Here is a 56,087-nt window from a genome sequence, read left to right on the forward strand (position 1 = left end):
CGCGCCGAGGTGCCGGAGCGCCTGCCGCTGGTCGAGGTGCCGCGGGCGCGGGTGTCGCCGCTGCCGGGCCGGGAGATCCAGGCACTGGCCGCCGGGCTGGCGGACGAGCCGTCGGCCCGGCCCTGGCCGCGCTCGCCGCTCGCCCAGGACGAACGGGCGCTCGAGGCCTACCTGGTCCGGCACAACGCCATGATGGCCGCCGACGGCCTGGGCGGCTTCATGCCTTACGTCGACGTGGTCGCCCACGGTGAACCGGGTGCCGGCGGCGACGAAGCGGACGAAGCCAGCCGCCAGTGAAACGCGTCCTGCTGACCGCGCTGCTCTGCCTGCTCGCCCCGGTTGCCCTGGCGGCGACGGATGCGGCAGCCTGGCTGGCACGCGTGGGTCCGGCGCTGCGTGGCCTCGATTACCAGGGCACCCTGGTGGTGGTCGCCAATGGCCGGGTGGACACGCTACGGGTCCACCACCGCGTCGACGGTGGCCGCGAGCGCGAGCGTCTGGTGGCGCTCAGTGGTCCGCCGCGGGAAGTCATCCGCGACGGCAGCCGGGTGATGTGCATCGGCACCGGCGAATCGCCGGTGGCCTACGACATGGGCCAGGCCGGGCGCTGGAGCGAGGCGCTGGCGGTTTCCGAGGCCGTGGGCCTGGCGGGCTACCAGGCGCGGCTGGGTGGACGCGGTCGCGTCGCCGGCCACGCCGTGCAGCGGGTCGAAGTGCTCGCCACCGATCCCTGGCGCTATGGCTACCGGCTCTGGCTGGAAAAGCGCAGCGGCCTGCCGCTGCGCGTGGACCTGCTCGACGGCGAGGGTCGTTCGATCGAACAGGTGGCCTTCACCGACATCGCGCTGGACCAGCGTCCCAGCGACGCCGACCTGGCGCCATCGGCACCGGCCGCGCTCGAGCGCGTCTCGCCGCTGCCGGCGCCGACGGGCCAGGCGCTGGGTTGGCAGGTCCCGGCACCCCCCGCCGGTTTCCGGCTGCGGGCAACCCGACCCCTGCCCGACGACGGCGTGCACCTGCTCTACAGCGACGGCCTGGCCAGCGTTTCGGTCTATGTCGAGCGCGTGGGCAGCGGCCTGCGCGGCGATGCCCGGCGCCAGCGCGGCGCCGTGCATGCCCGCTCGTTCTGGCTCGATGGCTGGCAGGTGCTCGCCATCGGGAAGGTGCCGGCGTCGACGGTGGACCGGTTCGCCCGGACCGTGCGCGCGGTGCCTGCCGATGGCTGAACGCGACGCCGAAGTCCTGGGCGTGCGCGGAAAGCGGCTGTCGCTGCGCTTGCTCGGCAGCGCCTGCGATGGCTGTGCCGGTGGCTGCGGCGGGCGCTGCAGCCTGTTCGCCGGCGCCGGCGACCATGGCTTCGAGCTCGACGTCGAGGATGCCGGCGATTTCCCCCCGGGTCGGCGCCTTCGGCTGCGCATCGACGACCAGGCGCTGCGCCGGGCCGCCTGGCGCGGCTACGGCCGCGTCCTGCTGGGCTTGCTGGCGGGCGCGCTGCTGGGCCATGCGGTGGGGCTTGCCGTCGGCGGGTACGCGAACGTGCTCACCCTGGCGGGTCTGCTGACGGGAACTTTGCTGGCCGCGCGCGTTTCAAAGCCGCACCTTCCCGAGCCGGAAATCCTGGCCGCCGGAACCGAAATCCATTTGCCTGCACAAGGAAAAACACGCCCATGAAAACGCTGCATTGCCGTGCCCTCCTGCTCGCGCTGGCGCTTGGCGCCTCGCCCCTGGTGGCATACGCCCAGGCGCGTGAAGCGCCTGCGCCCGGCGGAACGCTGCCGACGCCGGTGGTCAACCTGCCGGACTTCACCCGCCTGGTCGAAGCGGTCGGGCCGGCAGTGGTGAACATCGAGGCCAGCAGCGAAGGCAGCGGCGACCCGGAGCAGGCTGCGCGCCGCGGCGCCGAACCGATGCCGGAAGACATGCCGGAATTCTTCCGCCGTTTCTTCGGCCAGCCCGGCATGCCGGGGCAGCCGGGCATGCCCGACCGGATGCCGCGCGGCGGCACGTCGCAGGGCTCGGGTTTCATCATTTCCAGTGATGGCTACGTGCTGACCAACCACCACGTGGTCAGCGGCGCCGACCGCATCGTGGTTCGCCTGAGCGACCGCAACGAGCTCGAGGCCGAGCTGGTGGGGTCCGACCCGCTTTCCGACGTCGCCCTGCTCAAGGTCGACGGCAAGAACCTGCCGGTGCTCAAGACCGGTGACTCGCGCAACCTCAAGGCCGGCCAGTGGGTGCTGGCGATCGGTTCGCCCTTTGGTTTCGAACACTCGGTGACCGCCGGCATCGTCAGCGGCGTTGGCCGGCGTTCGCTCGACCCGAGCCAGCAGTACGTGCCCTTCATCCAGACCGACGTGGCGATCAACCGCGGCAATTCCGGCGGTCCGCTGCTCAACACCCGCGGCGAGGTGGTCGGCATCAACTCGCAGATCTTCTCCAACTCCGGTGGCTACATGGGCGTGAGCTTCGCGATCCCGATCGAGGTGGCGATGAACGCGGTGCGCCAGCTGCGCGAGACCGGCACGGTCACCCGCGGCCAGCTCGGCGTGCGCATCCAGGACGTCGACCGTGGCCGCCTGGCCGAGCTGGGGCTGGACCGGCCGGTCGGTGCGTTCGTTGATTCGGTCGAGAACGGCAGCGCCGCCGACAAGGCCGGCATCCGCCCGGGCGACGTGATCACCCGCTTCAACGGCCGCGAAGTGCTGCGTTCGGCGTCGCTGCCGCCGATGGTCGGGGCACTGCCACCGGGCAGCCGGGCCACGGTCACCGTGATGCGCGAAGGCAAGACGCGTGAGCTGGTGGTCACCCTGTCGGCGCTGGACATGGCCGCGATGGGTTCGCCGGGACCCTCCGGTCGCCCGGCCGCGCCCGAGGCAGCGGCCAACCCGCTGGGCCTGGAAGTCGAGGCGCTGGACGCCGCCGCGCGCTCGGCCATGGGCCTGGGCGCCGGCGAGGGCGTGCTGGTGTCGCGGGTGACCGGCCTGGCGGCGCGCCAGGCCGGGCTGGCCCCGGGTGACGTGGTGCTGCGCGTGGGCCAGGACGAGGTCGGCTCGGTGGCCGAGTTCAAGGCAGCCACCGAAGACCTGGGTCCGGGCGACGAAGTCCGCCTGCTGGTGCGCAATACCCGCAGCACCGGCTTCGTCAGCTTCGTGCTGCGCTGACCCCCGGTCGCCCCGGCCGGCCCATCCGGGCCCGGCCGGGGCCGCTGTGCGATAATGGCCCGTTTACAGCCACGAACCGGCAACCAGACCGCCCCGCATGCAGCTCATCCGCAATTTTTCCATCATCGCCCACGTCGACCACGGCAAGTCCACGCTCGCCGACCGCATCATCCAGATCTGCGGCGGCCTGCAGGCGCGCGAGATGGAGGCCCAGGTACTGGACTCGAATCCGATCGAGCGCGAGCGCGGCATCACCATCAAGGCCCAGTCGGTGTCGCTGCCGTACACCGCGAAGGACGGCAAGACCTACCAGCTCAACTTCATCGACACCCCCGGCCACGTCGACTTCAGCTATGAAGTCAGTCGTTCGCTGGCCGCCTGCGAAGGCGCGCTGCTGGTGGTGGACGCGGCCCAGGGCGTCGAGGCGCAGTCGGTCGCCAACTGCTACACCGCGGTCGAGCAGGGCCTGGAAGTGGTGCCGGTGATCAACAAGATCGACCTGCCCACCGCCGACATCGACAAGGTGAAGGCCGAGATCGAGGCCGTCATCGGCATCGACGCAGAAGACGCGGTGGCGATCAGCGCCAAGACCGGGCTGAACGTGCAGGACGTGCTCGAGGCCATCGTGCACCGCATTCCGCCGCCGAAGCCGCGCGACACCGACAAGCTGCAGGCGCTGATCATCGATTCCTGGTTCGACAACTACCTGGGCGTGGTCTCGCTGGTGCGCGTCATGCAGGGCGAAATCAAGCCCGGCGACAAGCTGCTGGTGATGTCCACCGGCCGCACTCACCAGGTCGACCAGGTCGGCGTGTTCACGCCCAAGCGCAAACAGCTCACCAAACTCGGTGCCGGCGAAGTGGGCTGGATCAACGCCTCGATCAAGGACGTGCACGGCGCGCCGGTCGGCGACACGGTCACCCTGGCCAACGACCCGGCGGCCAAGCCGCTTCCTGGCTTCCAGGAGATGCAGCCGCGCGTGTTCGCCGGCCTGTTCCCGGTGGACGCCGACGATTACCCGTCCCTGCGCGAGGCGCTCGAGAAGCTGCGGCTCAACGACGCCGCGCTGCGCTTCGAGCCGGAGAGCTCCGAGGCCATGGGGTTCGGCTTCCGCTGCGGCTTCTTGGGCATGCTGCACATGGAAATCGTGCAGGAGCGCCTGGAGCGCGAATACGACCTCAACCTGATCAGCACCGCACCGACGGTGATCTACGAGGTGCTGGCCACCGATGGCAGCATCCTGCCGCTGGACAACCCGTCCAAGCTGCCGCCGGTGAACAAGATCGACGAAATCCGCGAGCCGATCATCCGCGCGAACATCCTCACGCCCGAGGAATACATCGGCAACATCATCAAGCTCTGCGAGGAAAAGCGCGGCCGGCAGATCGGCATCTCCTACCTGGGCTCCCAGGTGCAGATCAGCTACGAGCTGCCGATGGCCGAAGTGGTGCTGGATTTCTTCGACCGCCTCAAGTCGGTTTCGCGCGGCTACGCGTCGCTCGACTACCACTTCGAGCGATTCGAGGCCGGCCCCTTCGTGCGCCTGGACACCCTGATCAACGGCGACAAGGTCGACGCGCTGTCGCTGATCGTTCACCGCAGCCACGCCGACCGGCGTGGCCGGGACCTGTGCGAGAAGATGCGCGAACTGATCCCGCGGCAGATGTTCGACGTCGCCATCCAGGCGGCGATCGGCTCGCAGATCATCTCGCGCTCGACGGTCAAGGCGATGCGCAAGAACGTGCTGGCCAAGTGCTACGGCGGCGACGCCACGCGCAAGAAGAAGCTGCTCGAGAAGCAGAAGGAAGGCAAGAAGCGCATGAAGCAGGTCGGCCGCGTGGAAATCCCGCAGGAAGCCTTCCTGGCCGTGCTGACGGTGGACAACAAGTAAGCGGCCCCCGCCGCGAGGAACCCTGACGCGTGAAAATCGACCTGGCACTGATCCTGACCTCCCTGGCCGCGCTGACCGGCCTGATCTGGCTCATCGACCGACTCTTCTTCGCCCGCAGCCGCAAGCTCATGCAGGCCGAAGGCGAGGACGTGCAGGAACCGGTGGTGGTGGACTACGCCCGGCAGCTGTTCCCGATCATCCTGATCGTGCTGCTGCTGCGGAGCTTCCTGGCCGAACCCTTCCGCATCCCGTCCAGTTCGATGATGCCGACCCTGCTCGTGGGCGACTTCATCCTGGTCAACAAGTTCGCCTACGGCATCCGCCTGCCGGTGGTGAACACCAAGGTCATCGAGGTCGGCGCCCCCAGCCGCGGGGACGTCGTGGTCTTCCGCTACCCGGGCATGGGGCCGGACGACGACCGCGCCGGCGCCGACTACATCAAGCGCATCGTTGGCCTGCCCGGCGACCACATCGCGTTTCGCGACCAGGTGCTGTACGTCAACGGCGAACCCGTGCCCAAGCAGGCCGACGGCTACTACGTCGGCGCCGGCCGGGAAGGCCGGAAAATGACCGGCGCGACGCGTTTCCGGGTCGACCTGGACGGCCGCGAGCACCTGACCCTGGAAACCAGCCCCTTCTCCAGCCCGCGTGCGGAAGGCGAGTGGGAAGTGCCGGCCGGCCACTATTTCGCCATGGGCGACAACCGCGACCGCAGCGAGGACAGCCGCTACTGGGGCTTCGTTCCGGAGGAAAACCTGGTGGGCAAGGCCTTCGCGGTCTGGCTCAACTGCGAGGGCTGGTTCTGCTCGGGGGCGTTTGACTACACCCGGATTGGCGATACCATCCGCTGAATGGGGCAGCCCCCGGGGGAGTGGACATGGTTAGCAAGCCGCGTGGCATAACGTTGATGAGCTTCTTGATCGTCTTGGTGGTGGTTGGTTTCTTCGCCCTGGTCATCATGAAGCTGTTCCCGATGTACAGCGAGTACTACAGCCTCAAGGGCGTCATGGAGGAGTACGCGGCCCAGCCGAACTCCGCCGCGAACTCGCCGACGCAGATGTACAACGACCTCGAACGCCGTTTCGGCATCGCCTACATCGATTCGGTCGAGCGAGAGCACATGAAGGTCACGCGCAGTGGCGGCGTCAGCCAGCTCAACATCGCCTATGAAGTGCGGGTGCCGCTGTTCGCCAACCTCGACGTGGTCGGCAAGTTCGACAACACCGTCAACCTGAGCGGCCGTTCGAGCGAGTGACCGACCGGCTCGGCCACCGTTTCGAAAAGCCCGAACTGCTGCAACAAGCCCTCCGGCACCGCAGCGCCGGATCGCCGCACAACGAACGCCTGGAGTTCCTCGGTGATGCCCTGGTCAACCTGGTCATCGCCGAGGCGCTCTACCAGCGTTGGCCCAAGGCCGACGAAGGCACCCTGACCCGCGCCCGGGCCAGCCTGGTGCGCGAATCGTCGCTTGCCGAGCTGGCGCGCCGCCTGGAACTGGGCGCGCGCCTGGAGCTCGGGCCCGGCGAGATGAAGAGCGGTGGCCACCGCCGCGATTCGATCCTTGCCGATGCGGTTGAGGCCGTCATTGGCGCCATCCACCTCGACGCGGGCTTCGAGACCTGCCGCGAGGTCGTGCTGGGCTGGTTCGAGCCCGGCCTGGCCGAGCTGCCCACCGGCAAGGCGGAGAAGGACCCCAAGACCCGCCTGCAGGAATGGCTGCAGGCGCGCCAGTTCCCGCGTCCGAACTACCGGTTGCTGGAAACCACCGGCGACGACCATGCCCGCGTCTTCCATGTCGCCTGCGAAACCGCCGAACCCCCGCTGAAGGAACAGGCCGAGGCCAGCTCCCTGCGCGCCGCCGAACAACTCGCCGCCGAACGTGTGCTGGCGACGCTGGAGAAAAAGTGAGCCCGTCCGATTCCACGCAAGCCCCGTTTCGCGCCGGCACCGTCGCCGTCCTGGGCCGCCCCAACGTCGGCAAGTCGACCCTGGTCAACGCCCTGGTCGGCGCCAAGGTCAGCATCGTGTCGCCGCGGCCGCAGACCACGCGCCACCGGCTGCTGGGCATCGCCAGCTTCGACGCGGGCCAGCTGCTTCTGGTGGACACGCCCGGCATCCATCGCGAACAGAAGCGCGCGATGAACCGCATGATGAATCGCGCCGCCCGCGGCGCGGTCGAGGGCGTGGACGCGGCCGCGCTGGTCATCGAGGCCGGACGCTGGACCGAGGAGGACGGGCTGGCCTATTCGGCCCTGAACGCGGCCGGCGTGCCGGTCGCGCTGGTGGTGAACAAGGTCGACAAGATGGCGGACAAGACGGAACTGCTGCCCTTCATCGCCGAAGTCACCCGCGAGCGGGTCTTCGCCTCCGTGCACCTGGTTTCGGCGCTCAAGTCCAAGGGGCTCGACGTCCTGGTCAAGGACCTGCTGCAGCTGATGCCGGCGTCGGCGCCGATCTACGGCGAGGACGAGATCACCGATCGCAGCGAACGATTCCTGGCCGGCGAACTGGTCCGTGAGCAGCTGATGCTGCGCCTGGGCGAGGAGCTGCCGTACTCGACCACGGTCGAGATCGAACGCTTCGAGGAAGACGGCGAGATGCTGCGCATCGCCGCCATCGTCTGGGTCGAGCGCGAGGGCCAGAAGCCGATCGTCATCGGCAAGGGCGGTGAACGCATGAAGGCGATCAGCACCGGCGCCCGCATCGGCATGGAAAAGCTGTTCGGCCGCAAGGTGTTCCTGGAAACCTGGTGCCGGGTGCGCGAGGGCTGGTCGGACGACGAGGCCGCGCTGCGGCGCTTCGGCTATTCGGACTGAGCCATGCGCGTGCTCGCGCAGCCGGCCTTCGTGCTGCATGCGCGCCCCTGGCGCGAAACCAGCCTCATGGTCGAACTGCTGACCCGCGACCACGGCCGGGTCGGCGTGGTCGCACGCGGCGTCCAGGGGGCCAAGCGGCATCCGCTGCGGGCCGCCTTGCAACCGCTGCAGCAGCTGCGCGCTGACTTCCTGCCCCGGGGCGAGCTCGCCCGCCTGCTCCAGGCCGAGGCGGTGGATGCCGCCCCGCGGCTGGCCGGCGATGCTTTGATGGCAGCCTTTTACGTCAATGAACTGGTGCTGCGGCTGCTGCCCCGCAATGACCCGGCGCCCGAACTCTTCGAACGCTACGGGGAGCTGCGTGGCCGCCTGGGCGACGCCGGCGGGCCCGCCTGGCAGCTGCGGCGGTTCGAACGCGACCTGCTCGACCTGCTCGGCTACGGGCTGTCGCTGGAGGAAAGCGAGGAGGGTGCGCCGCTGGATCCGGCTGCGCGCTACGTGCTCGATGCCGAACGGGGCGCCGTCCGCGACCGCAGCCACGCACCGGGCTCGACCTCGGGTGCGGCGCTGCTTTCGCTGGCCCAGGACCGGCCGCCGCCGCCGGAGCAACTGCAGGAGCTGCGTGGCGCCCTGCGCGGCGTGCTGGCCATCCACCTGGGTCCGCAACCGCTCAAGTCCTGGGGCCTGCTGTCGGCGCTGGCGCGCCTGGGCCGGGACCAGGACATCAGCCGCTAGCCAGCAGGCGCTGCGAACAATCCTGGAAACGCTGCAGCGCCCCGGCATCGCCGGGGGCGGCGTGCAGGGCCCGGACGGCTCCCAGCAGCGGCAGCGCACCGACGAAACCGCAGCTGGCCTTGAGCCGGTGCAGGTGCGCGCGCGCGGCGGCCTCGTCGCCGGCACGGCAGGCCGCCAGCACCTCGTGGCGCTGGAGGGGCAGCTCGTCCAGGAACAGCCTGCGCAGCGTTTCCAGCGCGGTCGCCTGTCCGGCCACCGCGGCCAGGCCGGCGGCATCGTCCCAGGGTGGCAGCAGCCCGGCCGGCAACCAGGCGGTGACGGCCGCGCGCAGTTCGGCCAGGGCCAGCGGCTTGGCCAGGACCCGCGCGAAACCCGGCGCCGCGGCCTGGGGGTCGGCGCTCAGCGCCAGGGCCGGCGTCGCCAGGCCCCGGTCCCGCAGCCGCGCCAGCAGTTCGTCGCCGCGGCCATCGGGCAACTGCAGGTCGAACAGCCACAGCGCATGGCTGTCCCGTGCCGCCAGCGCCTCGGCCTGGGCAAGGGTCGACGCGTGGTCCACGTGGGCCGGCAGCGATTCCAGCCCGGCACGCAGCGCGGCGGCGCTGGTGGGGTCGTCCTCGAGCAGCAGCAGGTTGGGCAAAGGCACTATGCTGGCCAGCATGCGGCGACCGGTTCGACTCGGCAAGTTCCTCTGCGGCGCCTGGCTGCTGCTGGCGCTGGTGCCCGCGGCTGCCAACGAACTGCAGCTGCGGATCGGCGCCGTGCACAACGACGCGGCCAGGTTGGAGCAGGTACGGGTCAGCCTGGACTGGCCGGCGGGAGCGGCCTCCGGCGAGCTGACCTTGCAAGCCGCACGGCTGCAGGTGCCGGCCATGGGCCAGGACCTTCGGTCGCTGCGCTGGCGTTGCCCGCTGTCGCTTGCGGACGATGGCCAATGGCGATGCGAAGGCCCGGTGGACAGCGCCGGTGGTGCCGGCGCCCTGGCGGTGTCGCTGTCCCCGGCGCAGATCGACGCCATGTTGTCGGCCCGCGGCAGCCAGCTCGATTACGCCTGGCGCGCCGGCGCACCGGATCGCCACCAAGTCGACCTCAAGGCCGTGCCCGTGGCGTGGCTGAAGGCGTTCCTGGCGACGATATGGGAAGACGGCCAGTGGTCCGGCGGGCGCCTTGACGGTCGGGTGTCGGTCGGCACGGGCGGGGCCGTGTCGGTGCAGACCGACCTCAGGCTGCGCGAGGTAGGGCTGGAAACCCCCGATGGCTGGCTGGCCGCGGCCGGCATGCAGGGGCGCCTGGAGCTGGACTACGACGGGGCCGGCCCCCGTCCGCGTACTGCCGTGCGCTACACCGCCCGCGGCGGCGAGTTCCTGGTCGGCAGCCTCTATGTCCCGCTACCGCAATCAGCCGTGCAGGTCGACGTCGAGCTGCTGCCGGGGCAGGGCGGCGGCTGGGAGGTCCCGCGCTTCGGCTGGCGCGACGGCGACGTGCTCAAGGCCACCGGTTCGGCGCGGCTGGACGCCGGCAATACGCTTTCCGACCTCGAGCTGAGCCTTTCCCTGGACGAACTCGCGACGGCGCGTGACCGGTATCTGAGCGGATTCCTGGCGCCGGCGGGTTTCGCCGACCTGGTGCTGGCCGGCGGCGTGCAGGCCCGCTTGCGCATGGCCGACGGCCAATGGCAGTCGATGGCGCTGGGTTTGCAGCGGCTCAACGCCATCGATCCGCGCCAGCGTTTCACCCTGGCCGGGTTGCACGGCAACCTGCACTGGCAGGCCGGCGGCGACGCCGAACCCGGGCAGTTGGCCTGGGACAGCGCGGCGCTGTTCGGCATTGGCCTGGGCCATGCCCGGCTTGGCTTCACCAGCGATGGTGGCCAGTTGAAGCTGCGTGAGCCGGTGTCGATCGCGGTGCTGCAGGGCCAGCTGCGCCTGGACCACCTGCGCTGGCAGCCGCCGGCCGGCGACCAGGGCATCCGCTTCGCCTTGGGCGCCACGCTGCAGGACCTGGACCTGGGCAGCCTGTCCCAGCGCCTGGGCTGGCCGCCGTTCGAGGGAAGCATCAGCGGCCGCATTCCCTCCGCACGCTACCAGGCCAACGTGCTGACCCTCGACGGTGGGCTCACGATGCAGCTCTTCGACGGCACGGTGGCGCTGTCGAGCCTGGAAATGGAGCGCCCCTTCGGCGTCGCGCCGACGCTGTCGGCCGACGTGGTGATCGAAGACATCGATCTCGAGCCGATGACCGCGGCCTTTGGTTTTGGTTCGATCACCGGCCGGCTCGACGGCCACATCCAGGGCCTGCGCATGGTGGACTGGTCGCCGGTGGCCTTCGACGCCCGGCTGCAGTCCGACCCGGACTGGAAAGGGCGCCGCCGGATCAGCCAGCGCGCGGTCGAGGACATCTCGAAGGTCGGCGGCGGCGGCGGACTGATGGGCGGCCTGCAGGCCCAGGCATTGCGGTTGTTCGACGACTTCCGTTATTCCCGCATCGGCCTGGCCTGCCGGCTGCGCGACAACGTCTGCCTGATGGACGGTGTGGATTCAGCCGGCGATGGCTATACCATCGTGCAGGGCGCGGGATTGCCGCGCATCCAGGTGGTGGGATTTCGCCGCCGCGTCGACTGGCCCACGCTGGTGGACCGCCTCAAGGCGGCCACCGAGGGGCAAACCCCGGTCATCCAATGAAGGAGAAGACAATGGGCAAGAACTTCAAGCGGCTGCTGGCGGCCCCCCTGGTGGCGCTGGCGGTCTTCGCGCTGGGCGCCTGCGTCACGATCAACGTGTATTTCCCGGCGGCGGAGGCCCAGCAGGCGGCCGAGGAGTTCGTCGAGAAGGTGCTGGGCGAAGACGCTGCCGGCGCAGCGGCGGAAGGCGAGCCGCAGGCCTTCGCGCCGGCGCCGCGTCCGCGCTGGAGCCCGATGTCCCTGCTGATCTCCCAGGCCCATGCCCAGCAGGCGGACATCACCATCCGCACGCCGGCGATCCAGGCCATCCAGGACCGGATGGCTGCGCGCTTCCAGTCGGGCCTGCAGGAGCATTTCAACGCCGGCGCGCTGGGGTTCGGCAATGATGGCCTGGTGGTGCTGCGCGACCCGGGCAAGGTTGCGCTCAAGGACCGCGTGGCGGTGAACCAGATGGTGGCGGAGGAAAACCGTGACCGCAACGCGGTCTACCGCGAGATCGCCGTCGCCAACAACCACCCGGAGTGGGAAGGCCAGATCCGCGAGACCTTCTCGCGCCAGTGGGTGGCCAGCGCCCGCGCCGGCTGGTGGTACCAGGCCGCCGACGGCAGCTGGAAGCAGAAGTAGCCGCGCGCACCCGGGGTGCAAGCGTCTGGGGCGCGGATTTGCGACAATCCGCGCCCCATTTGTTTCTGGCATCACCCGTGGCCCGGAAAGGTTTCAAGCAGCGCCCTCCCTTCGAGATCCAGATCACCGACCTGAGCCATGACGGCCGCGGCGTCGGCCGCCGGGAGGGCAAGACCGTGTTCGTGTCCGGTGCGCTGCCGGGTGAAACCGTGCAGGTCGAACAGACCGGGCGAAACCGCCACTTCGACGAAGGCCGCTGCCTCGAGGTACTTGTCGCCTCGCCCGACCGGATCGAGCCACGCTGCCCGCATTTCGGCACCTGCGCCGGCTGCGTGCTGCAGCACCTGGCCGAACCGCGCCAGATCGCCGCCAAACACGGCGTGCTGATGGACAACCTGCAGCGCATCGGCCACGTCGAGCCGCGCACGGTGCTCGAACCGCTGGTCGACAAGGCCTGGGGCTACCGCCGGAAGGGCCGCTTCTCGGTGCGATACGTCGAGAAGAAGGGCAAGGCCGTGGTCGGTTTCCGGGAAACCAACCCGCGATTCGTGGCCGACCTGTCGGTTTGCCACACCGTCATCCCGGAAATCGGCGACCGCCTGCCCGAGCTGGCCGCGCTGGTGGACAGCCTGGACGGCAAGCGCACGCTGCCGCAGATCGAATTCATCGCCGGCGAGCAGGGCGTGGCGCTGGTGTTCCGGCACCTGGAGCCGCTGTCCGGGGAAGACCGAGAGCGCCTGGTCGCCTTCGCCCGCGCCACGGGCTTCGCGGTGTTCCTGCAGCCTGGCGGCATCGAATCGGTGCACGCGCTCTGGCCGGAGCAGGTGGACCTGTCGTTCGCCCTGCCGGACTTCGACCTGCACCTGGCGTTCCGGCCGCTGGACTTCATCCAGGTCAATGCCGGCCTCAACGACAAGATGATCCGCAAGGCCATCGAACTGCTCGATCCGCAGCCCCAGGATCGCGTGCTCGACCTGTTCTGCGGCCTCGGCAATTTCACCCTGCCGTTGGCGCGCCGTGCCGGCACCGTCGTCGGCGTCGAAGGCGACGCCGGCCTGGTGGCGCGGGCCCGCGACAATGCCGCGCGCAACCAGGTCGGCAACGTCGAGTTCCATGCCGCCGACCTGGCCAAGGACCTGGCCGGGGAGCCCTGGATGAAGGCGGGCTTCGACAAGCTGCTGCTGGACCCGCCGCGTGCCGGCGCCGCCGAGGTGCTGGCGCAGCTGCCGCTCAAGGGCATCCGCCGCATCGTCTACGTCTCCTGCCACCCGGGTTCGCTGGCGCGCGACGCCGGCTTCCTGGTGCGCGAGCGCGGCTACACGCTGGTGGCCGCGGGTGCGATGGACATGTTCCCGCAGACCGCGCACGTCGAATCGATCGCGCTGTTCGAGAAATAGGCCATGGGCATCGAGATCGAACGCAAGTTCCTGCTGGCCGGCGACGGCTGGCGCGCGTCCGTGATCCGGTCCGTGCGCATGGCCCAGGGTTACATCAACGACATGGCGGCCCTGCGCGACGGGCGGCAGAACGCCTCGGTGCGCGTGCGCATCGCCGGCGACGCGGCTTTCCTCAACCTCAAGTCGCGCGAAGCCGGGCACACCCGGCAGGAATTCGACTACCCCATCCCCGTCGCCGACGCCGAAGCGCTGCTGGCGCTGTGCGTGGGCGGCCGGATCGACAAGCTGCGGCACTACGTGGGCCACGGCGGCCATACCTGGGAAGTGGACGAGTTCGCCGGCGACAACGCCGGCCTGCTGGTCGCCGAGCTCGAGCTGGCTTGCGCCGACGAGGCCTTCGACCGACCGGCCTGGCTGGGCCGCGAGGTCACCGACGAAACACGGTGGTACAACCTGGCGCTGGCCGAGCGCCCGTACTCGCGCTGGAACGCGCAGGAGAAGAACTGATGCTGGTGATTGGACTGGGCGGCCTGGTGCTGTCGGACGAAGAGCGCGACTGGCTGCAGCATCCGGCGGTGTCGGGCGTCATCCTGTTCAAGCGCAACTTCGCCTCGCGCAGCCAGGCGGGCGAGCTGTGCCAGGCCATCCGCGAAGCGGCCCCGCGCCCGCAGCTGCTGTGCGTGGACCAGGAAGGCGGTCGCGTGCAGCGCTTCCGCGAAGGGTATTCCGAGCTGCCGGCGCTGGAGGGTTTCGGCCGCCTGCATGGCCAGGACCGCGACGCGGCCCTGGCGCTGGCCCATGAACACGCCTGGCTGATGGCCAGCGAAATCCTGGCCACCGGCCTGGACCTGAGCTTCGCGCCGGTGGTGGACCTGGGGCGCGGCAACCTGGCCATCGGCAACCGCGCCTTCCACGCCGACCCGGTCATCGTGTCCGACTTCTGCCGCGCCTACGTGGCCGGCCTGCACGAGGCTGGCATGGCCGCGACCATCAAACACTTCCCGGGCCATGGTTCCGTGCTCGAAGACACCCACTTCGACGACGCGGTCGACCCGCGTCCGCTGGCGGACCTGCAGGCGCTGGACCTGCTTCCCTTTGCCGCCGGCATCGACGCCGGCGCCGAAGCGGTGATGATGGCGCACGTGAAGTACCCGGGCGTCGCTCCCGAACCGGCGGGCTATTCGCCGCGCTGGATCGGCGAGATCCTTCGCCGGGACATGGGCTTTGGCGGCATCGTCTTCAGCGACGACATCGGCATGGCCGCCGCCGAATCCGCCGGTGGCGTGAAGTCCCGCATCGACGCCCACCTCGACGCCGGCTGCGATGCGGTGCTGGTGTGCGCGCCGGCGCTGGTCGCCGATTCCCTGCAGGCGGTGAGCTCGCGCAAGTCGGCGCCCACGGACCTCCTGGCGCCGCTGTTCGCGCGCAAATCGCCGGCCTGGGACGCACTGCTGGCGGACGCACGTTACGATGGGGCCCGCGACGCGCTTGCGCGCATCGAGCAAGGAGCCAGCTGACATGTCCCACGACCTCAAGGACGCGCTCGCACGGTCCGACCAACTGTTCGATCGCGACGCCCTGGAAGCCGGCATCGGCCGCATCGCCGCCGAAATCGACCAGGCCTATGCTGACGATGGCGACCACGGCGACCGCCCGCTGCTGCTGACCGTCATGCACGGCGGCCTGCCGTTCGCCGCGCAGCTGGCGATGGCGATGAAAACCGACCTGCAGTTCGATTACCTGCACGCCACCCGCTACCGCGGCGCCACCGAAGGCAGCGGACTGGAGTGGCGACACCGCCCGGCCACACCGCTCAAGGGCCGGCGCGTGCTCGTCGCCGACGACATCCTGGACGAAGGCCACACGCTGCGCGCCATCCTCGACTGGTGCCGGGAGCAGGGTGCCGCCGAAACCCGCGTGGCGGTGCTGGCGCTGAAAGTGCACGACCGCCGCGTGCTCGGCGTCACCGCCGACCACGTCGCGGTCGAAGTCCCTGACCGCTACGTCTATGGTTATGGCATGGACTACTACGAGCAGGGCCGCAACCTGCCGGGCATCTACGCGATCAAGGACTGAACCATGTCGGGAATCGAGCTCGCCGTCATCGGCGGCACCGGCCTTTATCGCCTCGCGGCGCTGTCGGACGTCCAGGCGGCGGAGGGCGAAACCCCCTACGGCCCGCCGTCCGGTCCGGTGCGCATCGGCCGGCTGGCCGGCCGCCGGGTCGCGTTCCTGGCCCGCCACGGCGAGGGGCATTCGCTGCCGCCGCACCGGGTCAACTACCGCGCCAACCTGTGGCGCCTGAAGGAGCTCGGCGTGCGTCGGGTGCTCGCCGTCAACACCGTCGGCGGCATCACCGAGCGTTATGGCCCGCAGGTGCTGGGCTTGCCCGACCAGCTGATCGACTACACCCATGGCCGTGACGCCAGCTTCTGGGACGGCGAGGGCGGCGAGGTGCTGCACGTGGATTTCGGCGACCCCTACACACCGTCGCTGCGCGCCGCGGTGCTCGCCGCCGCCGGACGTGCCGGCGTCGCCGTGGTGGACGGTGGGTGTTACGGCGCCACCCAGGGGCCGCGGCTGGAAACGCGCGCCGAAATCGCCCGCATGCGCCGGGATGGCTGCGACCTGGTCGGCATGACCGGCATGCCCGAGGCCGGGCTGGCGCGCGAACTGGGCCTGGACTACGCCTGCCTGGCGATCGTCGCCAACTGGGCGGCCGGCTGCGGTGATGCCGGGGAGATCACGCTCGAGGAAGTGCTGGCCAACGTCGAGGCCGCCAGTGCCGGCCTGCCGGCGGTGCTGGAGGCCCTGCTGGGGTGATTGTCAAGCGTTTTGCTGTTGTTCATACTCGGCCCGTGCACGGGACCGGGGCATCGGCACACGGGGCACGCTTGTTCTAACAGCATGTGAGGTCACTACATGAGTTTCGGTACCGTGAAGTGGTTCAACGACGCCAAGGGGTTCGGTTTCATCGCGCCTGAAGACGGCAGCGCGGACGTGTTCGTGCACTTTTCCGCCATCAGCGCCTCGGGCTTCCGTTCCCTGCAGGAAGGCCAGCGGGTCAGCTTCGAGGTCGTGCAGGGCCCGAAGGGCTCGCAAGCCGCCAACGTCGTTCCAGCCTGAACCACGCAAACCTGTTCGACCCGAAGCCCCGCCCGCGCGGGGCTTCGTTTTTTCAAGGGTTGCCATGACAGCACTGGACATCGCCATCGTGGGTTACGGCAGCGGCGGCCAGGCCGCCGCGCTGGCCCTGTCGCGCGACGGCCATCGGGTGGAGGTCTTCGAACAGGCCCCGGCCCTGCGTCCGGTCGGTGCCGGTTTCCTGCTCCAGCCGACCGGGCTGTCGGCCCTGTGGGAACTGGGCTTGCTGGCGCCGGCGCTTTCGCTCGGCCGGCGCGTCGACCGGCTGTTGGGCGAAAACCACGCCGGCCGCCCGGTGATGGACATGGCCTATGCGGACCTGGATCGCCGCCTCTTTGGACTGGGCCTGCAGCGCAATGCCTTGTTCGAACTCCTGCGCGAGGCCTGGCCCGGTGCCGCCGGCGTGCGCACCGCGACGCGCATCGCTGCGCTGGCGCCAGGTGGCCGTGAACTGCTGGACGAATCCGGCGGCCGCCACGGTCCCTACGACCTGGTGGTCGCTGCCGATGGTGCGGCCTCGAAGCTGCGGGCGGCGGTGGGCAAGCCGCGCCTGGACAGGTCCTATCCCTGGGGCGCGCTCTGGTGCCTGCTGCCGGAGGCCGGGTGGCCGTGGCCAAACCAGCTGCGCCAGTGCTACCGGCAGGCGCGCGAAATGGCCGGTATGCTGCCGGTGGGCGGTCGTCCCGGGGATCCGACCCCGCGACTGAGTTTTTTCTGGAGCCTGCCGGCGGCGGCCTTGCCCGATTGGTCGCGCGAAGGCCTGGCCGGCTGGAAGGCGCGGGTGGTCGCGCTCTGGCCGGCGCTGGCGCCGATGCTCGAACCGATCCAGGCGCCGGAACAACTGGCCCAGGCCCGCTACCGGGACGCCATTCCCGGCGCATGGTCGCATGGCCGCCTGGCGCTGCTGGGGGACGCCGCCCACGCAATGAGCCCGCAGCTGGGGCAGGGCGTGAACATGGCGCTGCTCGATGCGCTGGCGCTGCGCGATGCCCTGCGCCGCGGGCCTGGGGTCGAAGCCGCCCTGGCTGCGTACGGTGCTTCGCGCCGCCGGCACGTGGCGATCTATCAGTTCTGGAGCCGCTGGCTGACGCCGGTGTTCCAGTCAGACGCCGATGCGCTGGCCTGGCTGCGGGACCGCGCGTTCCTGCCCCTGGGCCGGCTGCCCGGCGGCCGCGGGCAGATGCTGCGGGTGCTGGCGGGCACGCAGCACGGCTGGTTCGGCCGGCACGCGCTTCCTGCCGGTTTCCTCGAGGCCCTGGACTGACTTCAGGCGCCGGACGGAGCGTGGTCGAACTGCAGCCGCGCCAGGTCCGCGTACAGGCCGCCGCGCGCCAGCAGTTCGGCGTGGGTGCCCTGGGCGACGATGCGTCCCCGGTCCATCACCACGATGCGGTCGGCCTTGAGCACGGTGGCCAGGCGATGGGCGATGACCAGGGTCGTGCGGCCGCGCATCAGGCGCTCGAGGGCCTGTTGCACGGCGCGTTCGCTTTGCGCGTCCAGCGCGCTGGTGGCTTCGTCGAGCAGCAGCACCGGCGCATCCTTGAGCAGGGCGCGGGCGATCGCGAGGCGCTGCTGTTGGCCGCCCGACAGGCGGGCGCCGCGTTCGCCCAGTTCGCTGTCGTAGCCCTGCGGCAGCGCCGACAGGAAGTCGTGGGCCTCGGCGCTGCGGGCGGCGGCTTCGATGTCGGCGTCGTTGGCGTCGAGGCGGCCGTAGCGGATGTTCTCCCTGGCGGTGGTGCCGAAGATGACCGGATCCTGCGGCACCAGGGCGATTTGCGCACGCAGCGACACCGGGTCGAGCTGGCGCAGGTCGTGGCCGTCGAGCGTGATGCTGCCGGCCTCGGGGTCGTGGAAGCGCAGCAGCAGCTGCAGCACCGTGCTCTTGCCGGCGCCCGAGGGACCCACCAGGGCGACGGTTTCGCCGGGCTGCAGGTCCAGGTCGAAATCCTCCAGCGCCGGTGCGTCGGGGCGGGTGGGGTAGTGGAAGCGCACGCCGCGCAGGCGGATATGGCCCTGGACCGGCGTAGCCAAGGGTTCGGCCCGCGCCGGCACCGGCAGCACCGAGCGCTCGCCCAGCAGTTCGGAAATGCGGGCCATGCCGCCGGCGGCGCGCTGGACCTCGGTCCAGACTTCCGCCAGCGCGCCGACCGAGCCGGCGCCGATCAGGGCGTAAAGCACGAACTGGCCGAGCGTGCCGGCGGTCATTTCGCCGGCGATCACGTCGCGGGCGCCGACCCACAACACCGCCGTGATCGAGCCGAAGACCAGCACGATAACGATGGCGGTCAGCATCGCCTGCAGGCGGATGCGTTTGCGCGCCACGCCCAGGGCCAGGGCCACGGCCTGGTGGAAGCGCCCGGTCTCGTAGGATTCGCGGGCATAACTTTGCACGGTGTGCATGGCGCCCAGGGTCTCGCCGGCGCGGGCGTTGGCGTCGGCGACACGATCCTGCGCGGCCTTGGCGACGCTGCGCACGCGGCGGCCGGAGAACGCCATCGGCAGCACGATCAGCGGGATACCCAGCAGCACGAACAGCGCCAGCCGCGGGCTGGTGACCGCCAGCATCACCGCGCTGCCGAGCACCGTGATGCCGCTGCGCAAGGCCACCGACATGCTCGAACCGACCACGCTGCGCAACAGCTCCGCGTCGGCGGACAGGCGCGAGAGCAACTCACCGGCACGGGTGCGTTCGAAGAAGGCCTGGTCCAGGGACAGCAGGTGGGCGTAGAGGCCTCGCCGCAGGTCGGCGACCACGCGCTCGCCGAGCAGGGTGACGAAGTAGAAGCGGGCTGCCGTGGCCAGCGCCAGCGCCACGGCCACCGCGAACAGCAGCGCGAACCAGCGGTCGATCTCGCTGCCGGCGCTGAAGCCCTGGTCGATCATGTGCCTGACCGCCACCGGCAGCGCCAGGGTGGCGCTGGAGGACAGCGCCAACGCGCCCAGCCACGCCGCCACCAGCCCGCGGTGCGGGCGCACGAAGGGCAGCAGGTCGCGCAGCGAGTTGACGGGCGGTTTTTCCGCCGGGCTTGGGTTCATGGGGCCGGGGTCTCGATCCGTTGCAGGCTGGCGGTGCCGCGACTGATGTCGCGCAGGCGTCCGGCCAGGGAGTCGATAGTGTAATCGGGCAGGCGCACCCGCAGTCGCAGGCCGCTGGTGGCGAAGCTCTCATCGAGCTTCTGGCCACCAAACTCGGCGAGCAGGCCATGCACGGCATTGGCGAGCTCGAAGCCGCAGGCCAGTTCCGCCTCGCACCAGGGCACCAGCTCACGCCGCGGCGCCGTGCGCAGGCATTCGGCCGCGGCGCCGCCATAGGCACGGATCAGGCCGCCCACGCCCAGGTTGGTGCCGCCGTACCAGCGCGTCACCACCACCACGACCTGGTCCAGGCCCTGGCCCTCGATGGCGGCCAGGATGGGCCGCCCGGCGCTGCCACCGGGCTCGCCGTCGTCGGAGGAACGATACTCGGCGCCGATGCGATAGGCCCAGCAGTTGTGCGTGGCCTGCGGGTCGGACACCGATTGCAGCCAGGCCAGCGCCGCGTCGGGGCTGTCCGTCGGCGCGGCCCGGGCCAGGAAACGACTGCGTTTTGCTTCCAGCTCGAATTCGGCCGGACCCGCCAGCGTCTGCGACACGCTCACGGCCGGAACGCGGCCAGGTCGGGCGGCAGCGGCAGGTCCGGATGGTCGCGTTCGAAGCGGCGAAGGCTGGCGCTGGCACCGGCGCGATCGCCCTGGCGCACGCGCTCGCGGATGCGCTCGAGCCAGGCTTCGGCGTCGAGCCGGGCGTCTTCCTCCACCGGCGGCAGCACGTCGTCGGCGCTGAAGGCCGAGGGCAGGGGGTCGGCGCTGTCGTCGGTTTGGGGCCTTGGCGTCGACTCGCCGATCGGCGCCGGCGCCACGCTTTGGACCTCGCGACTGCGCGTGGGTGCCAGGGCCTGGGCCGGCGCGGCCACGGCTTCGGCGGCATCGGATCGTGCCGCCTCCCGGCGGTCGCTGGCGACGGCGCGTGGGGCGGGCGGGGGTGGCGGGGGCGCCACGAAGGCCTCGGCGGGTTCGGGAGCCGATGCCGGGGCCGCCGGCGCCTGGCGGCGTGCGGCCGGGCTTTCCGGCTTGGCCTGCGGGACCGGTGCGCCGGCATCGGCTTCGGCTTCCGCTTCCGCTTCCGGCATGCGTTCGAGCCGCGCGCCGCCCAGTTCGGGCTGGCCCGGTCCGTCCGATGCCTCGGCGGGGGTTTGCGCCGGCACGCCATCGGGCAGGCTCTCGCGGCCAAGGTCCAGCTGCAGCCCGATACCGACCGCCAGGACCGCGGCGGCGGCGGTGCCCAGCGCCCAGCCCGGCAGGCCGCGCCGGCGATGCCGCGCCCGTGACGATCCCGAGCTCGCGTCGCGGGCCGCCGCCAGGATGGCGGCGTCCACGCGCGGCGAAGGCTCACCCCCCGGCAGGGCGCGCAGGACCTTGGCCAGGTCGGCTTCGTCGTCCTGGAGCGTGTCCTTGCGCGGGTCCTGCGGGGTTTTCATCGTGAGGCGTCAGTCCTGGCTGATCTGGATGGCGGGGGCGGGCGCCGGGGCCAGCGAACGGGCCTGCGCGACAAGCTGCAGGAATTCACCGCGATAGCCCCAGGGGTCTTCGCCCCGGGCGCCGCGCGCCAGGCTTTCCACCTGGTCCCAGCCGAAGCCCGACATGTTACGCCCCCCGCGCAGCAGGTCGGCGTAGGCCGCCACTGCCGCCGCGAAGCGCAGGCTTTCCCCGGGCTGCCGGCGAAGGTCGGTGCGGCGGATGGGCTGCTCGACCAGCACGCTGGTGGCTTGCCCCGGCTGCTTGTAGCGCAGCTTGAGGAAGGCGATCTCGCCGGTGCCGGTGGCGGCCGCCGGGGCGGATGAATAGCGCAGGGCGTCGCTGGACTCACAGCCCATGTCCACCAAGCAAAGTTCGTACAGCGCCGTGACGTCGTGGCCGGCACCGATCTCGCCGGCATCGACCTGGTCGTTGTTGAAGTCCTCACGCGCGAGCTGGCGGTTCTCATAGCCCACCAGGCGGTATTCGGCGACCTGGGCCGGGTTGAATTCGACCTGGATCTTCACGTCGCTGGCGATGGTGAGCAGGGTCGAGCCCATTTCCTCGACCAGCACCTTGCGGCCTTCCATCAGGTTGTCGATATAGGCGTGGTTGCCGTCGCCGACATCGGCCAGTTTTTCCGCCAGCGCATCGTTGTAGTTGCCCTGGCCGAAGCCCAGCGTGGTGAGCGCGATGCCCGACTTGCGACCCGCCTCGACCTTGGTTTCCAGTGCCCGCGGATCGAAGATGCCGACGTTGAAGTCGCCGTCGGTGGCCAGGATCACGCGGTTGACGCCGTTTTCCACGAACGCCTGCCGGGCCATCGCATAGGCCAGGTCGATGCCTTCGCCGCCGTTGGTGGATCCACCGGCCTCCAGTCGCGACAGCGCCGCCAGGATTTCGCCGTGGTGGTCGCCCGGCGTCGGCGGCAGTACCAGCCCGGCGCTGCCGGCGTAGACCACGATCGACACGCGGTCCTGGGCGCGCAGGCGCGGCACCATCTGCCGGAAGCTCTCCTTGAGCAGGGGCAGTTTGTCGTCCGAGCCCATCGAGCCCGAGGTGTCGATCAGGAACACCAGGTTGGCGGCCGGGATTTCACTGCGTGCGACCTCGTAACCCTTCAGGCCGACCTGCATCAGCACGCGCTTGCCGTCCCATGGCGCGGGCGCCAGCTCAGTACTGACCCGGAACGGTTGGCGACGGTCAGTCGGCGCCGCGTACCCGTAGTCGAAGTAGTTGATCATTTCCTCGACGCGCACCGCGTCGCGCGGCGGCAGCTGGCCCTGCACCAGCATGCGCCGCACGTTGCTGTAGCTGCCGGTGTCGACGTCGATGGAAAAGGTGGACACGGGCTGTTCGGCGGCACGCACGATGCCGCTGTCTTCGAAGGCCGTGTAGTTCTCGGTGTTGCGCTCCACTGGCGGCGCGGGCATGGCGACCGTCGGCGCCGGCGGCGGGGCCATCAGCGCCTGGGCGGGCAGCCGGGATCCCGTCACTTCGATCGCTTCGAGTTCGCTGCGCTTGGAGCGGTCGCGGGCCTGTTCGCGGGCGACCGAATCAGCGGCGGCGGCTTGCCCGGCGAATTTTTCTTCGACGTCGGGGGCCTCAGCGGTCTTGTGGGCACAGCCGGCGGCGATGGCGAGGGCAAGGGTGGTAAGGACGATCTGGCGCATGGAGAGACTCCGGTTGGGAAGGGCAAGGCTTCCAACGCGCCAGGGGTGGACATGGGGTTGATGGCTCATGGCCGCAGCCTCGCGCGCAGTTTGTCCATGGCATAGCGCAGGCGTGATTTGACGGTTTCGCGGCCGACGCCGGTGATCTCGCCGATTTCCTCCAGGGTCAGCTCCTGTTCCAGGCGCAGCAGCAGGACTTCGCGCTGGTCGGCCGGCAGCTCCTCGAGCGCCAGCTGCAGGCGCCGACGCTCTTCGAAGGCGGAAAGCTGGCGCTCCGGGCTGTCGGGGTCGGGCAGCTGTTCGGCCTGCTCGCGTGCATCCTCGGGCGCATCGGGCCGGTGCGACTTCGCCCGCCAGTGGTCGGCCAGGCGGTTGTGGGCGATCTGGTGCAGCCAGGTGCTGAACTTCGCGTCGGGGCGGTAGCGCTCGCGGGCGCTGATGACGCGCTGCCAGACGTCCTGGAACAGCTCCTCGGCGAGGCTGGCGTCGCGCAGCTGGCGCTGCAGGTGCCGGAACAGGCGCAGGCGGTGGCGGGCGTAGAGGGTCTCGAAGGCGCCGCCATCGCCGGCCCCGAAGGCCAGCATCAGATCCTCGTCGGTGGGCTCTGCCTGCATGGGCCGAGGGTACGGCCTTTCACGGGGAGGGTGAAGCGGGTCCGGGCGGGTTCACGGACCACGTTGTACATTGGCGTAATGGGGGCCCGCGACATCTCGTCCGACACCTTCCTCGCCGGGGCCAGCGACCCGGCGGGCGGGTGGCTGCGTCCGGGAAGACCCTTGTTGGTCGGCCTGGCGGTGCTGGCCCTGGGCTTGTATTTCAGCGTCAGCACCACCCAGCTCGAGCGCGACCGCTACCTGAGCGAACGCCAGTCCCGGGTGCAGGGCGAGCTTTCGGACTTCCGCGCGCGGCTCGAAACCCAGATCTACGCCCAGGTCGGGCTCATCCGCGGGTTGGCGGTCCAGGTCGTGCGCCAGGAAGGCATTTCCGACGCGGAATTCAAGGCCATCGCCGCCGAGCTGGTACGCGGCCAGCCGCAGATCCGCGACCTGAGCCTGGCCCCGGGTTTCGTCATCGGCTCGGTTTACCCCGAGCGCGGCAATGAAGCCGCCCTGGGCTTGGACCTGCTGGCCGATCCGGTGCAAAAGCAGGCCACCCTGCGTGCCATCCGCGAAGACGGCCCGCTGCTGGCCGGCCCGTTCGAACTCAAGCAGGGGGGGCGCGCGCTCGCGATCCGCCTGCCGCTGTGGGTGGACCGCGAAGGCGTGCCGCGGCTCTGGGGCGCGGTGAGCCTGGTGCTCGATTACGAGCAGGTCATGGCCGACGCCGGCATCGGCAGCCTGGAGAAAGACCTGCGCCTGAGCATCGTCGGGCGCGATGCCGCCGGTCCGGGCGGCGACATCGTGCGCGGCGTGCGGTTGCCGCCCGGCTCCGGCGCCGTGCGCGTGCCCGCGTTCCTGCCCGGGGGCAGCTGGCTGATTTCGGCGATTCCGCAGGAGGGCTGGGATGCCCGTGCCTGGTGGCAAATGCCGGGGTTCCCGATCCGCCTGGGCCTGAGCCTGCTGGCGGCACTGGCCACCACGCGCATCCTGCACGACCGGCAACGCATCCGGCGGCTTGCCGGCCGGGACGCCCTGACCAACCTGCCCAACCGGCGACTGGCCATGCATTACCTGGGTCGCCTGATCGCGCGGGCGCGCCGCGGCGACGGCCGGTTTGCCCTGCTCAGCTTCGACCTCGACGGATTCAAGCCCGTCAACGACACCTACGGCCACGCCGCCGGCGACCTGCTGCTCGCCGAAATCGGCCGGAGGCTCAACGATTCGGTGCGGCCCGGCGACCTGGTCGCGCGCATGGGCGGCGACGAGTTCCTGGTCATCGTCAGCATCGACAACGGCGACGACGAGCCCTGGCTGCGCGCCGTGGCCGAACGCGTGCAGGCGGCCATCAGCCGGCCGGTGCCGATCGAAGGACATTGGGTGGTGGTGGGCGCCAGCATCGGCGTCGCCCGGTTCCCCGAGGACGGCGACGACTCGGAGAACCTGCTGCGACGCGCCGACGAAGCCATGTACCGGGCGAAGAACGGCCGCGCCGCGGGCGTCGAGTTCGCCCGGCCGCTGGCCCTGGGCCGGGCCCCGGGCGCCGTCGATTAGTCCTCGCGCGGTTCGACCCTCACGCGAAGTTCGCCGTCCGCCAGGCGGGTCCTGAGCGAGTCGCCGGCGCGGGCGTCGGCCGCGCGACGCAATACCTGTCCGCTGGCGTCGAAGACGATCGCGTAGCCCCGGCCCAGGGTGGCCAGCGGACTGACGCCCTCGAGCGCGCGGGCCAGACCACGAAGCTGCAAGCGCCGCGGCTCGAGCAAGCGGGACGGCATGGCATCGAGACCACGCCTGGCCAGGCCGAGCCGATGGCTGAGGGCTTCGAGCCGGCGCCGCGGATGGGACTGGTCGAGCCGGCGCAGCGCGCGCGCGAGCCGCTCGCTGCGCCCCGTGGCCGGCGTGCGCCAGCCCTGTTCGAGGCGGTGGCGCAGGGCGTCGAGCCGGTGCCGTCCGCGCTCCAGCCGCAGCTGCGGGCGCAGGGCCTGCAGCTTCAGGAACGCCTGGTCGAGCCGCTGGGCGCGGGCGCCCAGCCCGCGGGCCAGCAGCGCCTCGAAACGCTGGCGATCGCGGCGCAGGCGTTCGGCGAGTTCGGCGCGGTCGGGTACCACCAGCTCGGCGGCCGCCGACGGCGTGGGCGCGCGCAGGTCGGCGGCGAAGTCGGCGAGGCTGACGTCGACCTCGTGCCCGACCGCCGCGACCACCGGCACCGGCGAGGCGGCGATGGCACGTGCCAGGGCTTCGTCGTTGAAGGCCCAGAGGTCTTCGAGCGAACCCCCGCCACGGGTCAGCAGCACCAGGTCGTAGCGGCCGGAGCCAGCGGCGCGCCGCAGCATGTCCAGGATCTGCGCGGCGGCACCTTCGCCTTGCACCGGCACCGGCAGCACATCCACTTCCAGCAGCGGGAAGCGCCGCGCCAGCACGCTCAGCACGTCGCGCACCGCCGCGCCGCGCGGCGAGGTGACCACCGCCAGCCGGCGAACGAAGGCGGGCAGCGGCCGCTTGCGCGAGGTGTCGAACAGGCCCTCGGCGGCCAGGCGCGCCTTGAGTTCCTCGAAGGCACGCCGGAGGGCCCCTTCGCCGGCTTCCTCCAGGTGCTCCAGGACCAGCTGGTAGTCGCCGCGGGCTTCGTAGAGGGTCAGCCGGCCACGCGCCAGCACCAGCATGCCGTCGCGCGGCGCGAAGCGCAGGCGGGCGGCATTGGACCGGAACAGGGCGCAGCGCACCTGGGCGCGGGCATCCTTGAGGGTGAAATAGGCGTGGCCCGAGGCCGGCCGGGAGAAATTGCTGATCTCGCCCTCCACCCAGACCTGCGGGAAGCTGCCCTCAAGCAGGTCGCGCGCCAGCGCATTGAGCTGGGACGGGCGCAGGACCTGGCGTTCGCGGGCTAGGGTGGACATGGCTCGGGCCGGGGAGGGCCCCACAGGATACCCGCTGCCGTTCACCCTGGGGGTGGGGCCGGCCCGCGAGCCGGTCTAAACTGTTCGCGCCACGAGGACTCCGAATGAGCGAAAGCTACCGCCGCCTGTGCCAGGACCTGCCGCCCACCGCCGGTGGTCCCGTGCGTTTCCCGGCCGAACCGAAAAAGGTCAAAGCCTGGGTCGCGGCGTTGCCGCGGGCCAACCCGCAGGCCGCCGAGCAGGAAATCGCCCGCGCCCTTGAAGGGCTGGCCGGCCAGCGCCTGGACGGCGGGAAGCGCCTGGCGGCGCTCGAAGAGGTGCGCGGCACCGCACTCGAGGCGATCGTCCTGCTCGAGCGTGGATTCCAGGGCAGCTCGCTGCCCTTGCCGCCCGACCAGGCGCGCGCGGCTTCGGTCGCCGGCCAGTTCCACCTCAATCTGGCCATCGGATACCGCCAGGCCGCCTGCGAACTGTGCGCCCCTTCCGGCAGCGTGCCTTTCCTCCGTGGGTCCAGCGTGCTGTCGGCGCTGGAACGCTCGGCCTGGCACTACGTGCGTTCGCTGGCGCTGGCCTGGCGCGTCTACCGGCCGGCGCCCGCCGGCGCCTGGCAGGGCCTGCACCGGCTGCACCGCTTCGCCAGCGCGCTAAAGCTCGAGCGCAAGACCACCGAGGACAAGGCCGCCGGCGGCGCCAACGACGTGCACACGCTTTACATGCAGGCCTTGCTGATGGCCTCGGTGAATCCCTACGCCTTCGCGCAGACTGAACAGGATGCGCTCTGGCCTGCCACGCGCGGTTATGCGGCGCGCTGTGGCCTGCTCACGCACGCGCCCGAGGGCATCGCCCCGGTGGTGCCCAACGACGCCGACCGTGGCCCCGGCGCCGGTGGCAGCGACGAATCGCCGTCGACCTGGCTCGACCTGGCGCCGTTTGCCGAGGACGTCGAACGCGCCCTGCGCCGCGTGCGCGACGGCCAGGGCGAACTGGCGCCCACGCCGGGACTGTCGGTGCCGGTGGGCAACGACCTGCTGATCCGCCTGCATCGCGCGTTCGGCCAGATGGCCGCACGCGGCCTGGTGCGGCTGCCCGCCGGGCATTCGCTGGACACCGTGCTGGGCCTGAGCGGCCTGCACTACCTGCTGGCCGGGCAACGCGATTTCGATACCTTCATGCGGCAGTCCGCCCAGGGCACCGTGCACGTGATCGCCGGCGCCGCCTGGACCCAGGGCAGTGCCTCGATGACCAAGCTGCCGCGCTTCAGCGCGCGGGTGCTCGACCAGAGTCTCGGTGGCTATCGCATGGCCTGGGACAGCGCCGAGCAGGCGCGCGCGAAAGTGGGCGAGTTGGTCGGCCTGGGCTTCGGCGAGGACCAGGACGACACCGACTGGATGGTCGGCGTGATGCGCTGGTTGCGCTATGAAACCGACGGCAGCCTGTCGGCGGGCGTGGAACTGCTGTCGCGGCGCTCGAGCCCGGTCGCCCTGCGCGCGGTCAGCCCCGATGGCGGCAGCCGCCAGGTCCAGCGCGCCGTCGAGGTTTTCCCGATCGACGGCACCCCGGGGCGCTGCTTCGTCTGCAGCGCGTCGATCGAGGCCGGCAGCCGGGTCGAGGTGATCCACGACTCGGCCAGCCACATTCCCGAAGTCGGCATGCGCGGCCCCGACCTGCTCGAGGAGGTCGAGGTGCTGCTCAATGCCGGCGACTACGTCCTGCTCGGTGAACGACTGCCCGAGGCCGCGGTGCCGGACGACAGCGAGTCCAATGACGCCCTGGAGGGCGAACCGGCATGAGCGAAGCCAAGGCGATGCCGCGGCGCGGCACCCGTGCCGTGGCGGTCGGACCGGTCCGCATCGGTGGCGGCGGGCCGATCGTCGTGCAATCGATGACCAACACCGACACCGCCGACGTCGCCAGCACGGTGAAGCAGGTGGCCGAGCTCTGGCGTGCCGGCTCGGAGCTGGTGCGGGTGACGGTCAACAACCCCGAGTCCGCCGCCGCGGTTCCGCGCATCCGCGACAAGCTGGACATGATGAACGTGCCGGTGCCCCTGGTCGGCGACTTCCACTACAACGGCGACCGCCTGCTCGCGGCCGAGCCGGCCTGCGCCGAAGCGCTGGCCAAATACCGCATCAACCCGGGCAACGTCGGCTTCGGCAAGAAGCGCGACACCCAGTTCGCGGCCATCGTCGAGAAGGCCATCGAGTTCGACAAGCCGGTGCGCATCGGCGTGAACTGGGGTTCGCTCGACCAGGCCCTGGCCGCGCGCCTGATGGACGAAAACGCCGCCCGCGCCGAACCCTGGGACGCGGCCCGGGTGCTGCGCGAAGCCCTGGTGGTGTCGGCGCTGGAGTCGGCCGAACGCGCCGTGGAAATCGGGCTGGCGCGCGAACGCATCGTGCTCTCGGCCAAGGTCAGCGGCGTGCAGGAGCTGATCGCGGTCTACCGCGACCTGGCGGCGCGCTCTGATTTCGCGCTGCACCTGGGCCTGACCGAGGCCGGCATGGGCAGCAAGGGCATCGTCGCCTCCAGCGCCGCGCTGGCGGTGCTGATGCAGGAAGGCATCGGTGACACCATCCGGATTTCGCTCACGCCCGAACCCGGCGCCGCGCGGACGCTGGAAGTGCAGGTCGCGCAGGAACTGCTCCAGACGATGGGCCTGCGTGCATTCACGCCTCTGGTCACCGCCTGCCCGGGCTGTGGCCGCACCACCAGCGAGTTTTTCCAGGTGCTGGCGCAGAAGGTGCAGGAACACGTGCGCGGCCAGATGCCGGTCTGGAAACTCAAGTATCCGGGCGTCGAGAACCTGTCGCTGGCGGTGATGGGCTGCGTGGTCAACGGTCCCGGCGAGTCGCGGCATGCCGACATCGGCATTTCGCTGCCGGGCACCGGCGAGGCGCCGTCGGCGCCGGTCTTCATCGACGGCCAGAAGGCCATGACCCTGCGCGGCGAGAACATCGCCGATGACTTCGTCGGCGTCATCGACCAGTACGTCGCGCGTCGTTACGGCGGGGGCGCCGCCTGAGCCGGCGGGCTTGGCTGGCGCGCCACGGGCGTCGCCTGCAAGCCCACGCGCCGGCCCTGTGGCGCGGTACCCGGCGCCTGCTGGCGCGCCGCTGGCGGCGCATGTTGCTCGTGTTCCTGGGCATCGCGATGCCGCTGTCGCTGTTCTCCGAGCTTGCCGAGGAAATCCACGGGGCCGACCTGCTCGGCTTCGACGAGGCGCTGCTGCGCCGGGCCGGGCAATCGGCCTCGCCGGCGCTGGACCAGGCGATGCTGCTGGCCAGCGACCTGGGCTACGCCTGGGGCGTCGTGCCGCTGGTCGTGCTGGTGTTCGCCGGCCTGCTGTTGGCCGGCCACATCCGGCGGGCCACCTACTTCGGCATTGCGGTCGGCGGTTCGGCGCTGCTCAACCTGGTGGCGAAGGCCGTCTTCGTCCGCGAGCGCCCGTCGCTGTGGCTGTCGCTGGCGCCGGAGCATAGCTACAGCTTCCCCAGCGGCCATGCCATGGGTGCGATGAGCCTGTCCGCGGCGATCGTGCTGATGCTCTGGCACACCCGCTGGCGCTGGCCGGCCCTGGTGCTGGGGCTGGGCTTCACGGTGTGGGTCGGCAGCTCGCGGGTGTACCTGGGCGTGCATTACCCCTCGGACATCCTGGCGGGCTGGGCGGCGGCCCTGGCCTGGGTGTCCGCGGTCTACCTGGTGGTGCGGCCCAGGCACGGTGGCCAGCGCCCGGCGCCCGCGCAGGCGGGCGCGGACGACGCCGGCTAGGCTTCGACGCAGACCCGGTTGCGGCCTTCGTCCTTGGCCCGGTAGAGGGCGTTGTCGGCGGCCTGCATCAGCGGACTGCGTTCTTCGCGTCCCGGTGCCAGGCTGGCGATGCCGATGCTGATGGTCATCCGGTGCGGTACGTCGCCCACCATGAAGACGTCCTCGGCCACGGCCTCGCGCAGCCGTTCGGCGAAGGCGCGGGCGGCCTCCAGGTCGGTTTCCGGCAACATCACCGCGAACTCCTCGCCGCCGATCCTCGCGGCGACGTCTTCGCCGCGAACGAAACGCCGGACGATGGCCGCCAGCTGGCGAAGCACGTCGTCGCCGGCGATGTGGCCGTACTTGTCGTTGACGGGCTTGAACTTGTCCACGTCGATGATGCACATCACCAGCGGCCGGCCGTGCCGGGTGGCCCGGGCGATCTCGCGGTCCACGGCTTCGACGAAATGCCGGCGGTTGTAGAGTTCGGTCAGGCCATCGCGCGTCGCCAGTTGGTAAACCTCCTGGTGATAGCGCGCCTCCACGCTGGAGTGGCTGATGAACTTGAGGATGCACTCGCCCAGGGTGATGTGGTCGCCGTCGGCCAGTTCGGCGCGGGTCACGGCCACGTCGTTGACCCGGGTCCGGTTGGTGGCGCCCATGTCGGCGATGTAATAGCTGTCGCCGTCGCGCCAGATCCGGCAGTGCCAGCGCGACACCGAGTTGTGCGGGATGTGCAGGTCCGATTCCGGCGAGCGGCCGATCACCACCGCCGCCTCGCCCAGGTCCGCGCGTTTGCCCAGGCCTTCGCCGTGGATCACCACCACGCAGGCGGAGCGCGGCGCCGACCGGCGGGGTCCGTCGCTGAGCAGCGTGCGTTGGGTGATGCAGGTCTTCTCGGTCTGGCGCATGGGAGTCAGGCGGAAGGATTGGGCCGAGTTTAGCGGGTTGCCGGGCGCCATGTTCGCGCTGGGCTAGACTGGGCCCAGCAAGGGGGAGGGGCATGGGCGGCATCGAAGACGACGACCTCGCGCCGACCGAAGGGCTGCCGACACGGGCCGGTCCGGGCGAACCGCCGGCCGCGGGCGCGGCGCTGGCGCCGGGGGCGCGGCTGGGGCGCTACCGGATCGACGGCGTGCTGGGCCGTGGCGGCATGGGCGAGGTCTACCGGGCCAGCCAGCTCGAACCGGTGCGCCGGACGGTGGCGATCAAGCTGCTGCACGCGCGGCGGCTCGACGCCCGCCACCTGGCCTACTTCGAGGTCGAGCGCCAGCTGCTGGCGCAAATGAAGCACCCGGCCATCGCCCAGGTGTACGACGCCGGCGCCACCCCCGAGGGTTTCCCGTTCTTCGTCATGGAGTTCATCGAGGGGCGTCCGCTCACCTCGTTCTGCGAAGAGCACGGTTTGTCCCTGCGCGAACGCCTGGCGCTGTTCATCCGGGTTTGCGAGGGCGTGCAGCACGCGCACCAGAAGGGCGTCATCCACCGCGACCTCAAGCCCGGCAACATCCTGGTTTCGGAGGTGGACGGCCGGCCGCTGCCCAAGATCATCGACTTCGGCATCGCCACGGCCGCCAGCCGCTCCCTGGCCGCCGGCGAACGCGCCGGCGAGCTCGAGCGCGCCGGCACGCCGGACTACATGAGCCCCGAACAGGCCGGGCTGGAGGGCGTCGAGGTCGATACCCGGTCCGACGTCTATTCGCTTGGCGTGCTGCTCTACGAACTGCTGGCCGGACGCCGGCCCGGCGTCGGGGAAGACAGCACCGCAGTGGCGCATACCGCCAGCACCACCATTCGTCCCCCCTCGGCCCAGATCGAGACCCTGGCCCCCGGCAGCGCCTCGGCGCGTGCGGGACAGCTTGGCCTGAGCAAACCGCGGTTGCGCCGGGTGCTGCGGTCCGAGCTCGACTGGGTCGTGCTCAAGGCCATGCGCCGGGATCGCGCGGAGCGCTACAGCTCGGCGGCGGAACTGGTCCAGGAACTGCAGCGTTTCCTCGAGGACCGGCCCCTGCAGGCGGTGCCGCCCAGCCGGCGGTATGTCCTGGGGAAATACCTGCGCCGGCACCGCCTGGGCCTTGCGGCCGCGGCGTCGGTGTCGCTGGCCGTGCTCTCCGGCCTTGCCGTGTCCCTGTACAGCCTCCAGCAGGCGCGCGAGCAGCGCGAGCTGGCCGAGCAGCGCAGCGCCGACCTGGAGCGGGTGACGGCGTTCCAGCAATCCATGCTCGAAGACATCGACGTCGAAACGATGGGGCAGGGCATCGCCTCGAGCCTGCGCGACCAGGTGACCAAGGCCGCCCCGGCCACCCTGCCGGCGTTCGAACAGGCGCTGGCGGCGACCAGTCCGCCGGACCTTGCCCGGGAGCTGGTTGATCGCGAAATCCTGGCCAGCGCCCTGCTCGCGATCGAGCGCGACTTCGCCGACCAGCCCGGCCTCGCCGCCGAGTTGCGCAACGCCATCGGCCAGGTGCAATTGGCCTTGGGCCTGCCCGCGCAGGCATCAAAGCAGTTCCAGGCAGTGGCGGACTTCCACGAGCGCGTGCACGGGGCGGCCGCCATTGAAACCCTCGCCGCACGCAGCCTGCAGGCCGATGCCATGGCGCGCGACGGACGTCCGGACGAGGCGCTGGCGCTCGTGGAACGGATCCTCGGTGACGCGGCGTCCTTGCCGGACGGCGCCGACGTGCGCCTCGATGTCGAAAGCCAGCAGGCAAGCCTGGTGTTCGTGCTGGGCGACCGCCCCAGGGCCCGGGCGATGCAGCAAGCCCTCTACGACCGCGAACGGACGCGGCGCGGGGCGGATGATCCGAAACTGCTGATGCTGCTCGACGAGCTGGGCCTGAGCCGGGGGCGCATGGGTGAAATCGCCGAGGCCCGGGCCATCTTCGAAGACCTCTACGCTCGCCGGCGCGCATCGCTGGGCCCGGAACACGAAACCACGCTCAACACCATGGGGCGACTGGCGGTGATGCGGGCCATGGACGGGGACCTGGCGCCGGCCGCCCAGCTGCAGCGCGAGCGGGCCGGGATAAGCGCCCGCAAGCTGGGCGCCGAACATCCGGTCACGCTGTCCGAGCGCGGCAACCTGGCGAACATGCTGCTGGGGCTGCGCCAGTACGAAGAAGCCGAAGCGCTGATGCGCTCGGTCCTGGAGGCCAGGCAGCGGCTCTATGGCGACGACGCCGCGGTCACGCTGCGGACCAAGCTCAACCTGGCCTCCCTGCTGGCGCGACGCCGGCAATTCGAGGAGGCCCTGCGCATGGAAGATGAGCTGCTGCAGGCCCGGCGCCGGCTGCTCGGGCCAGAGCACCCGGATACGGTGTTCCTCGAGGTCAACCACGCCAGCACGATGCATCGCGCCGCACGGCCGACGGCGTCGGTGCAGGCGCAGCTGGACCGGGCCCGGCCGCTGGCCGTCCGCGTGCTCGGGACGGCGCATCCGCAGACGGTCATGGCGGAGATGATGCAGGGCCTGGTCTGGCTGCGAGCGGGCCAGCTGCCGCAGGCCATCGGCCAGTTCGAGGCGCTGCGGGCACGCGCCGAAGCCGGACGGGAGCCGGGCGACGAACCCAACGCACGGCTCGGCTGGGCCCTGGCCCAGGCCCTGGACCGCGCAGGCAACCCAGACCGGGCACGGGCGGTCCTGGCCAGCGACGTGCAATGGTTGCTCGACCTGCCCGCCGACCAGCGCGAAGCCCGGCACGAGGACGTGCTTGAGTTCATCCAGGAGGAAACCGCGAACCGCGCCGACCGTCCACCCGGCGGCTAGCGCGGTGTCGGCGTTTCCGGATTGATCTCGGGGTCGGTGACCGCCTGCCGGGCCAGCTTGGCTTCGCGGCGGGCGATGTAGACGTTGGACCCGAAGATGATGGCCGCGCCGAGCACGGTCCAGCGGTCCAGGGTTTCACCGAACAGCCACCAGCCAAAGGCGCCCACGACCAGGATCTGCAGGAAACTGATCGGGGTCAGCATCGAGGCGTCGCCCAGGCGCAGGGCGCGGGTCCAGAACATGTGGGCGATGCTGCCCAGTGAGCCCGCCAGCACGATCCACAGCCAGGTGATGCCGGCTGGCGTTTCCCAGACCATCAGGGCCGGCACCAGCGACATCGGTATCCACAGCATCGTCGTCCAGATGACGATGGCGTCGGGATGTTCGGTGCGCGAAAGGAACTTGATGCTGATCGCCGCGCTGGCGCTGGCGACCGCCGCCAGCAGCGCCACCAGGCTGCCGGTGGTGAAGGATTGGCTGCCCGGCTGCACGATCAGCAGCACGCCCAGGAAACCGACGATGACCGCCGTCCAGCGTCGGGCCCGCACCACTTCGCCCAGCACGATGACCGCGGCGATGGTGACGAACAGCGGCGTCGAATACGACAGCGCGATGGCCTGGGCCAGGGGCAGGTTCACGATGGCCCAGAAACCCGCGAGCATCGACACCATGCCGATGCTGCAGCGGCCGATGTAGAAACCCAGCTTGTCGGTGCGCAGCAGCGAGGGCCCATGCCGGAACAGGATCGGCAGCAGCACCACGAAACCGAAGAAGTTCCGGAAGAAGGCGATTTCGAACGGATGCAGTTGTTCGGACGCCAGGCGGATGCAGACCGCCATGAAGCCGAACAGGACGGTGCCCAGCGCCATCAGCCCGACGGCGCGGGTGACCTGCGAAGCCTGGGCCGGGGCGGCGTTCACCCGGTGGTGAAACGGGCGCCGATGATGCGCGGTTCCGGCTCGAGCGCGACGCCGAAGCGGTCCTTCACCGAAGCCGCGATGCGTCGGGCCAGGTCCAGCAATTGCTGGCCGGTGGCCTGGCCGTGGTTGACCAGCACCAGGGCGTGCTGTTCGGCGACGCCGGCGTCGCCTTCGCGCCGGCCCTTCCAGCCACAGGCTTCGATCATCCAGGCGGCGGACAGCTTGTGCGCGTCGTCGGCGCCCGCGAAGACGGGCAGGGCGGGGTGTTGGGCTTTCAGCGCCGCCGCCGTGCCGGCGTCGACCACGGGATTCTTGAAAAAGCTTCCTGCATTGCCCAGCAGCGCCGGGTTGGGCAGCTTGCGCGTGCGCAGGCGGCTGATGGCTTCGGCGACATGCACGGCGCGCGGCGTGTCCACGCCCATGGCGGCCAGTTCCTCGCGCACGCCGGCATAGTCGAGCCGCAGCTCACGCTGGCGGGGCAGTCTCAGCTCGAGCGCGGTGACCACCCAGCGTTCGGGCTCGCGCTTGAACAGGCTGTCGCGGTAGCCAAAGGCGCAGTCGGCGGCCGGCAGGCGCTTGACCTGGCCGGTGTCGCGCTGGAACGCCTCGACGGCCTCGACGAACTCGCCGACCTCGACGCCATAGGCGCCGATGTTCTGGATCGGCGCGGCGCCGACCGTGCCCGGGATGAGGGCCATGTTCTCCAGGCCACACAGGCCGCGCGCGAGCGTCCAGCCGACCAGGTCGTTCCAGTTCACGCCCGCTTCGGCGCGGACCACGGCGGTGTCGCCGTCGTCGCGGATGATCGCCACGCCGGCCATGGTCAGGCAGATGGCCACGCCCGGGAAATCACCGACGAACAGCAGGTTGCTGCCTTCGCCCAGCACCAGCACCGGGCCGTCGCGCAGCATGGCGAACTCGAACAGTTCCGCCAGCGCGTCGGCGCGCGAGACGTCGGCCATCATCGCCGCGCGGGCGGCGACACGGAAGGTATTGCGGCCAGCCAGCGAGACCGAGTCGGCCAGCTGGTAGCCGCTCACGCAACGCCCTCGCGACGGCGGCGCATGGATTGCACGCATTCGCCGATGAGCTCCGGTCCGCGGTAGATCAGGCCGGTATAGAACTGCACCATCAGTGCGCCGGCGGTGATCTTGCCGGCGGCGTCGGCACCGCTGAGGATGCCGCCAACGCCGATGATCGGGATGGATTCATCCAGGCGTCCGCGCAGTCGCCGCAGGACCGCAGTGGACTTGCCATACAGGGGCGCGCCGGACAGGCCGCCGGCTTCATGGGCGAAGGCGTGGCCTTCCACCGGCAGGCGGTCGAGCGTGGTGTTGGTGGCGATCACGCCGTCCACCTTCAGGTCGCCCAGCACGCGGGCGCAGGCGTCGACGTCGTCGTCGGACAGGTCCGGCGCGACCTTGACCAGCATCGGCACCCGCTTGCCATGCTGGGCGCCGAGTTTTTCCTGGGCTTCGCGCAGCTCGCCGACCAGGCGGCGCAATTGCTGTTCTTCCTGCAGTTCGCGCAGGCCGGCGGTGTTGGGCGAGGAAATGTTGACGGTGACGTAGTCCGCCAGCGGATAGACGCGTTCCAGGCAGTACAGGTAGTCGTCGGCCGCGTCTTCGTTGTGGGTGTCCTTGTTCTTGCCGATGTTGATGCCCAGCAGGCCGTGCTTGCGGCGCGCGCGCGAGACGTTCTTCACCAGCGCATCAACGCCCAGGTTGTTGAAACCCAGGCGGTTGATGACGGCATTGTGCTCGGGCAACCGGAACATGCGCGGGCGCGGATTGCCTTCCTGCGGTCGCGGCGTGGTCGTGCCGACCTCCACGAAGCCAAAGCCCAGCGACAGCAGGGCGTCGACGTGGTTGCCGTCCTTGTCCAGGCCGGCGGCGCAGCCGACCGGATTGGGGAAGACCAGGCCGAAGGCCTTGGTCGGCAGCGGCTTGGGCCGGCCAGCCAGCAGCGGGCTCATGCCCATGCGGTAGGCGGTCTCGATCGCGCGAAGGCCCACGCCGTGGGCCTGTTCCGCGTCAAGGTGGAACAGGAAGGGTCTTGCCAGCGAATACATGCGGCCTGCCTGTCAGAGTTGGCCGCTGATGCCCAGTACGGCCAACAACGCCGCCAGGCCACCCAGGAAGACGACGAAGACCAGCACGGTCAGCACCGAAATGGCGACGACCAGCCAGCCCAGCACCAGGCCGGCGATGGCCAGGCCATCGCCGTCCACCTGGCCGTTGGCGCGCCGGATCTCGGCACGGGCCATGTGGCCCGTGACGATGGCAACGAGGCTCCCCACCAGCGGCAGGAAGGTCCAGCCCAGCAAACCGCTGACTAGGCTGGTGATCGCAAGGGCGCTGGTTTGCCGTGGAGCCATGTTCATGGACGTAGCCTCAGAGGTCGAACTTGATGCCCTGTGCCAGCGGCAGCGCGTCGGAGTAGTTGATGGTGTTGGTCTGGCGGCGCATGTAGACCTTCCACGCGTCGGAGCCGGATTCGCGGCCACCGCCGGTTTCCTTTTCGCCGCCGAAGGCGCCGCCGATCTCGGCGCCGGAGGTGCCGATGTTGACGTTGGCGATGCCGCAATCCGAACCCCAGGCGGCCAGGAACTGCTCGGCGGCCTTGAGGTTCTGGGTGAAGATCGCCGAAGACAGGCCCTGCGGCACGTCGTTCTGCATGGCGATGGCCTCGTCCAGGTCGGAGTAGGGCATGACGTACAGGATCGGGGCGAAGGTTTCGTGCTGCACGATCTCGTCGCTGTTCTTCAGGCCGGTGATGATGGTCGGAAGCACGAAGTTGCCCGGGCGGTCGAGCGCGGCACCGCCGGTTTCAACCTTGCCGCCGGCGGCCTGGGCCTTCTTGACCGCGTCCAGGTAGGCCTGCACGCCGTCCTTGCTGTTGAGCGGACCCATCAGGTTGGCCGGGTCGGTCGGATCGCCGATCTTCTTTTCTACCTGCTTGTAGCCGGCGACGAGCTTGGCCAGCACGTCGTCGAAGATCGATTCATGGATGAAGGCGCGACGGGTCGACGTGCAGCGCTGGCCGGCGGTGCCGACGGCGCCGAAGACGATGGCCGGGATGGCCAGCTTCAGGTCGGCGGTGGCGTCGACGATCATGGCGTTGTTGCCGCCCAGCTCGAGCAGGCTGCGGCCCATGCGGCGGGCAACGCGCTCGCCGACGTGGCGGCCGACCTTGGTCGAGCCGGTGAAGCTGATCAGCGGGATGCGCTTGTCGTCGACGAAGGCCTGGGCCAGGTCGGTGCCACCGTCGTTGAACAGGAAGAAGATGTCCGGGAAGCCGCCCTTGCGCAGCGCTTCGTTGCAGATCTTCATCGAGGCGATCGCCGACAGCGGGGTCTTGGGCGAGGGCTTCCAGATGCAGATGTCGCCGCAGACGCCGGCCACGAAGGCATTCCATGCCCAGACCGCGACCGGGAAATTGAAGGCCGAGATGATGCCGACGATGCCCAGCGGGTGGTACTGCTCGTACATGCGGTGGCCGGGACGCTCGGAGTGCATGGTCAGGCCGTAGAGCTGGCGGGAGAGACCGACGGCGAATTCGCCGATGTCGATCATCTCCTGGACCTCGCCGTCGCCTTCGGGCTTGGACTTGCCCATTTCCAGCGCGACCAGGGAGCCCAGGGCGTCCTTGTGGGTGCGCAGCGCGTCGGCGCACAGGCGGATCGCCTCGCCGCGGCGCGGGGCCGGGGTGCTGCGCCAGACCTTGAAGGCGGCCTGGGCGCGCTCGACGATGGTGTCGTAGTCGGACTGCGAGGACGCATAAACCTTGCCCAGCACCTCGCCATTGCCCGGGTTGACCGGCTCGATGACGCCGGCATCGCGTGTCTGCGACCACTCGCCGTGGCCGAGGTAGGTGCCGGATTCCTGGCCGGAAAGGCCAAGGGCGGAAAGGACTGCGTGGGTCATTGAATACTCCGGAAACGGGGGCCGTGGTTCGGCCTTTGGAATGGCGACCCCGACACGATTCGAACGTGTGACCTTCCCCTTAGGAGGGGGATGCTCTATCCAGCTGAGCTACGGGGCCATGCGGCCCGCCGGGGCGGGCCTGCGGCTTAACTTCGAGATTGTCTCATGGGGGGCAGGGGCGGGGCCAATCACGGGGATTGCCCAGGTCCCGATGGTTGCCTCCTGGACGCGGCGCCGGCCGGGCCCGGTCGTTCCTTACCAAGCCGCTCGTCCCGCCGGGTTTCAGCCGTTGCACCATCCGCAGCCGAGCAGGTAGCGGCCAGGGGCGAGCTCGTGCAGGCCGACCATGTCGGGACAGTCGGCGAAGGCGCCGTCCTGGGCGTCCTTGCCGGCCGGGCGCACCCAATCGGCAATGGCGGCGGGATGACTGGTCCGTGGCTGCAGTCCCAGCGACTCGATGGCCGCCCCGGCGTCGCCCTGGACGTGCGCGTAAACGAGTGCGCCGAAGCCAGGGACCGGGGGATCGAAGGACAGGGTCACGGATCGGACCTGTGCATTGCCGTTGCCGATCGGCAGCGCCAGGGACGGCGAGAGTCTCACCTCTATCCGCTCCTCCAGGCCGTCCCGCCCATTGCTGAGGACGGTCATGCCGTCGGCCGCGGCGGCCTCGGGCCCGGCGGCGAGTTCCCGCAGGACGCCAAGCGGGTCGGGTACGTCGCAAAGCAGGGCAGCCACGAGGGCAGACCGCGGCGAAACCGGTATCGGCGTCCTGATCGGTCCGGCCGGATCGGGAGGCACGCCGGGGGTTTCGGCGCGACCCGGCGAACCACAGGCCAGCAGCGCTGCCGACAAGCCGGCGAGCACGAAGGCGAGGACCGTCGGCAGTCGATTCATCGGCATGGATCCGGACTCCGGCAAGGGTCGCCGATCCAGTATGGGAGTCGCCGGAGGCACGGGGCAAGGCGCGACGCAACGAAAAAGGGCCAGGATTGCTCCTGGCCCTTTCCGGAATTCGTGGTGGAGAGGATGGGGATCGAACCCACGACCTCATCGATGCGAACGATGCGCTCTCCCAGCTGAGCTACCCCCCCACGGAAGGTCGGGAAATTATAAGGACATGTGGCGGCGAAGGCTAGCCATTGGCCAGCAGGGGCTCCAGGGCCGGTGCCAGGAGCTCGCGGCGCCACCCGGACAGGGCATCGGGCCAGCCGCGGCCGGAAAGCAGGGCCTCAAGGTGCTTGCGGGAGCACAGCAGGCCTTCGGGCAGCCCATGTTCGGCGGCAAGGGTGGCCACCGCCTGCTGCATGGCCTTGACCCTGGCCTTGTCCAGGCTGTCGCCCAGGGCCAGCGGCAAGTCGGTTTCGCCGTCGGCCAGGGGCGGTGACAGCACGTCCCAGAGCTCGCCGCGGGCCTTGCGCGGTGCCTTGGGGTGGCGGTCGAGCGTGGCGTGGAACTCCGAGAGGCTGCGGGGCGGCCGGCGTGCCAGCGCCACGGCCAGTTCATTGTCCAGGACCCAGCTCTTGGGCTTGTCGCTGCGACGCGCCTGGCCCTCGCGCCAGCGCAGCAGCCGCACCAGGCGCGCCTGGCCTTCGGCATCGAGCGACTGGGCGCTGCGAACGGCCAGGTGCGGCCAGGGATCGTCGGATTCATCGGCGGCGTTGTGCAGCGCGCGTTCGGCGTCCTGCTGCAGCCAGGCGTGGCGACCGCGCTCGGCCAGCTCCCGGTCCAGGAAGGCGTGCAGGGCATGCACATGGCGAACGTCGTCGGCGGCATATTCCTTCTGGGCATCGCTCAGCGGCCGGCGCAGCCAGTCCGACCGGGTCTCGCCCTTGGCCAGCTGCACGCCGGTCACCTGTTCCACCAGCTTCTGGTAGCCCAGGCCGGCGCCCAGTCCGCACATCGCCGCCGCGACCTGGGTGTCGAACAGCGGTGCCGGCAGGGCGGCGCAGCCGCGCTGCAGCGCCTGCAGGTCCTCACTGGCGCTGTGCATGACCTTGGTGACCGAAGCGTCGACCAGCAGCGGCCGCAGGGCCGCGTCCATGCCCGGGACCAGCGGGTCCACCAGCAGGATCTCGTCGGGCACCGAAAGCTGCACCAGGGCCAGCTGCGGGTAATAGGTGCGTTCACGGATGAATTCGGTGTCCAGCGCCACCAGGGGCTGGCCGGCCCAGCGGGCGAGGCGTTCGGACAGGGCGTCGGGGCGGTCGATCCAGGAAGTCACGGGGGTCCATTTGGTTGCCAGGAGCCGGCACCTTAGCCTAAGTTCGGCTCGCCAGACCGAACCGAGGCCGAAGGGCGCCCGCGCCCGAAGATGATGACCAAGCTCGCGAGAATCCTGCCGGTCGGACTGCTGGCCGCCCTGCTGCTCGCGGCCTGCGGCGGTGAGTCCGAATCCGACCCGACCACTGCCGGCACCCCGGCGGCGCCGGTGACGGTCGACCCCGAAGAGCTCGAGCGCGAGGTGGTGCTGGCGCCGAGACCGGAGGAAGTGGACGTGCCGGCCTGGACGCCGGACGTTCCCGCGGTCGCCGGCGACGGCATCCGCCGGGCGCTGGCCGCCGCCAGGGACGCGGAGGCGCAGGGCCGGCTGTTCGTGCCGCCGGCGGACCTGGCCGGCGTGCCGCCGGCGCAAACCGCCCCGGACGCGCCGGGTGACGTCAGTGCCGAAGCCGCACCGGCGCCGGATCCGGAGCCGGGTGCCATGGAATGGCTGCTGGGCGTGCTGGCGACCGACGGGGACAACGCAGAAGCGCTGGCTGGCGTGGAACGCATCCTGGCGGAAGTCCTGCGTCGCGGCCGCGTCGCCCTGACCGAGGGGCGCTTCGTGGACGCCGAACGTGCCGAGCGGCTGGCGGCGCGCGCCCAACCGCAGCATCCGGACCTCGCGGCTTACCGCGAGGCACTGGCCGCCGCACGCCGGGCACAGGACGCGGTGCACCTGGCCGAAGCCCGCGCCGCGGCCAACCGCATCTTCAAGCCCGAAGGCGAGGGTGCGGTGGCGGCCTACCGCAGCGCGCTGCGCGCATTCCCCGACTACCTGCCGGCCAGCGACGGCCTGGCCAGGCTGCAGGCGCGGCACCTGGACCGCGCCCTTGCCGCGGCCCAGAACGGCGACTACCCGGCCTCCGAACGCCTGCAATCGGAGGCCGCCCGCATCGTGCCCGATTCGGCGGCCATGCAGGACATGCTGGCGCGCATCGTCGAACTGCGCCAGGCACGCACCGAAACGCTGCTCGCCCAGGGCCACGCGGCCGTGGACGCGCTCGACCTGGAGCTGGCGGCGCGACGCCTGGAAGAAGCCGAACAGGTGTCGCTGCAGGCGCAGGGCCTGGACAGCCTGCGCGAACGCATCGAGCTGGCGCGCCACTACGGGCATTTCCGTCCCGGCCAGGTGTTCCGCGAACCGCTGGCCTCCGGCGGCGAGGCACCGGAGATGGTGGTGTTGGCCTATGGCGAGTTCAGGATGGGGTCGCCCGAGGACGAACGCGGACGGCTGGAAAACGAAGGCCCGCGACACACGGTTTCGTTCGAGCGCGGCTTCGCCATCGCCCGCAACGAAACCACCGTGGCCGACTTCCGCGCCTTCGTCGAAGCCAGCGGCCATCGTTCGCTGGCCACCCGCCGCGGTCGCTCCACGGTGTACGACGAGAAGGGCGGGGTCATGGGTGAACACGGCCGCGTCGACTGGCGGCGGGACTACGCCGGCGCCCCGGCCAAGCCCGACCTGCCGGTGGTGCACGTGGCCTTCGAAGACGCCCAGGCCTACGCCGCCTGGCTATCGGCCCAGACCGGCCAGCGCTACCGCCTGCCCAGCGAGGCGGAGTTCGAATATGCGCTGCGCGCGGGACGCGACGAAGCCTGGCCCTGGGGCAACGGGACGCCGACCCGCGTGGTCGGCAACCTGACCGGCGACGGTGACCAGTCGCGGCTCAAGCGACAGTGGGCGAACGCGATTCCCGGCTACGACGACGGCCACTGGGGGCCAGCGCCGGTGCGCAGCTACCCGGCGGAAGCCTTCGGCACCTTCGACCTGGTCGGCAACGTCAGCGAATGGGTGCTCGACTGCTGGCACGACAGCTACCGGCGGGCACCGCGCGACGGCAGTGCCTGGGTCAACCCCGGGTGCAGCGACCGGGTCATCCGCGGCGCGTCCTGGGCCAGTTCACTCGATCGCGCGCGCTCTGCCTACCGCCAGTCGACGCCGGCCGACACCACCAATGCCCGGCTGGGCTTCCGGGTGGTTCGCGAACTCTAGGCGCGGCGCGGGGCCGTCAGCGGGCGCGGGATTTCGGCGTGCGCGTCGTCTTGCGGGCCGTCGTGCCGGACACACCGCCGCCGCTGCCCAGGCCCTGCTGGAAGGAACGCCAGATATCGAGGTTGCGCTCGGCGAGCTGGTTGAGCAGCGCCCAGGGCGCCTGGCCGACGAGCTGGCCGATCTGGCCGCGGATCTGCTGCTGCTGTTCCAGGAAGAACTGCAGGCTGCGCTCCAGGAAGCTGCCCAGGTGGCCTTGCATCGAGTCGCCGCGGAAGCGGATGACCTGGGTCAGCAGCTCGGTGGTGAAGATCGGCTGCCCGTGCTCTTCGTGCTCGGCGATGATCTGCATCAGCACGGGCCGGGTGATGTCGTTGCCGCTGCGGGCGTCGCGCACCACGAAGTTTTCGCCGTCCACGATCAGCTGGCGGACGTCCTCAAGCGTGACGTAGCTGGAAATCTCGGTGTCGTAAAGGCGGCGGTTCGGGTACTTCTTGATGATGCGGACATGCGACATGCAGGGCACCGGAAGTTCGCGACGGCAGGCGGGCTCCGGAGCATCCCCCAGCGGTCGCCGGGATGCAAGCAAGCGGCCCGCGGCCTTCACGCGCCTGCGACCGGGGCGAGCGGGCGCGTGCGCGGAATGCGATCCGGGTCGAAGTGGGGCAGTGCCGCCACCAGCGCATCGGCGGCGTGCCCGGCGCGGGGCAGGCATCGTGGCTCCTGGCCCAGGAAGCACCAGGCCGCGTGCAGTGCCGGCAGGGGCGCCTGCGCATCGACGGGCAGGGCGGCCAGCGACTTGCCGAGCTTGAGACCCTGCTCGTCGAGCACCAGCGGCAGGTGCGCGTAACCCGGCGTCGGCAGGCCCAGGCAGTGCTGCAGGTAAATCTGCCGCGGCGTGGAATCGAGCAGGTCGGCGCCGCGCACGACATCGGTGATGCCCTGCGCCGCGTCGTCGACGACCACCGCCAGCTGGTAGGCCCAGAAACCGTCGGCCCGGCGCAGCACGAAATCGCCGACCTCGCTTTCGAGGTCCTGGCTGAATTCGCCCTGGATGCGGTCCTGGAAGCCAAGGCGTCCTTCGGGGACGCGCAGGCGCACTGCCGGCGATCGCCTGGGCCGGGGCCTTCCCACGCAGCGTTTGTGAATGCCGGCGACCGCCGCCAGGTCGCTACGGCTGCAGTGGCATTCAAAGGCATGGCCAGCAGCCAGCAGGCTGTCCACGGCCGCCGCGTAGGCGTCGCCGCGGGTGGACTGGACCCAGGGGACGGCGTCCGGCACCAGGCCGAATCGCTCGAGCGCGGCGCACTGCTGCCGGGCCGCGCCGGGAACTTCACGCGGGGGGTCGAGGTCTTCGATCCGGACCAGCCACTGGCCGCCGGCCCGGCGCGCGAACAGCCAGCTGCCCAGCGCCGCGACCAGCGAGCCAAAGTGCAGCGGACCGGTCGGCGAGGGTGCGAAGCGGCCCCGGTAGGGCGGGTCTGGGTTCATCACGACTTGAATTTAACCGTCACTGAGACAATTTAACCCCAGAACGGCGGCGAAGCCGCCATCCCCACGAGAGAGACCCCATGTTCAAGCGAGTCGGACTATTCATTGCCACCAACCTCGCGGTGCTGGTGTTGCTGGGCATCGTGATGAGCGTGCTGCAGAACGTCTTCGGCGTCACCCTGGGCAACAACGGCGCGCTGCTGCTGTTCGCGGCCGTGTTTGGTTTCGGCGGCGCCTTCATTTCGCTGGCCATTTCCAAGTGGATGGCCAAGCGCAGCACCGGCCTGCACCTGATCACCGAACCGCGCAACGAAGGCGAAGCCTGGCTGCAAGCCACGGTGAAGCGCCAGGCCGAAGCGGCCGGCATCGCGATGCCCGAGGTGGGCATCTACGATGCGCCGGAGATCAACGCCTTCGCCACGGGCCCGAGCCGCAACAACGCGCTGGTGGCGGTGTCCACCGGCCTGCTTCGCAGCATGACCCGCGACGAGGCGGAGGCGGTGCTGGCGCATGAAGTCAGCCACGTGGCCAACGGCGACATGGTGACGATGGCGCTCATCCAGGGCGTGCTCAACACCTTCGTGATCTTCCTGTCGCGCATCGTCGGCCGGGTCATCGACGCGGCGCTGAGCGGCAACCGGGACGGCGGCACGGGCCCGTTCTACTTCATCACGGTGCTGGTGCTGGACGTCATCTTCGGCGTGCTCGCCTCGGTGGTGGCGATGTGGTTCAGCCGCTGGCGCGAGTTCCGTGCCGATGCGGGCGGTGCCCGCCTGGCCGGTCGCGAAAAGATGATCGCCGCGCTCGAGCGGCTCAACCAGACCTACGGCCAGACCACCTTGCCGAGCGAAGTCCGCGCCTTCGGCATTTCCGGCGCGGTCGGCCACGGCCTGCGCCGCCTGTTCATGACCCATCCGCCGCTGACCGAGCGCATCAACGCCCTGCGCAAGATGCCTGCGACGATCTGAGGGTGGTTCAGCCGAAGTCGTAGTTCATCTGCGGGCCGGGGGTGGCCAGGAAGTTGCCTTCGACGAAGTCGACCCCCATGCCGAAGAGCACGCTCATGGTGGACGCATCGGAAACGAACTCCGCCAGCGCCAGCTTGCCTTCGGCGTGGGCCTTTTCGACGATCCCGCGCACCTGCTTCTGAACGTCCGGGTTCTTGCCCAGTTCGGTGATGAAGCTGCGGTCGATCTTGAGGATGGCCGGGTCGAAGTGGGTCAGCATCTGGAAGGAGTTCAGGCCGGTGCCGAACTGTTCCAGGGCCAGCCTGCAGCCCATGGCCGAAACCGACTTCTGGAACGACTGCAGTGACTTGAGGTGGGTGAACACCTTCGATTCCGGAATCTGCAGCACCAGGCGCTCGCCGGCCACGCCATGGGCCTTGAGCTGTTCGGCGATGTGTTTTTCAAGGCCACCTTCGACCAGCGAGGCCGGGGTGATCTTGACGAACAGGTTGGTGGTCTTGCCGGCCTTCTCGCGTTCGGCGATGACGCCGATGGCGTGGCTGATCACCCAGCGGTCGATGTCGTCGAGCAGGCCGTGTTCTTCGGCGATGGCCAGGTAGGTGACCGGCGGGATCACTTCGCCGCTCGGCCCCTTCATCCGCAGGTAGACGTCGTAGTTTTCTTCCTCGGCGCCGGTGAGGCTGATGATCGGCTGGTAGTGCAGCACGAACTGGTCGCCGGCCAGGGCTTCGCGGATGCGCAGCACCCAGGCCTGGATGCGCTCTTCCTCGGCGCGGTCACGAGCGGCCGGGTCGAAGATCTCGATGCGGTTGCCGCCCATGCCTTCGCAGGACGCCAGGCACTGGCTGGACTTGCCCATCACCTGGGTGACCGAGGCGATGCGTTCGCCGATCTGCACGCCGCCGACGCTGACGCTCAGGTTCACCGAACGCTCGCCCAGCTCGAGGATGTGGTCCTTGAAGGCCTCGCGGATGCGTTCGGCCTGCTTCTGGCTCTGGTTGTGGTCGTGGGCCAGGCACAGCACGGCGAAACCGTGGTCGCTCATGCGCGCCAGCATCGTGTCCTTGTCCAGCGCGCCGGTGAGCCGGTCGGCCACGCCCTTGATCAGTTCGTCGGCGCCGGCCAGGCCGATCTCGGCCAGCAGGTTCTCGTAGTGGTCCGGTTCCACCAGCAGCAGGGCCTGCTTGTCCTTGCCTTCGGTGGCGCGCATCACGGCGGCTTCGAGCTCGCTCATGAAATGCTGGCGATTGAACAGGCCGGTGAGCTGGTCGCGCTGGCGAAGGGTGTCGAGCTCCTTCACCATTTCCGCGTCCACCGCCTGCTGGCGGAAGACGATCTGCAGGCAGTTCTCGCCTTCGTAGGTGGCCGGGGTGAACTCCATCACCGCGTCGAAGACGCTGCCGTCGGCGCGCTGGGCCTGCAGTTCGAGCTGGCGCGGCGGCGCTTCGCCCTTGCTCATCTTCTTGAGCAGCTGGCGGAAGGTGTCGGCGTGCGCCGGCGCGACCAGGTCGAGCACGGTCAGGCCTTCGATTTCCTCGAAGTCCTCGAAGCCGAACATTTCCAGGTAGGCGTCATTGGCGCGGATGTGCATGCCCTCGTGCACGTAGGCGATCGGGTCGCGCGAGGAGGCGATGAGCGCATCGCAGCGGCGCTCGGTTTCGCGCAGCGAGGCTTCCAGGTGGCGCAGGCCACGGCGCGCCTGCAGCGCGGAGAACTCCGAGCGCACCACCGCCTGGATGTGTTCGGCGCGGCCACGGATGGCGACGTCGCGGGTGCCGGCGGCCAGGGCCGCCAGCGCCACTTTTTCGTCAAGCGTGGTGACCGAGGCGATTACCGGGATGTCCTTGCCGGTGGCGGTGACCCGCTCGAGCACGGTGGCCAGTGGCAGGTACTTCGCTTCAAAGGCGGCGATGACGATGTCGGCGCTCTGCTTGGCCAGCAGTTCGACCAGTTCGTCTTCGGATTCGGGGCGCTGCGGACGCACCGCCATGCCCCCGTTTCGCAGGTGGCTGATGATTTGTTCGGCGTCGTCCAGGCGGTCTTCCACCAGGAGCAAACGGATCACGGCATCCTGCTGTGCCATCCGGGGCACTCCTTTACGTATCAATGGCTTGCACGGGGGGATTGAGACAATACCAGAATGCCGCCGGGGGCAACATCCTGTCCGAAGGTCCGGCCTTGGTTCTACAACGGGGTCTTGGCCGGTGCCCCGGCCACTTCACGGACCAGCCTGGGCACCAGGTAGCCCGGCAGCGAGGCGGCGAGCGCCTCGTGCAGTTCGCGGGCCCGGTCGTCCGGGACTTCGAAGTGCGCGGTGCCGGCGACGCGGTCGAGCTGGTGCAGGTAGTAGGGCAGCACGCCGGCGGCGAACAGCCGCTCCGAGAGGCCTGCCAGCGCCGGCAGCGAGTCGTTGACGCCGCGCAGCAGCACCGCCTGGTTGAGCAGGTGCGCGCCGGTGTCGCGCAGGCGCGCCAGGGCGGCGCTCACGTCCTGGTCGATTTCGTTGCCGTGGTTGGCATGGATGACCACGACCACCGGCCAGGGCAGGCCGGCCAGCCAGGCCTGCAGCTCCTGGTCCACGCGCTCGGGCAGGACCACGGGCAGCCGGGTGTGCAGGCGCAGCCGGCGTACGTGCGGCAGCCGGGCCAGGGCGGTGGTGAACTCGGCCAGCTTGGCGGTGGACAGCGACAGGGGGTCGCCGCCGGACAGCAGCACCTCGCTGACGCTGGTGTCGGCGGCCAGGTAGTCCAGGGCTTCGCGCCAGTTGGCGGCGGCCGCCGTCTGTTCGGCGTAGGGGTAATGCCGCCGGAAGCAGTACCGGCAGTGCACGGCACAGCTGCCGGTGGCCACCAGCAGCACCCGCCCCTGGTATTTGTGGATCACGCCGGTGCCACCGCCGGCCGCCAGGTCGCCGACGGCGTCCAGGCCGAAGCCCGGTACCTGCCGGTCCTCGTCGTCCAGCGGAAGAACCTGGCGCAGGAGCGGGTCGTGCGGGTCGCCATGGCGCATACGGCCGACGAATCCCCGGGGAACGCGCAGCGGGAACTGGCGGCCGGCTTCCGGCGACAGGCGCCCGGCCAGCTCGTCCAGGCCCAGCAGGCCCAGCAGTTCGGCGGGGTCGCGGACGGCCTCGCGCCATAGCTGCTGCCACCGCCCCGGCGGGGCGGACGGTTCAGGCTGCAGGGTAGGGGCGGGGGCGGTTATCATAGGCGGCTATACCCATTGTAACCGCGACACTCAGGAGCAACGCATGGCCAGCTATGGCATGAACGACGTCAAGAACGGCATGAAGATCATCGTCAACGGCGAGCCGTGCGTGATCACCGACACCGAATACGTCAAGCCGGGCAAGGGCCAGGCCTTCACCCGCATCAAGTACCGCTTCATCAAGTCCGGCCGTACGGTCGAGCTGACCATGAAGGCCACCGACAGCCTCGAGGCCGCCGACGTCGTCGATACCGACATGCGTTTCCTGTACGCGGACGGCGAGTTCTGGCACTTCATGGACCCCGACACCTTCGAGCAGGTGCAGTGCGACGAAGCCGGCATCGGCGACACCCGGAACTACCTCAAGGGCGAGGAAGACTGCGTGGTCACCCTGTGGAACGGCACCCCGATTTCCGTGCAGGCGCCGAACTTCGTCGAGCTCAAGATCGTCGAAACCGATCCGGGCGTGCGTGGCGACACCTCGGGCGGCGGCGGCAAGCCGGCCAAGCTCGAGACCGGTGCGGTGGTGCGCGTGCCGCTGTTCGTCAACCAGGACGAAGTGATCAAGGTGGACACCCGCTCCGGCGAGTACGTCTCCCGGGTCAAGTGACCTGATGACGACGAGTACCGCGCCGCAGGCCTGCGACCTGCTGATCGAAGCCGGCTGGGTGGTCCCGGTCGAGCCGGCCGGCGTGGTGCTCGAAGACCATGCCGTGGCCATTGCTGGTGGCCGCATCCTCGCGGTGCTGCCGCGCGAACAGGCCCGGGCACGCTACAGCGCAGCCGAGGTCGTGTCGCGACCCGGGGCCGCGCTCATGCCCGGCCTGGTCAACAGCCACTGCCACAACCCGATGACCCTTCTGCGCGGTGTCGCCGACGACCTGCCGCTGATGGTGTGGCTGCAGGAACACATCTGGCCGGTCGAAGGCCAGGTGATCGGCCCCGAGTTCGTCGCCGACGGCATCGAGCTGGCCGTGGCCGAGATGCTGCGCGGCGGCACCACCGCCTGCGCCGAGAACTATTTCTTCCCGGACGTGCAGGCCAGCACCTATTCGCGCCTGGGGTTCCGGGCCATGGTGGGCCTGCCGGTCATCGACTTCCCGACCGCCTGGGCGCGCACCCAGGACGAATATTTCGACAAGGGCCTGGAAGTGCACGACAACTGGCGGCGCGATCCGCTGGTATCGCTGTGCTTCGTGCCGCATGCGCCCTATACGGTCAACGACGCGGCCTTCGAACGCATCCGCATGCTGGCCGACCAGCTCGACCTGGTCGTGCACTGCCACATCCACGAAACCGCCAACGAAAACGTCGAGGCGATGAAGACCCATGGCATGCGCCAGCTGGCGCGGCTCGACCGCCTGGGCCTGGTCAACGACCGGCTGATGGCGGTGCACATGACCGACCTGACCGACGGCGAGATCGCCCTGTGCGCCGAGCGCGGCGTGTCGGTGGTGCACTGCCCGGAATCGAACCTCAAGCTGGCGTCGGGTTTTTGCCCGGTGGCGAAGCTGCAAAAGGCCGGCATCACCCTGGGAATCGCCACCGACGGCTGCGCCAGCAACAACGACCTGGACATGTTCGGCGAGATGCGGACCGCGGCGCTGCTGGCCAAGGGCGTGGCGGGTGACCCCTCGGCGCTCGACGCCGCCAGCGCCCTGCGCGCGGCGACCCTGGGCAGTGCCCGGGCCATGGGCCTGGGTGACGCGATCGGCTCGATCGAGCCCGGCAAGCTCGCCGACCTGGCCTGCGTGGACCTGTCGCCGCTGGAAACCCAGCCACTGCACAACGTGATCTCCCAGCTGGTGTACGCCACCGGCCGCCACCAGGTCTGCGACGTCTGGGTCGCCGGCAAGGCGCGTGTCGCCGGCGGCAGGTTGCTCGACCTCGATGCCGACGCCATCCGCGCCAAGGCCAGGCGCTGGCGCGAGCGCATCGCCGGCCTGCGGGGCGGCGCATGAACGGCGCCGCGGCCAATGTCAGCCAGGCCGAGCTCGACAAGTTCGGCGCCCTGGCGCGGCGCTGGTGGGACCCGCAGGGCCCGCAACGGCCGCTGCACGAACTCAACCCGGCGCGCCTGGGCTACGTGCGCGAGCGGATCGACCTGGCCGGCGCCCGGGTCCTGGACGTCGGCTGCGGCGGTGGCCTGCTCAGCGAGGCGCTGGCGGCCGAAGGCGCCCGCACCACCGCGCTCGACCTCGCGCCCGAACTGATCGAGGTCGCCCGCCTGCACCTGCTCGAGTCCGGCCTGGACGTCGACTACCGCCTGCAATCCGTCGAGTCGATGGCGGCGGAAATGCCCGGGCACTTCGACGCGATCACCTGCATGGAAATGCTCGAGCACGTCCCGGACCCGGCATCGGTGCTGCGCGCCTGCGCCCGCCTGCTCAAGCCCGGCGGCCGGTTGTTGCTCTCCACGCTCAACCGGACGCCGGCGGCATTCGCCCTGGCCATCGTCGGCGCTGAATACATCGCCCGCCTGCTGCCGCGTGGCACCCACGACTACAAGCAGTTCATCAAACCCTCCGAGCTCGGCGCCTGGCTGCGCGCGGCCGGCCTGTCCCTGCAGGACGTCAGCGGCCTGGCCTACGACCCGGTTCGGCGCAAGGCCTGGGTCGGCGGCCCGACGGCGGTGAACTACCTGGCCTGCGCGGTGAAACCGGAATGAGCCTGCCGCCGGCGGTGGTGCTGTTCGACCTCGACGGAACCCTGGTGGACAGCGCGCCCGACCTGGCCGCCGCCGCCAACCGGGTACTGGCCGACCATGGCCGGCCGCCGGTGCCCTACGAACGCCTGCGCCAGGTCGTGTCCAAGGGCGGCCGTGCCATGCTGGCGGTGTCGTTCCCGGACCTGAGCGAACCGCAGCGCGAGCCGCTGCTGCCGGTGTTCCTGCGGTATTACGGCGAGGCCCTGGTCCGGGAAAGCACGCTGTTCGACGGGGTCGAGGCCTTGCTGGCGGCGCTGGACGCGCGCGGCATCCGCTGGGGCATCGTCACCAACAAGCCCGAAGGCCTGGCCCGCGGCGTCGTCGAAGGATTCGGCTGGCGCCGCCGTTGCGCGGTGCTGGTGGGCGGCGACACGCTGCCCACGCGCAAGCCCGACCCGGCCCCCCTGCTGCACGCCTGCGCGGCGCTGGACGTGGCACCGGCACGATGCCTCTACGTCGGCGACGACCTGCGCGACGTCCAGGCCGCGCGTGCCGCCGGCATGCCGTGCGTGGCCGCCCTGTGGGGCTATCGCGAAGATGGCGACGATCCGCTGCGCTGGCAGGCCGACCACGTCTCGGCGCACGCCAGCCAGGTGCTGGAACACCTGCCGTGAACAGCCCGCGCACCGACGCGATCGAACACTTCGTGGCCAAATGGCAGCGGCGCGAGCCGGAGATGGCCCAGGCCGAGGTCTTCTGCCCGCCGGCGCTGCGCCAGCGCTACCGCGCCTGGGGCGCGCTGCTGCATGAACTGCGCGAGGCCGCCTTCGAACTCTCCGACGCCCGCGTGGCCGAGGTGAAAGGGCAGTGGTGGGCGGAAGAGTTGCTGGGCCTGGCCGAAGGCCGCAGTCGCCACCCGGTGACGGCGCCGCTGCGCGAAGTCACCGCACCCTGGCAGGCGCTGGTACACGCGCTGCTGGCCTTGCCGCAGCACGACGCGCGCCCTGGCGACACCCCGGCCGCGCTGGCCCGGCTGGCGCCGCTGGCCGCGGCGATCGCCGCCACCGAAGCCGGCGTGTTCGATGCCCGGCCGGCACCGCAGGACGCCGACGCGGTTGCCGTGCACCTGCTGCTGTTCCGCCTGCCCGAGGGCCTGGCCAGCGACGACCAGGCCGGCCTGCCGATGCGCCTGTTGGCGCGGCATGGACTCAGCGCCGCCGAGGTCGCGGCAGGGCAGGGTGACGCCCTGCTGCGCGACTGGGCGGCCGAACTGCTGGCGGCATCGCCGCCGGCGGATACGCACGACAGCCAGTTCCGTCGGCTGCGGACCGGCTTCGACCGTGCCCGGCTGGCCCGGTTGGCCAAGGGCCGCGGTTTCGATCCGCCGGGCCCCTTCGCCACCCTGCTGCGCGCCTGGCGACTGGCGCGCCGCCCCTGAAATGCAACGTTGCGTCGCGATGCCCTGAATGGGGCCCGGACTTGACGTAGCCTGCACTACCCCCCACCTAGCGTGTTCGCAATACCGGAAAGGAGAGCCACCTTGGCCCCGAGCAACCTCGACAACACCGCCCGCGTCCTGCCCGACGTGGCCAATGAACCCCGCGCCGCCCTGGCCGGCGCGCTGGACTGGGTGGGCATGGGCGAAATCGAGATGCCGGTGACGCTGGTCGGCGACGGCGGCCGGCAGTCCACCGCCGCCGCGCGGGTGAACGCCTTCGTCAACCTGGCCCAGCCGGACGTGCGCGGCATCCACATGTCGCGCCTGTACCTGCACGTGGACAAGTTGCTTTCCAGCGAACCGGCCACGCCGACGTCGCTGCGGCGGCTGCTCAAGGAGTTCCTCGACTCGCATGCGGGGCTGTCGGACCGGGCGATGGTGAGCCTGCGCTTCGAGCACCTGGTGCGGCGCCCGGCGCTGGCCAGCGACAACAGCGGCTGGAAGGCCTATCCGGTCACCATCACCGCGGTGATGGACCGGGGCCATTTCGCCGTGGAACTTGGGCTCTCGGTGGCGTACTCGAGCACCTGCCCGTGCTCGGCGGCGCTGGCGCGCCAGCTCATCCAGGAACAATTCGAGGCTGATTTCGCAGCGGGCAAGCCGCTTGACCGCGACGCCGTCCTGGCCTGGCTGGGCACCGAGCAGGGCATCCGGGCGACGCCGCACAGCCAGCGCAGCCACGCCGAAGTCAAGCTGCGCCTGGTGCCTTCGTTCCAGGACTTCCCGGTCATCGATGCGATCGACCGCATCGAGGCCGCGCTCAAGACCCCGGTCCAGACCGCGGTCAAGCGCGTGGACGAACAGGCCTTCGCCCTGCTCAACGGACAGAACCTGATGTTCTGCGAAGACGCCGCGCGCCGGATCAAGGCGGCCCTGCAGGACGACGAGCGCATCAGCGACTTCTGGCTGCGCGCCTCGCACCTGGAAAGCCTGCATCCGCACGACGCCGTGGCCGTGGCCACCAAGGGCGTCGCCGGCGGCTATTCGGCACTGCCGGAAGGCCTGGCGCCGCGCTGACGCGGCGCCCGGTGCCTGGGGCTAGTTGCAGTCCAGGCCGGTGGTACGACCCAGGCGCTCGAGGTTGAGCACCTGGGTGCCGTCGGTGCCTGCGAGCTCGGCCACCGCGACCTCGCAGCTCACCCAGGTGATGCGGGCCTGGCCCCAGGTCGGCCGCTGGATCGCCGCCGGGTCGAGGCCATTGAAGCGGCCGCCGCGGGTTTCGTAGAGGTCGAAGGTGATTTCCTGGCCGAAGTCCCAGGCCCCGTCACGCTGGCCGACCAGGAAGATGTTGTCGCCGTTGTCGCGATGGCCGTAGAAGAACAGTAGCGCGGTATTGCCGTTGATCCACTGCAGCTCGAAGCCCTGGCCCGATGTGGCGGGTTCGAACCAGGCGCCGATCAGTCCGCGCATGTCGGCGATGGCGGTGGTGGTGTCGCCGACGCGGAAGAAATGCCGCTTCGTCTCGCCCTGGTAGGTGGCCTCGAAGGTCCACTGGCCGTGGGGCGCGTTGGCGGGTAGCTGGTTGTTCCAGTACCAGTAGCTGGCGTTGTAGACCGAGGGCGCTCCCTGGTCGGCCGAATCGAAGTTCCAGGCGGTGAATACGCTCTGGTCCGGTCGCAGCACCCGGAACTGGGTGACCTGGCCGCGCGCCTGGTCGCGGTAGGCCGCCAGCAGCGTGATCGGATCGCCCGGCTGGAAGTGGTCCTTGTAGCGCGGCACGTCGGTGTTGTGCTGGATCACGCCCACCTGCGGGCAGCCCAGCAGGGTGGGTGCGGCGGCGTGGGTGGAAACCTGGTTGATCTTCGAATCGCGGTAGGGACGCTGGTCGAGCCAGCCGGACGCGACGTTGTTGCAGGCGCCGGTGTGCGGCTCGATGACCGCCGCACCGGCGGTTTCGTTGGCGCGGATCTCCAGGTGCAGGTGGGGGCCGGTCGAGATGCCGGAGCTGCCGACCTTGCCGATGACTTCACCCGCGGCGATCGCCGAGCCGATCGGGCGCGTGGTCACCGACCCGGTCTTGAAGTGCAGGTAGCGCGCGACGGTGCCGTCGGCATGCAGGATGATCGCGTAATTGGCCGTGTCGGGCGCGTTCAACGAGCACGAACGGTCGTTGTTGCCGTCGCCGCGGCCGACCAGGGTGCCCGGTGCGACGGCGCGGACGTCCACCACGCCCCCGTCCATCAGGTGCCAGGCGAAGGGCCAGATGAAATAGTCGATGCCCCGGTGGTTGTAGCCGCTGTTGGTGTCGTAGCTGCGGGTGCCGCAGGTGTAGTCCTGGACCCGGTTCGGGTAGGCCGCATCCAGGTCGACGTAGTTGGAGATGCCATGCAGGTCGGTGCCGGCACCGTCCACCGGGCCCAAGGGCCAGACCAGGCCCGCCACCTTGGGCCGCGCCTGGGGCAGGCGGCCCTCGCTGCGCAGGCGGGCGATGTTGGCGATGGTTTCCTCGGCCAGGCGGGCGTCCATGGCGGCGCTCACGTGGTCGGCGATATCACCGTCTTCCAGCGCGTGGCCGCCATCGGGCCGCGTGGCCTGCGCAGGCATCGCCAGCAAGGCGGCGAGGGCGAGAAAGGCGAGGCTGCGCATCATGGTGGGGTTCCTCTGGATCCTTGCGGCGATCATACGCCGCGTAGCGGCGCCGGGCCGGGCGATCACTGGCAGTCCAGGCCGTCGGTGCGGCCGAGCCGTTCGAGATTGAGCACCTGGGTGCCATCGATGCCGTCGAGTTCGGCCACCGCGGTTTCGCAGTTGACGAACGTGATGCGCGCCTGGCCCCAGGCCGGGCGGGTGATGTCGTCGGGGTCCAGGCCGGTGAAGCGGCCACCGAGCGTCTGGTAGAGGTCGAACACCACTTCCTGGCCGAAATCGAAGCGGCCGTCGCGCTGGCCGAGCACGAAGAAATTGCGGCCATCGTCGTGGTGTCCGTAGAAGAACAGCAGCGCCGTCTGGTCGTTGAGCCAATGCAGTTCGAAGCCCTGGCCCGATGTCGCCGGTTCGTACCAGGCGCCGACCAGGCCACGCATGTCGCCGATGGCGCTGGTGGTGTTGCCCACGCGGAACGCATGGCGCGTGGTCGTGCCCTGGAACTGCACCTCGTAGGTCCACAGTCCGTGCCGCGCGTCGGCCGGCAGCAGGTGGCTCCAGGTCCAGTAGCCGCCCGTTACGTAGTCGGTGGTCACCTCGGGGTCGTTGGCGGTGTCGAAACTCCAGCTGGCGAATACCTGGCCATCGGCGTCGATGACCCGGAACTGGCTGGCCTGGCCGCGCTGCAGGTCGCGATAGGCCGCCAGGAAGGTCATCGACTCGCCGGGCTGGAAGCGGTCCTTGAACCGCGCGATCTCGGTGGTGTCCGGACAGGTGGGGTAGTGCGGGTCGGCGGAGTGCGTGGACAGCCTGAGCAGCCGGGGCTCGCGGTAGGGACGTTGGTTCGCCCAGGTCGAGGCGCTGGCGTTGCAGGCGCCCTGGTGGGCTTCGATCACCGGGGCGTTGACGTGGTTGGTGGCG

53 protein-coding genes and 2 tRNA genes (1 of these 55 running past the window's edge) are annotated in these 56,087 nt (G+C 70.3%); 32 read left to right on the forward strand and 23 right to left on the reverse strand.

Annotated elements, in window-relative coordinates:
* The 10 genes from N788_RS14780 to recO all read left to right on the forward strand — a co-directional run.
* The coding region (locus N788_RS14780; RefSeq protein WP_034219729.1) for a hypothetical protein at positions 1–297 on the forward strand (297 nt) is incomplete at its 5' end.
* On the forward strand, positions 294–1,226 hold the full coding sequence (locus tag N788_RS00010; protein WP_034219732.1) for a MucB/RseB C-terminal domain-containing protein: 933 nt from the start codon (positions 294–296) through the stop codon (positions 1,224–1,226). The genes N788_RS14780 and N788_RS00010, both read left to right, overlap by 4 nt.
* Entirely contained in the window at positions 1,219–1,671 is a 453-nt protein-coding gene (locus N788_RS00015; RefSeq protein ID WP_034219735.1) for a SoxR reducing system RseC family protein, read from the forward strand. The genes N788_RS00010 and N788_RS00015 overlap by 8 nt, the downstream gene beginning before the upstream one ends.
* Complete coding sequence (locus N788_RS00020) at positions 1,668–3,161, forward strand: DegQ family serine endoprotease (RefSeq protein WP_084695795.1); 1,494 nt, start codon at positions 1,668–1,670, stop codon at positions 3,159–3,161. The genes N788_RS00015 and N788_RS00020 overlap by 4 nt, the downstream gene beginning before the upstream one ends.
* A gap of 97 nt (positions 3,162–3,258) precedes the next feature.
* Positions 3,259–5,052, forward strand: coding sequence for a translation elongation factor 4 (gene lepA, locus N788_RS00025; protein ID WP_034219737.1), 1,794 nt, complete (start codon positions 3,259–3,261; stop codon positions 5,050–5,052).
* A 35-nt stretch (positions 5,053–5,087) separates the two neighbouring features.
* Complete coding sequence (gene lepB, locus N788_RS00030) at positions 5,088–5,903, forward strand: signal peptidase I (RefSeq protein ID WP_425476470.1); 816 nt, start codon at positions 5,088–5,090, stop codon at positions 5,901–5,903.
* 56 nt (positions 5,904–5,959) lie between these two features.
* Complete coding sequence (locus N788_RS00035) at positions 5,960–6,307, forward strand: DUF4845 domain-containing protein (protein ID WP_244444054.1); 348 nt, start codon at positions 5,960–5,962, stop codon at positions 6,305–6,307.
* Positions 6,304–6,960, forward strand: a complete 657-nt coding sequence (gene rnc / locus N788_RS00040) for a ribonuclease III (protein ID WP_034219744.1) — start codon at positions 6,304–6,306, stop codon at positions 6,958–6,960. The genes N788_RS00035 and rnc overlap by 4 nt, the downstream gene beginning before the upstream one ends.
* Entirely contained in the window at positions 6,957–7,868 is a 912-nt protein-coding gene (gene era / locus N788_RS00045; protein WP_034219746.1) for a GTPase Era, read from the forward strand. Before rnc ends, era begins: the two co-directional genes overlap by 4 nt.
* 3 nt (positions 7,869–7,871) lie before the next feature.
* Complete coding sequence (recO, locus tag N788_RS00050) at positions 7,872–8,600, forward strand: DNA repair protein RecO (RefSeq protein WP_034219747.1); 729 nt, start codon at positions 7,872–7,874, stop codon at positions 8,598–8,600.
* Here the strand turns inward: recO and N788_RS00055 are convergent.
* Entirely contained in the window at positions 8,590–9,258 is a 669-nt protein-coding gene (locus N788_RS00055) for a response regulator transcription factor (protein WP_034219749.1), read from the reverse strand. The two genes, recO and N788_RS00055, sit on opposite strands and share 11 nt — an antisense overlap.
* Between N788_RS00055 and N788_RS00060 the strand changes: the two genes are divergently transcribed.
* The 9 genes from N788_RS00060 to N788_RS00100 all read left to right on the forward strand — a co-directional run bounded on the left by N788_RS00060 (position 9,257) and on the right by N788_RS00100 (position 17,706).
* Positions 9,257–11,278 carry a translocation/assembly module TamB domain-containing protein gene (locus N788_RS00060; RefSeq protein WP_034219750.1) on the forward strand — a complete coding sequence of 674 codons (2,022 nt, stop codon included), beginning with the start codon at positions 9,257–9,259 and terminating at the stop codon, positions 11,276–11,278. The two genes, N788_RS00055 and N788_RS00060, sit on opposite strands and share 2 nt — an antisense overlap.
* An 11-nt stretch (positions 11,279–11,289) precedes the next feature.
* Positions 11,290–11,901, forward strand: a complete 612-nt coding sequence (locus N788_RS00065; protein ID WP_034219753.1) for a YdbL family probable chaperone protein — start codon at positions 11,290–11,292, stop codon at positions 11,899–11,901.
* 77 nt (positions 11,902–11,978) lie between these two features.
* Positions 11,979–13,298, forward strand: a complete 1,320-nt coding sequence (gene rlmD, locus N788_RS00070; protein WP_034219755.1) for a 23S rRNA (uracil(1939)-C(5))-methyltransferase RlmD — start codon at positions 11,979–11,981, stop codon at positions 13,296–13,298.
* Between the two features lie 3 nt (positions 13,299–13,301).
* Positions 13,302–13,805, forward strand: a complete 504-nt coding sequence (locus N788_RS00075) for a CYTH domain-containing protein (protein WP_034219758.1) — start codon at positions 13,302–13,304, stop codon at positions 13,803–13,805.
* A complete protein-coding gene (nagZ, locus tag N788_RS00080; RefSeq protein ID WP_034219760.1) occupies positions 13,805–14,815 on the forward strand; it encodes a beta-N-acetylhexosaminidase in 1,011 nt (336 codons plus the stop codon). The genes N788_RS00075 and nagZ overlap by 1 nt, the downstream gene beginning before the upstream one ends.
* Before the next feature lies 1 nt (position 14,816).
* Complete coding sequence (locus N788_RS00085) at positions 14,817–15,374, forward strand: hypoxanthine-guanine phosphoribosyltransferase (RefSeq protein WP_034219762.1); 558 nt, start codon at positions 14,817–14,819, stop codon at positions 15,372–15,374.
* Between the two features lie 3 nt (positions 15,375–15,377).
* Entirely contained in the window at positions 15,378–16,121 is a 744-nt protein-coding gene (locus N788_RS00090; protein WP_034219763.1) for an S-methyl-5'-thioinosine phosphorylase, read from the forward strand.
* Positions 16,122–16,220: 99 nt separating this feature from the next.
* The gene (locus tag N788_RS00095) at positions 16,221–16,424 is read left to right on the forward strand and encodes a cold-shock protein (RefSeq protein WP_034219765.1); all 204 of its coding nucleotides are present in this window, start codon (positions 16,221–16,223) and stop codon (positions 16,422–16,424) included.
* A gap of 64 nt (positions 16,425–16,488) precedes the next feature.
* Positions 16,489–17,706, forward strand: coding sequence for an FAD-dependent oxidoreductase (locus N788_RS00100; RefSeq protein WP_034219767.1), 1,218 nt, complete (start codon positions 16,489–16,491; stop codon positions 17,704–17,706).
* Between the two features lie 2 nt (positions 17,707–17,708).
* On the opposite strand, the gene N788_RS00105 is transcribed toward N788_RS00100, so the two are convergent.
* The 5 genes from N788_RS00105 to N788_RS00125 all read right to left on the reverse strand — a co-directional run bounded on the left by N788_RS00105 (position 17,709) and on the right by N788_RS00125 (position 23,282).
* On the reverse strand, positions 17,709–19,478 hold the full coding sequence (locus tag N788_RS00105; RefSeq protein ID WP_034219769.1) for an ABC transporter transmembrane domain-containing protein: 1,770 nt from the start codon (positions 19,476–19,478) through the stop codon (positions 17,709–17,711).
* A complete protein-coding gene (locus N788_RS00110; RefSeq protein ID WP_051924272.1) occupies positions 19,475–20,074 on the reverse strand; it encodes an IMPACT family protein in 600 nt (199 codons plus the stop codon). Before N788_RS00110 ends, N788_RS00105 begins: the two co-directional genes overlap by 4 nt.
* 2 nt (positions 20,075–20,076) lie before the next feature.
* Entirely contained in the window at positions 20,077–20,958 is an 882-nt protein-coding gene (locus N788_RS00115) for a hypothetical protein (protein ID WP_034219770.1), read from the reverse strand.
* Positions 20,959–20,967: 9 nt separating this feature from the next.
* Positions 20,968–22,668, reverse strand: coding sequence for a vWA domain-containing protein (locus N788_RS00120; protein WP_051924183.1), 1,701 nt, complete (start codon positions 22,666–22,668; stop codon positions 20,968–20,970).
* A 65-nt stretch (positions 22,669–22,733) separates the two neighbouring features.
* Positions 22,734–23,282, reverse strand: coding sequence for an RNA polymerase sigma factor (locus N788_RS00125; RefSeq protein WP_034219773.1), 549 nt, complete (start codon positions 23,280–23,282; stop codon positions 22,734–22,736).
* Positions 23,283–23,360: 78 nt separating this feature from the next.
* Between N788_RS00125 and N788_RS00130 the strand changes: the two genes are divergently transcribed.
* Positions 23,361–24,818 carry a diguanylate cyclase domain-containing protein gene (locus N788_RS00130; RefSeq protein WP_034219775.1) on the forward strand — a complete coding sequence of 486 codons (1,458 nt, stop codon included), beginning with the start codon at positions 23,361–23,363 and terminating at the stop codon, positions 24,816–24,818.
* Here N788_RS00130 and xseA read toward each other — a convergent pair.
* A complete protein-coding gene (gene xseA, locus N788_RS00135) occupies positions 24,815–26,161 on the reverse strand; it encodes an exodeoxyribonuclease VII large subunit (protein WP_034219776.1) in 1,347 nt (448 codons plus the stop codon). The two genes, N788_RS00130 and xseA, sit on opposite strands and share 4 nt — an antisense overlap.
* Positions 26,162–26,265: 104 nt before the next feature.
* Here xseA and N788_RS00140 point away from each other — a divergent pair, with 104 nt between their 5' ends.
* The 3 genes from N788_RS00140 (at position 26,266) to N788_RS00150 (ending at position 29,929) form a co-directional block, all read left to right on the forward strand.
* Complete coding sequence (locus tag N788_RS00140; RefSeq protein WP_034219777.1) at positions 26,266–27,951, forward strand: hypothetical protein; 1,686 nt, start codon at positions 26,266–26,268, stop codon at positions 27,949–27,951.
* Positions 27,948–29,183: a flavodoxin-dependent (E)-4-hydroxy-3-methylbut-2-enyl-diphosphate synthase gene (ispG, locus tag N788_RS00145; RefSeq protein ID WP_034219779.1), complete on the forward strand. Its 1,236-nt coding sequence runs from the start codon at positions 27,948–27,950 to the stop codon at positions 29,181–29,183. The genes N788_RS00140 and ispG overlap by 4 nt, the downstream gene beginning before the upstream one ends.
* A gap of 101 nt (positions 29,184–29,284) precedes the next feature.
* Positions 29,285–29,929 (forward strand): phosphatase PAP2 family protein, encoded by a 645-nt coding sequence (locus tag N788_RS00150; RefSeq protein ID WP_084695796.1) that lies wholly within the window; start codon positions 29,285–29,287, stop codon positions 29,927–29,929.
* Here N788_RS00150 and N788_RS00155 read toward each other — a convergent pair.
* Positions 29,926–30,819 carry a GGDEF domain-containing protein gene (locus tag N788_RS00155; protein WP_034219784.1) on the reverse strand — a complete coding sequence of 298 codons (894 nt, stop codon included), beginning with the start codon at positions 30,817–30,819 and terminating at the stop codon, positions 29,926–29,928. The two genes, N788_RS00150 and N788_RS00155, sit on opposite strands and share 4 nt — an antisense overlap.
* A gap of 92 nt (positions 30,820–30,911) precedes the next feature.
* Between N788_RS00155 and N788_RS00160 the strand changes: the two genes are divergently transcribed.
* Positions 30,912–33,674: a serine/threonine-protein kinase gene (locus N788_RS00160; RefSeq protein WP_034219785.1), complete on the forward strand. Its 2,763-nt coding sequence runs from the start codon at positions 30,912–30,914 to the stop codon at positions 33,672–33,674.
* Here N788_RS00160 and N788_RS00165 read toward each other — a convergent pair.
* The 9 genes from N788_RS00165 to rnd form a co-directional block, all read right to left on the reverse strand.
* The gene (locus N788_RS00165) at positions 33,671–34,543 is read right to left on the reverse strand and encodes a DMT family transporter (RefSeq protein WP_051924273.1); all 873 of its coding nucleotides are present in this window, start codon (positions 34,541–34,543) and stop codon (positions 33,671–33,673) included. The genes N788_RS00160 and N788_RS00165 overlap by 4 nt on opposite strands.
* Before the next feature lie 47 nt (positions 34,544–34,590).
* Positions 34,591–35,634, reverse strand: a complete 1,044-nt coding sequence (murB, locus tag N788_RS00170) for a UDP-N-acetylmuramate dehydrogenase (RefSeq protein ID WP_034219788.1) — start codon at positions 35,632–35,634, stop codon at positions 34,591–34,593.
* Positions 35,631–36,665: a quinone-dependent dihydroorotate dehydrogenase gene (locus N788_RS00175; protein ID WP_034219790.1), complete on the reverse strand. Its 1,035-nt coding sequence runs from the start codon at positions 36,663–36,665 to the stop codon at positions 35,631–35,633. The genes murB and N788_RS00175 overlap by 4 nt, the downstream gene beginning before the upstream one ends.
* 12 nt (positions 36,666–36,677) lie before the next feature.
* Positions 36,678–36,977, reverse strand: a complete 300-nt coding sequence (locus N788_RS00180) for a DUF4190 domain-containing protein (RefSeq protein WP_034219793.1) — start codon at positions 36,975–36,977, stop codon at positions 36,678–36,680.
* Positions 36,978–36,987: 10 nt separating this feature from the next.
* Positions 36,988–38,520 (reverse strand): L-piperidine-6-carboxylate dehydrogenase, encoded by a 1,533-nt coding sequence (gene amaB / locus N788_RS00185; protein ID WP_034219796.1) that lies wholly within the window; start codon positions 38,518–38,520, stop codon positions 36,988–36,990.
* A gap of 41 nt (positions 38,521–38,561) precedes the next feature.
* Positions 38,562–38,638 (reverse strand) — tRNA-Arg (locus tag N788_RS00190).
* A 164-nt stretch (positions 38,639–38,802) separates the two neighbouring features.
* Positions 38,803–39,420, reverse strand: a complete 618-nt coding sequence (locus N788_RS00195; protein WP_034219798.1) for a hypothetical protein — start codon at positions 39,418–39,420, stop codon at positions 38,803–38,805.
* A gap of 115 nt (positions 39,421–39,535) precedes the next feature.
* Positions 39,536–39,611: transfer RNA gene (locus N788_RS00200), tRNA-Ala, on the reverse strand.
* 41 nt (positions 39,612–39,652) lie between these two features.
* Positions 39,653–40,741, reverse strand: coding sequence for a ribonuclease D (gene rnd, locus N788_RS15005; protein WP_034219800.1), 1,089 nt, complete (start codon positions 40,739–40,741; stop codon positions 39,653–39,655).
* 93 nt (positions 40,742–40,834) lie between these two features.
* Between rnd and N788_RS00210 the strand changes: the two genes are divergently transcribed.
* A complete protein-coding gene (locus N788_RS00210) occupies positions 40,835–42,775 on the forward strand; it encodes a formylglycine-generating enzyme family protein (RefSeq protein WP_034219803.1) in 1,941 nt (646 codons plus the stop codon).
* Positions 42,776–42,791: 16 nt separating this feature from the next.
* Here N788_RS00210 and phaR read toward each other — a convergent pair whose 3' ends face one another.
* Together phaR and gluQRS are read right to left on the reverse strand one after the other, a co-directional pair.
* Positions 42,792–43,289, reverse strand: coding sequence for a polyhydroxyalkanoate synthesis repressor PhaR (gene phaR, locus N788_RS00215; RefSeq protein ID WP_051924185.1), 498 nt, complete (start codon positions 43,287–43,289; stop codon positions 42,792–42,794).
* Positions 43,290–43,375: 86 nt separating this feature from the next.
* Positions 43,376–44,263, reverse strand: coding sequence for a tRNA glutamyl-Q(34) synthetase GluQRS (gene gluQRS, locus N788_RS00220; protein WP_034219805.1), 888 nt, complete (start codon positions 44,261–44,263; stop codon positions 43,376–43,378).
* Between the two features lie 80 nt (positions 44,264–44,343).
* Here gluQRS and htpX point away from each other — a divergent pair, with 80 nt between their 5' ends.
* A complete protein-coding gene (gene htpX, locus N788_RS00225) occupies positions 44,344–45,231 on the forward strand; it encodes a protease HtpX (protein ID WP_034219808.1) in 888 nt (295 codons plus the stop codon).
* Positions 45,232–45,238: 7 nt separating this feature from the next.
* Here the strand turns inward: htpX and N788_RS00230 are convergent, their stop codons facing one another.
* The gene (locus N788_RS00230) at positions 45,239–47,314 is read right to left on the reverse strand and encodes a GGDEF/EAL domain-containing response regulator (RefSeq protein WP_034219810.1); all 2,076 of its coding nucleotides are present in this window, start codon (positions 47,312–47,314) and stop codon (positions 45,239–45,241) included.
* Between the two features lie 101 nt (positions 47,315–47,415).
* Positions 47,416–48,438, reverse strand: coding sequence for an EF-P beta-lysylation protein EpmB (gene epmB, locus N788_RS00235; protein ID WP_034219813.1), 1,023 nt, complete (start codon positions 48,436–48,438; stop codon positions 47,416–47,418).
* 43 nt (positions 48,439–48,481) lie between these two features.
* On the opposite strand from epmB, the gene efp reads away from it, so the two are divergent.
* The 6 genes from efp to folE2 all read left to right on the forward strand — a co-directional run bounded on the left by efp (position 48,482) and on the right by folE2 (position 53,600).
* Positions 48,482–49,048, forward strand: a complete 567-nt coding sequence (gene efp / locus N788_RS00240) for an elongation factor P (protein ID WP_034219815.1) — start codon at positions 48,482–48,484, stop codon at positions 49,046–49,048.
* Positions 49,049–49,052: 4 nt separating this feature from the next.
* Entirely contained in the window at positions 49,053–50,399 is a 1,347-nt protein-coding gene (locus N788_RS00245; protein ID WP_034219818.1) for a TRZ/ATZ family hydrolase, read from the forward strand.
* Complete coding sequence (gene ubiG, locus N788_RS00250; RefSeq protein ID WP_034219820.1) at positions 50,396–51,106, forward strand: bifunctional 2-polyprenyl-6-hydroxyphenol methylase/3-demethylubiquinol 3-O-methyltransferase UbiG; 711 nt, start codon at positions 50,396–50,398, stop codon at positions 51,104–51,106. The genes N788_RS00245 and ubiG overlap by 4 nt, the downstream gene beginning before the upstream one ends.
* Positions 51,103–51,759 (forward strand): phosphoglycolate phosphatase, encoded by a 657-nt coding sequence (gph, locus tag N788_RS00255; protein ID WP_034219821.1) that lies wholly within the window; start codon positions 51,103–51,105, stop codon positions 51,757–51,759. Before ubiG ends, gph begins: the two co-directional genes overlap by 4 nt.
* Entirely contained in the window at positions 51,756–52,523 is a 768-nt protein-coding gene (locus N788_RS13650) for an isoprenoid biosynthesis enzyme family protein (protein ID WP_051924186.1), read from the forward strand. The genes gph and N788_RS13650 overlap by 4 nt, the downstream gene beginning before the upstream one ends.
* 102 nt (positions 52,524–52,625) lie before the next feature.
* Positions 52,626–53,600: a GTP cyclohydrolase FolE2 gene (gene folE2, locus N788_RS00265; protein ID WP_034219823.1), complete on the forward strand. Its 975-nt coding sequence runs from the start codon at positions 52,626–52,628 to the stop codon at positions 53,598–53,600.
* 21 nt (positions 53,601–53,621) lie between these two features.
* On the opposite strand, the gene N788_RS00270 is transcribed toward folE2, so the two are convergent.
* Together N788_RS00270 and N788_RS13655 are read right to left on the reverse strand one after the other, a co-directional pair.
* Positions 53,622–55,172: a M23 family metallopeptidase gene (locus N788_RS00270; protein WP_034219826.1), complete on the reverse strand. Its 1,551-nt coding sequence runs from the start codon at positions 55,170–55,172 to the stop codon at positions 53,622–53,624.
* Between the two features lie 62 nt (positions 55,173–55,234).
* On the reverse strand, positions 55,235–56,087 hold the 3' portion of the coding sequence (locus N788_RS13655) for a peptidoglycan DD-metalloendopeptidase family protein (RefSeq protein WP_051924187.1). 701 nt of this gene lie beyond the right edge of the window; 853 of the gene's 1,554 nt are visible here — the last part of the coding sequence; its start codon lies off the right edge, out of view; its stop codon occupies positions 55,235–55,237.

Origin of the sequence: Arenimonas donghaensis DSM 18148 = HO3-R19, assembly GCF_000743535.1 — a bacterium.
GTDB lineage: Bacteria > Pseudomonadota > Gammaproteobacteria > Xanthomonadales > Xanthomonadaceae > Arenimonas > Arenimonas donghaensis.

Excerpts from the sequence above, each read along its gene's own strand:
- N788_RS00015 (WP_034219735.1), top strand. The coding sequence starts at position 1,219 with ATGGCTGAACGCGACGCCGAAGTCCTGGGCGTGCGCGGAAAGCGGCTG.
- N788_RS00020 (WP_084695795.1), top strand. The coding sequence starts at position 1,668 with ATGAAAACGCTGCATTGCCGTGCCCTCCTGCTCGCGCTGGCGCTTGGC.
- lepA (WP_034219737.1), top strand. The coding sequence starts at position 3,259 with ATGCAGCTCATCCGCAATTTTTCCATCATCGCCCACGTCGACCACGGC.
- N788_RS00035 (WP_244444054.1), top strand. The coding sequence starts at position 5,960 with ATGAGCTTCTTGATCGTCTTGGTGGTGGTTGGTTTCTTCGCCCTGGTC.
- recO (WP_034219747.1), top strand. The coding sequence starts at position 7,872 with ATGCGCGTGCTCGCGCAGCCGGCCTTCGTGCTGCATGCGCGCCCCTGG.
- N788_RS00060 (WP_034219750.1), top strand. The coding sequence starts at position 9,257 with ATGCGGCGACCGGTTCGACTCGGCAAGTTCCTCTGCGGCGCCTGGCTG.
- N788_RS00055 (WP_034219749.1), bottom strand. The coding sequence starts at position 9,258 with ATGCTGGCCAGCATAGTGCCTTTGCCCAACCTGCTGCTGCTCGAGGAC.
- N788_RS00065 (WP_034219753.1), top strand. The coding sequence starts at position 11,290 with ATGGGCAAGAACTTCAAGCGGCTGCTGGCGGCCCCCCTGGTGGCGCTG.
- N788_RS00075 (WP_034219758.1), top strand. The coding sequence starts at position 13,302 with ATGGGCATCGAGATCGAACGCAAGTTCCTGCTGGCCGGCGACGGCTGG.
- nagZ (WP_034219760.1), top strand. The coding sequence starts at position 13,805 with ATGCTGGTGATTGGACTGGGCGGCCTGGTGCTGTCGGACGAAGAGCGC.
- N788_RS00085 (WP_034219762.1), top strand. The coding sequence starts at position 14,817 with ATGTCCCACGACCTCAAGGACGCGCTCGCACGGTCCGACCAACTGTTC.
- N788_RS00090 (WP_034219763.1), top strand. The coding sequence starts at position 15,378 with ATGTCGGGAATCGAGCTCGCCGTCATCGGCGGCACCGGCCTTTATCGC.
- N788_RS00095 (WP_034219765.1), top strand. The coding sequence starts at position 16,221 with ATGAGTTTCGGTACCGTGAAGTGGTTCAACGACGCCAAGGGGTTCGGT.
- N788_RS00100 (WP_034219767.1), top strand. The coding sequence starts at position 16,489 with ATGACAGCACTGGACATCGCCATCGTGGGTTACGGCAGCGGCGGCCAG.
- N788_RS00105 (WP_034219769.1), bottom strand. The coding sequence starts at position 19,478 with ATGAACCCAAGCCCGGCGGAAAAACCGCCCGTCAACTCGCTGCGCGAC.
- N788_RS00115 (WP_034219770.1), bottom strand. The coding sequence starts at position 20,958 with ATGAAAACCCCGCAGGACCCGCGCAAGGACACGCTCCAGGACGACGAA.
- N788_RS00120 (WP_051924183.1), bottom strand. The coding sequence starts at position 22,668 with ATGCGCCAGATCGTCCTTACCACCCTTGCCCTCGCCATCGCCGCCGGC.
- N788_RS00125 (WP_034219773.1), bottom strand. The coding sequence starts at position 23,282 with ATGCAGGCAGAGCCCACCGACGAGGATCTGATGCTGGCCTTCGGGGCC.
- N788_RS00130 (WP_034219775.1), top strand. The coding sequence starts at position 23,361 with ATGGGGGCCCGCGACATCTCGTCCGACACCTTCCTCGCCGGGGCCAGC.
- xseA (WP_034219776.1), bottom strand. The coding sequence starts at position 26,161 with ATGTCCACCCTAGCCCGCGAACGCCAGGTCCTGCGCCCGTCCCAGCTC.
- N788_RS00140 (WP_034219777.1), top strand. The coding sequence starts at position 26,266 with ATGAGCGAAAGCTACCGCCGCCTGTGCCAGGACCTGCCGCCCACCGCC.
- ispG (WP_034219779.1), top strand. The coding sequence starts at position 27,948 with ATGAGCGAAGCCAAGGCGATGCCGCGGCGCGGCACCCGTGCCGTGGCG.
- N788_RS00150 (WP_084695796.1), top strand. The coding sequence starts at position 29,285 with ATGTTGCTCGTGTTCCTGGGCATCGCGATGCCGCTGTCGCTGTTCTCC.
- N788_RS00155 (WP_034219784.1), bottom strand. The coding sequence starts at position 30,819 with ATGCGCCAGACCGAGAAGACCTGCATCACCCAACGCACGCTGCTCAGC.
- N788_RS00160 (WP_034219785.1), top strand. The coding sequence starts at position 30,912 with ATGGGCGGCATCGAAGACGACGACCTCGCGCCGACCGAAGGGCTGCCG.
- N788_RS00165 (WP_051924273.1), bottom strand. The coding sequence starts at position 34,543 with ATGGCGCTGGGCACCGTCCTGTTCGGCTTCATGGCGGTCTGCATCCGC.
- N788_RS00175 (WP_034219790.1), bottom strand. The coding sequence starts at position 36,665 with ATGTATTCGCTGGCAAGACCCTTCCTGTTCCACCTTGACGCGGAACAG.
- N788_RS00180 (WP_034219793.1), bottom strand. The coding sequence starts at position 36,977 with ATGAACATGGCTCCACGGCAAACCAGCGCCCTTGCGATCACCAGCCTA.
- amaB (WP_034219796.1), bottom strand. The coding sequence starts at position 38,520 with ATGACCCACGCAGTCCTTTCCGCCCTTGGCCTTTCCGGCCAGGAATCC.
- N788_RS00195 (WP_034219798.1), bottom strand. The coding sequence starts at position 39,420 with ATGCCGATGAATCGACTGCCGACGGTCCTCGCCTTCGTGCTCGCCGGC.
- N788_RS00210 (WP_034219803.1), top strand. The coding sequence starts at position 40,835 with ATGACCAAGCTCGCGAGAATCCTGCCGGTCGGACTGCTGGCCGCCCTG.
- phaR (WP_051924185.1), bottom strand. The coding sequence starts at position 43,289 with ATGTCGCATGTCCGCATCATCAAGAAGTACCCGAACCGCCGCCTTTAC.
- gluQRS (WP_034219805.1), bottom strand. The coding sequence starts at position 44,263 with ATGAACCCAGACCCGCCCTACCGGGGCCGCTTCGCACCCTCGCCGACC.
- htpX (WP_034219808.1), top strand. The coding sequence starts at position 44,344 with ATGTTCAAGCGAGTCGGACTATTCATTGCCACCAACCTCGCGGTGCTG.
- N788_RS00230 (WP_034219810.1), bottom strand. The coding sequence starts at position 47,314 with ATGGCACAGCAGGATGCCGTGATCCGTTTGCTCCTGGTGGAAGACCGC.
- epmB (WP_034219813.1), bottom strand. The coding sequence starts at position 48,438 with ATGATAACCGCCCCCGCCCCTACCCTGCAGCCTGAACCGTCCGCCCCG.
- efp (WP_034219815.1), top strand. The coding sequence starts at position 48,482 with ATGGCCAGCTATGGCATGAACGACGTCAAGAACGGCATGAAGATCATC.
- N788_RS00245 (WP_034219818.1), top strand. The coding sequence starts at position 49,053 with ATGACGACGAGTACCGCGCCGCAGGCCTGCGACCTGCTGATCGAAGCC.
- ubiG (WP_034219820.1), top strand. The coding sequence starts at position 50,396 with ATGAACGGCGCCGCGGCCAATGTCAGCCAGGCCGAGCTCGACAAGTTC.
- gph (WP_034219821.1), top strand. The coding sequence starts at position 51,103 with ATGAGCCTGCCGCCGGCGGTGGTGCTGTTCGACCTCGACGGAACCCTG.
- N788_RS00270 (WP_034219826.1), bottom strand. The coding sequence starts at position 55,172 with ATGATGCGCAGCCTCGCCTTTCTCGCCCTCGCCGCCTTGCTGGCGATG.